The sequence below is a fragment of the Streptomyces carpinensis genome, from assembly GCF_002154505.1.
In the GTDB taxonomy this organism is placed as follows: Bacteria; Actinomycetota; Actinomycetes; order Streptomycetales; family Streptomycetaceae; genus Streptomyces; species Streptomyces carpinensis.
The window spans coordinates 1-41593 of sequence record NZ_MUBM01000138.1; the positions used below are offsets into that span (position 1 = coordinate 1).

The 41593-nt window shown below is 70.6% G+C and carries 31 protein-coding genes and 6 pseudogenes; 16 read left to right on the top strand and 21 right to left on the bottom strand.

The genetic code is table 11. The features are described from left to right. Positions 1-9: 9 nt before the first annotated feature. The 3 genes from BZY54_RS19005 to BZY54_RS19020 all read left to right on the top strand — a co-directional run bounded on the left by BZY54_RS19005 (position 10) and on the right by BZY54_RS19020 (position 8165). The gene (locus BZY54_RS19005) at positions 10-2391 is read left to right on the top strand and encodes a beta-L-arabinofuranosidase domain-containing protein (protein WP_086726407.1); all 2382 of its coding nucleotides are present in this window, start codon (positions 10-12) and stop codon (positions 2389-2391) included. Positions 2392-2514: 123 nt separating this feature from the next. Continuing rightward, positions 2515-5133, top strand: coding sequence for a PA14 domain-containing protein (locus BZY54_RS19010; protein ID WP_244217227.1), 2619 nt, complete (start codon positions 2515-2517; stop codon positions 5131-5133). A 968-nt stretch (positions 5134-6101) separates the two neighbouring features. Beyond that, complete coding sequence (locus tag BZY54_RS19020) at positions 6102-8165, top strand: alpha-L-rhamnosidase-related protein (protein WP_086726387.1); 2064 nt, start codon at positions 6102-6104, stop codon at positions 8163-8165. A gap of 175 nt (positions 8166-8340) precedes the next feature. On the opposite strand, the gene BZY54_RS19025 is transcribed toward BZY54_RS19020, so the two are convergent. From BZY54_RS19025 to BZY54_RS19035, 3 genes are all read right to left on the bottom strand, one after another. After that, positions 8341-9495 carry an acyl-CoA dehydrogenase family protein gene (locus BZY54_RS19025; protein WP_086726388.1) on the bottom strand — a complete coding sequence of 385 codons (1155 nt, stop codon included), beginning with the start codon at positions 9493-9495 and terminating at the stop codon, positions 8341-8343. Then, positions 9479-11575, bottom strand: coding sequence for an acetate--CoA ligase family protein (locus BZY54_RS19030; RefSeq protein WP_208640697.1), 2097 nt, complete (start codon positions 11573-11575; stop codon positions 9479-9481). Before BZY54_RS19030 ends, BZY54_RS19025 begins: the two co-directional genes overlap by 17 nt. Positions 11576-11793: 218 nt before the next feature. Then, complete coding sequence (locus tag BZY54_RS19035) at positions 11794-13338, bottom strand: APC family permease (RefSeq protein WP_244217228.1); 1545 nt, start codon at positions 13336-13338, stop codon at positions 11794-11796. Between the two features lie 204 nt (positions 13339-13542). On the opposite strand from BZY54_RS19035, the gene BZY54_RS19040 reads away from it, so the two are divergent. Both BZY54_RS19040 and BZY54_RS19045 read left to right on the top strand, forming a co-directional pair. Then, positions 13543-14937 (top strand): flavin monoamine oxidase family protein, encoded by a 1395-nt coding sequence (locus BZY54_RS19040; RefSeq protein ID WP_086726390.1) that lies wholly within the window; start codon positions 13543-13545, stop codon positions 14935-14937. Positions 14938-14966: 29 nt separating this feature from the next. Next, positions 14967-15833: a TetR/AcrR family transcriptional regulator gene (locus BZY54_RS19045; RefSeq protein ID WP_086726391.1), complete on the top strand. Its 867-nt coding sequence runs from the start codon at positions 14967-14969 to the stop codon at positions 15831-15833. 276 nt (positions 15834-16109) lie between these two features. Here BZY54_RS19045 and BZY54_RS19050 read toward each other — a convergent pair whose 3' ends face one another. Then, positions 16110-16985, bottom strand: coding sequence for a universal stress protein (locus tag BZY54_RS19050; RefSeq protein ID WP_086726409.1), 876 nt, complete (start codon positions 16983-16985; stop codon positions 16110-16112). Between the two features lie 405 nt (positions 16986-17390). Beyond that, positions 17391-17573 (bottom strand): hypothetical protein, encoded by a 183-nt coding sequence (locus BZY54_RS50280; RefSeq protein WP_143668074.1) that lies wholly within the window; start codon positions 17571-17573, stop codon positions 17391-17393. On the opposite strand from BZY54_RS50280, the gene BZY54_RS19055 reads away from it, so the two are divergent. Both BZY54_RS19055 and BZY54_RS19060 read left to right on the top strand, forming a co-directional pair. Beyond that, the gene (locus BZY54_RS19055) at positions 17572-18204 is read left to right on the top strand and encodes a CBS domain-containing protein (protein ID WP_086726410.1); all 633 of its coding nucleotides are present in this window, start codon (positions 17572-17574) and stop codon (positions 18202-18204) included. The two genes, BZY54_RS50280 and BZY54_RS19055, sit on opposite strands and share 2 nt — an antisense overlap. Before the next feature lie 26 nt (positions 18205-18230). Beyond that, on the top strand, positions 18231-18803 hold the full coding sequence (locus BZY54_RS19060) for an Rv1733c family protein (protein ID WP_086726392.1): 573 nt from the start codon (positions 18231-18233) through the stop codon (positions 18801-18803). Positions 18804-18897: 94 nt separating this feature from the next. On the opposite strand, the gene BZY54_RS19065 is transcribed toward BZY54_RS19060, so the two are convergent. Beyond that, positions 18898-19227 carry an SHOCT domain-containing protein gene (locus BZY54_RS19065; RefSeq protein WP_341868694.1) on the bottom strand — a complete coding sequence of 110 codons (330 nt, stop codon included), beginning with the start codon at positions 19225-19227 and terminating at the stop codon, positions 18898-18900. Positions 19228-19871: 644 nt separating this feature from the next. Here BZY54_RS19065 and BZY54_RS19070 point away from each other — a divergent pair. Beyond that, on the top strand, positions 19872-20897 hold the full coding sequence (locus BZY54_RS19070; protein WP_086726393.1) for a 6-phosphofructokinase: 1026 nt from the start codon (positions 19872-19874) through the stop codon (positions 20895-20897). 82 nt (positions 20898-20979) lie between these two features. On the opposite strand, the gene BZY54_RS19075 is transcribed toward BZY54_RS19070, so the two are convergent. From BZY54_RS19075 to BZY54_RS19105, 6 genes and pseudogenes are all read right to left on the bottom strand, one after another. Then, positions 20980-21891: a universal stress protein gene (locus BZY54_RS19075; RefSeq protein ID WP_086726394.1), complete on the bottom strand. Its 912-nt coding sequence runs from the start codon at positions 21889-21891 to the stop codon at positions 20980-20982. A gap of 156 nt (positions 21892-22047) precedes the next feature. Further along, entirely contained in the window at positions 22048-22716 is a 669-nt protein-coding gene (locus BZY54_RS19080) for a CBS domain-containing protein (RefSeq protein WP_086726395.1), read from the bottom strand. Between the two features lie 313 nt (positions 22717-23029). Further along, a complete protein-coding gene (locus BZY54_RS19085) occupies positions 23030-23923 on the bottom strand; it encodes a pyridoxamine 5'-phosphate oxidase family protein (protein WP_086726412.1) in 894 nt (297 codons plus the stop codon). A 214-nt stretch (positions 23924-24137) separates the two neighbouring features. Then, a pseudogene (locus BZY54_RS19090) lies at positions 24138-24614 on the bottom strand (sensor histidine kinase); the annotation flags it as partial. Between the two features lie 306 nt (positions 24615-24920). Next, positions 24921-25967, bottom strand: a complete 1047-nt coding sequence (locus tag BZY54_RS19100) for a DMT family transporter (RefSeq protein WP_208640698.1) — start codon at positions 25965-25967, stop codon at positions 24921-24923. After that, the gene (locus BZY54_RS19105) at positions 25967-26578 is read right to left on the bottom strand and encodes a TetR/AcrR family transcriptional regulator (RefSeq protein WP_086726396.1); all 612 of its coding nucleotides are present in this window, start codon (positions 26576-26578) and stop codon (positions 25967-25969) included. The genes BZY54_RS19100 and BZY54_RS19105 overlap by 1 nt, the downstream gene beginning before the upstream one ends. 234 nt (positions 26579-26812) lie before the next feature. Between BZY54_RS19105 and BZY54_RS19110 the strand changes: the two genes are divergently transcribed. Next, positions 26813-27832, top strand: coding sequence for a zinc-dependent alcohol dehydrogenase family protein (locus tag BZY54_RS19110; protein ID WP_086726397.1), 1020 nt, complete (start codon positions 26813-26815; stop codon positions 27830-27832). 286 nt (positions 27833-28118) lie between these two features. On the opposite strand, the gene BZY54_RS19115 is transcribed toward BZY54_RS19110, so the two are convergent. After that, complete coding sequence (locus BZY54_RS19115) at positions 28119-28535, bottom strand: SsgA family sporulation/cell division regulator (RefSeq protein WP_086726398.1); 417 nt, start codon at positions 28533-28535, stop codon at positions 28119-28121. A 368-nt stretch (positions 28536-28903) separates the two neighbouring features. After that, positions 28904-29290 (bottom strand): hypothetical protein, encoded by a 387-nt coding sequence (locus BZY54_RS19120; RefSeq protein WP_086726399.1) that lies wholly within the window; start codon positions 29288-29290, stop codon positions 28904-28906. Positions 29291-29551: 261 nt separating this feature from the next. Here BZY54_RS19120 and BZY54_RS19125 point away from each other — a divergent pair, with 261 nt between their 5' ends. Beyond that, positions 29552-30817 carry an aromatic acid exporter family protein gene (locus BZY54_RS19125; protein ID WP_086726400.1) on the top strand — a complete coding sequence of 422 codons (1266 nt, stop codon included), beginning with the start codon at positions 29552-29554 and terminating at the stop codon, positions 30815-30817. 505 nt (positions 30818-31322) lie between these two features. Beyond that, positions 31323-31743, top strand: a pseudogene (locus tag BZY54_RS19130) (pyridoxamine 5'-phosphate oxidase family protein). A gap of 138 nt (positions 31744-31881) precedes the next feature. Here BZY54_RS19130 and BZY54_RS19135 read toward each other — a convergent pair. After that, the gene (locus BZY54_RS19135; RefSeq protein ID WP_107419758.1) at positions 31882-32433 is read right to left on the bottom strand and encodes a nitroreductase family protein; all 552 of its coding nucleotides are present in this window, start codon (positions 32431-32433) and stop codon (positions 31882-31884) included. Between the two features lie 8 nt (positions 32434-32441). Between BZY54_RS19135 and BZY54_RS19140 the strand changes: the two are divergent. Beyond that, positions 32442-32825, top strand: a pseudogene (locus BZY54_RS19140) (molybdopterin dinucleotide binding domain-containing protein); the annotation flags it as partial. Between the two features lie 390 nt (positions 32826-33215). Here the strand turns inward: BZY54_RS19140 and BZY54_RS19145 are convergent. Next, the gene (locus BZY54_RS19145; RefSeq protein ID WP_086726401.1) at positions 33216-34556 is read right to left on the bottom strand and encodes a PP2C family protein-serine/threonine phosphatase; all 1341 of its coding nucleotides are present in this window, start codon (positions 34554-34556) and stop codon (positions 33216-33218) included. Positions 34557-34910: 354 nt separating this feature from the next. Here BZY54_RS19145 and BZY54_RS19150 point away from each other — a divergent pair, with 354 nt between their 5' ends. Continuing rightward, positions 34911-35243 (top strand): cupin domain-containing protein, encoded by a 333-nt coding sequence (locus BZY54_RS19150; protein ID WP_086726402.1) that lies wholly within the window; start codon positions 34911-34913, stop codon positions 35241-35243. Positions 35244-35373: 130 nt separating this feature from the next. Here the strand turns inward: BZY54_RS19150 and BZY54_RS53295 are convergent, their stop codons facing one another. From BZY54_RS53295 to BZY54_RS52265, 3 genes and pseudogenes are all read right to left on the bottom strand, one after another. After that, positions 35374-35610, bottom strand: a complete 237-nt coding sequence (locus BZY54_RS53295; RefSeq protein WP_244217229.1) for a ferredoxin reductase domain-containing protein — start codon at positions 35608-35610, stop codon at positions 35374-35376. A gap of 34 nt (positions 35611-35644) precedes the next feature. After that, positions 35645-35740, bottom strand: a pseudogene (locus tag BZY54_RS55455) (hypothetical protein); the annotation flags it as partial. A 24-nt stretch (positions 35741-35764) separates the two neighbouring features. Next, a pseudogene (locus BZY54_RS52265) lies at positions 35765-36312 on the bottom strand (cbb3-type cytochrome c oxidase subunit I); the annotation flags it as partial. A gap of 399 nt (positions 36313-36711) precedes the next feature. Here BZY54_RS52265 and BZY54_RS19160 point away from each other — a divergent pair. Together BZY54_RS19160 and BZY54_RS19165 are read left to right on the top strand one after the other, a co-directional pair. Further along, positions 36712-37167 (top strand): cyclic nucleotide-binding domain-containing protein, encoded by a 456-nt coding sequence (locus BZY54_RS19160; protein ID WP_086726403.1) that lies wholly within the window; start codon positions 36712-36714, stop codon positions 37165-37167. 366 nt (positions 37168-37533) lie between these two features. After that, positions 37534-37995: a pyridoxamine 5'-phosphate oxidase family protein gene (locus BZY54_RS19165; protein WP_086726404.1), complete on the top strand. Its 462-nt coding sequence runs from the start codon at positions 37534-37536 to the stop codon at positions 37993-37995. Positions 37996-38261: 266 nt separating this feature from the next. Here the strand turns inward: BZY54_RS19165 and BZY54_RS19170 are convergent, their stop codons facing one another. Next, on the bottom strand, positions 38262-38945 hold the full coding sequence (locus tag BZY54_RS19170; RefSeq protein WP_086726405.1) for a response regulator: 684 nt from the start codon (positions 38943-38945) through the stop codon (positions 38262-38264). A 736-nt stretch (positions 38946-39681) separates the two neighbouring features. On the opposite strand from BZY54_RS19170, the pseudogene BZY54_RS19175 reads away from it, so the two are divergent. Next, positions 39682-40096: pseudogene (locus BZY54_RS19175) on the top strand (pyridoxamine 5'-phosphate oxidase family protein). Positions 40097-40331: 235 nt separating this feature from the next. On the opposite strand, the gene BZY54_RS19180 reads toward BZY54_RS19175, so the two are convergent. Next, on the bottom strand, positions 40332-40739 hold the full coding sequence (locus BZY54_RS19180) for a hypothetical protein (protein ID WP_086726406.1): 408 nt from the start codon (positions 40737-40739) through the stop codon (positions 40332-40334). Between the last annotated feature and the right edge of the window lie 854 nt (positions 40740-41593).

The window sequence follows — 41593 nt, forward strand, 5'->3', positions numbered from 1 at the left end:
GCGCAGGCCTTGTCGTCCCCCAGTCCGGTCGCCCCGGCCGCCGGCTCCCACCCCCACTACACCGCCAACCGCGCCCCCCTGCAGCAGGAGCCGTTCCTGCGGCTGCCGCCCGGCAGCATCACCCCGAAGGGCTGGCTGCGCACCCAGCTGGACCTCCAGCTCGACGGTCTGAACGGGCGCATGCCCGAGGTGTCCGACTACCTGGACGACAAGACCAGCGGGTGGGCCGTCCCGGAGCGAGACGGCTGGGAGGAACTCCCCTACTGGCTCAGGGGGTTCGGCGACCTGGGCTACGTCACCCAGGACAGCCGTACCCTCGAACTCACCCGCACCTGGATCGACCGCATCCTTGCCACCCGGCAGCCCGACGGCTTCTTCGGCCCCTCCAGCCTGCGCACCTCGCTCAACAGCGGACCGGACTTCTGGCCCTACATGCCGGTCCTGGACGCCCTGCGCACCTGGCACGAGTACAGCGGCGACGATCGCGTGGTACCGGCTCTGACCGGCTGGCTGAAGTACCTCCACGCCCAGCCCGGCACGCTCTTCGGGCAGGGCTGGGGCTCGGCCCGAGTCGGAGACACCATCGACACCGCCTACTGGCTCTACAACCGCACGGGCGACGACTGGCTGCTGGACCTGGTCCGCACGATGCACACCCACAGCGCCGACTACACCCGCACGATCCCGACCTGGCACAACGTCAACCTCGCCCAGGGCTTCCGGGAACCCGCCCAGTACGGCGTCCTCGCCGGCGATCCCTCCTTCCTCGCGGCCACCCACCGCGTCTACGACACCGTCATGGGCAGCTACGGGCAGTTCCCCGGCGGTGGCTTCGCCGCGGACGAGAACGCACGCTCCGGCTACCACGACCCGCGCCAGGGCTTCGAGACGTGCGGCATCGTCGAGTACATGCACAGCCACCAGATACTCACCCGTATCACCGGCGACACCCTGTGGGCCGACCGCTGCGAGGACCTGGCCCTCAACATGCTGCCCGCCGCCTTCGACCCCCGGCAGAAGGGCACCCACTACGTGACAGCGGCCAACAGCATCCAGCTGGACAACGTTGCCAAGTCACACGGCCAGTTCAACAACTCCTTCGCCATGCAGGCGTACATGCCGGGCATCCACCAGTACCGCTGCTGTCCGCACAACTACGGGATGGGGTGGCCCTACTACGCCGAGGAGATGTGGCTCGCGAGCATCGACGGCGGGCTGTGCGCCTCCCTGTACGCCGAGTCCTCCGTACGGGCCAAGGTGGGTGACGGCACCACGGTCACCGTCACCGAGCGCACGGACTACCCCTTCGACGACACCGTCACCCTGACGGTGTCCACGCCGCGAGCCGTCGACTTCCCGCTCTACCTGCGAGTTCCGGGATGGTGCGAGGAGCCTTCGGTCCGGCTGGGCGGGCACCCCCTGCCCGCCCGGCGCAGCGGCGGCCACCTCGTTCTCGACCGCCGGTGGCACGACCGCGACCAGATCGTCCTGCGGTTGCCGATGCGCACTACGGTGCGCACCTGGAACAGCAACGAGGACTCCGTCTCCGTCTACCACGGCCCTGTCAACTACTCCCTGCGCGTCGAGGAGGAGTGGCAGCAGTCCGGCGGCAGCAGCGCATGGCCGGAGTACGAGGTGCGCCCCTCCTCGCCATGGAACTACGCACTGGAGCTGGACCAGCAGGATCCTGCCCGGTCCTTCACCGTGGAACGCACCCGCGCCCGCGCCGCCAACCCCTTCACCCATTCCGGCACCCCGGTACTCATGCGGGCCAAGGGCCGGCGCCTGACCGGCTGGGTGAGCGACGACCAGGACGTCGTGGCTCCGCTGCAGCAGAGCCCGGCCCGCACCACGGAGCCGGTCGAGCGCCTCACGCTGATCCCGGCGGCCGCCGCGCGACTGCGCATCACGTCCTTCCCGACCGCATCCACGTCCGGCAAGGCACTGGAGTGGGCGGCGGTCACCGCCTCCTTCAGCGGCGTCGACAGTCCTCAGGCACTGCTCATGAACGCCGTCGTCGAGCCGTCGAGTTCCTACGACCAGACGATTCCGCGCTTCACATGGTGGGACCACACCGGGACCGAGGAGTGGATCCAGTACAGCTACGCCGAGTCCGTCCGCGTCGACGCGGTATCCGTGTACTGGTACGACGACACCGGCCACGGTGCCTGTCGCGTCCCCGAGTCCTGGCGGCTGGAGTACCTCTCCACGGACGGCCAGTGGCACTCCGTGGACGGCGCCCCCGACTACGGCGTCGCCACCGACCGGTTCAACCAGGTCTCCTTCCCCACCCTCACGACCACGGCACTGCGCATCACAGCGCGGCTCCGCACCGGGTTCTCCGGCGGCGTTCTGGCCTGGCGCACCCAGCCGGACGGCCCGCGCGCCTGACAGCCGGCAGAACCCAAAGGGCCTGCCACCGACGCCGTGAACAGACGGCGGGCATGCCGAATGCACCACTCCAACGAATATCCAACGAAAGGTGAGACCCTCTTGAGTCCCGGAAGACACCGCATGACACTCCTGCGCGGACTGGCGGCCGCGGCTCCGCTGCTGCTCGGCGGCGCACTCCTCGCGCCGGCCTCCCTGGCCCATGCCGAACCGGCGAGCGAGGCAGCCTCCACCGTCACCCCGCAGGGGCTGCGCAGCGACTGCTATCTCAGCTCCGACAGCACGTCGCTGGACTTCGCCACCTACGGCAGCACCGGGGTGCAGCCCTCCCTCAACGTCAAGGACCTCCTCCCGACGCTGCGCGACTGCGCCGGGTCCACCCTGAACGACGCCGTGCACTGGACGGGCATGCTGGACGTGCCCACCGGTGGTTCGTACACGTTCTACATCAAGGGCGACAACGGCTTCCGCATGTCGCTCGACGGTACGAGCGTCATCGACCACTGGACGACCGACTGGGACGTCCAGACCACGTCGCAGCCGATCACGCTGACGGCCGGTATGCACCAGCTGTCCTTCGACTACAACCAGGGCAACGGCGGCGCCTACATCCAGACCGAGTGGTCGGGCCCGGGCATCGACCGGCAGCCCATCCCCGACTCCGCCCTGCACCAGCCGGCCGGCTTCGCGCCCCTCGACCTGCACAGCACCGTGGACTCCACCGGCCGGGAGGCGGTCGTACAGCTGCCCGCCGCGGTGGACTCCGTGCCGGCGGACGTCACGAAGCACATCTCGGTGATCGCCGGTGGCCACCGCTGGACCCCGACCGTGACCACGGACCCCGCCGATCACTCCAAGCTGGTCTTCACAGCGGCGGCCTCGGACACCCCGGCGGCCATGAAGTCCCAGGTGCGCATCAGCTACGACGGGCAGGGCGGCCTGACCACCGCCACCGGCCCGCTGGACGTGTTCTCCAGCGTCGCCCAGAACAACTCCACCTGGTACTTCGCCACCAAGTGGGCCAAGGACGTCTCGCCGTCCAACGCCCTGCCCGACTACCCGCGTCCGCAGCAGACCCGCAAGCAGTGGGCCAACCTCAACGGCACCTGGCAGTTCCAGGGAACGACGCAGGACGCCCCGCTGCCCACGAGCAAACTGAGCGGGAAGATCCTCGTCCCCTACCCGATGGAGGCGCCGCTGTCCGGCGTCGCCGAGCACCACGACTGGTCGCTGTACCAGCGCACGTTCAAGGTGCCGGCCGGCTGGCGGGTCGGCTCGGGCAACCGTCTCCACCTGAACTTCGGAGCGGTGGACTACGAGGCCTGGGTCTACGTCAACGGCAAGCAGGTGGCCCACCACACCGGCGGCTACCAGGCGTTCACGGCGGACATCACGGACGCCGTCACGGGCAGTGGCGACCAGACCGTCCTGCTGAAGGTCAAGGACACCACCGACCCCTCGCAGCAGGCGACCGGCAAGCAGTCGCTCGACCCGAGCGGCATCTGGTACACCCCCACCTCGGGTATCTGGCAGACGGTCTGGGTGGAGCCGGTTCCCGAGGAGAGCGTCGAATCGCTGGTCCTCACCCCTGACCTCAAGGACGACTCCCTGTCGGTCACCGTGCGCCCCAGCGCCGGAACGAACGCTTCGGCCCGCGTGACCGCCACCGCGTTCGACGGCGACGAGCGCGTCGGTTCCGTCACCGGCGCCGCGGGCGTCCCCCTGCGGCTGCACATTCCGCACCCCAAGCTGTGGAGCCCAGACCACCCGTTCCTCTACAACCTGAAGGTCACCCTGGCCGACGGCCGCACGCACGACAGCGTGGGCTCCTACTTCGGCATGCGATCGATATCGGTCGCCAAGGTCGGCGGGGTGAACAAGATCGAACTCAACGGTAAGCCCACCTTCCTCCTCGCCACTCTCGACCAGGGCTTCTGGCCCGACGGCATCTACACGGCCCCGACGGACGCCGCGCTGAAGTCGGACCTGCAGCTGCACAAGCAGCTGGGCTTCAACACCGTGCGCAAGCACATCAAGGTGGAGCCGGCCCGCTGGTACTACTGGGCCGACAAGCTCGGGCTGATGGTCTGGCAGGACATGCCCAGCCGCAACACCGGCTCCGCCAGTGCCGCGAGCAACACGGAGTTCGACAAGGAGGTCCACGAGATCGTGGACCAGCACATCAGCAGCCCCTCCGTGATCATGTGGACCATGATGAACGAGGGCTGGGGCGAGCAGAGCAAGCAGTCCACCGGCGAGCTCGCCGACTCGGTGAAGAAGCAGGACCCCTCGCGTCTGGTCGACGCGCACTCGGGAGTCAACTGCTGTGCTTCCAAGGGCGATTCCGGCCGCGGTGACGTCATCGACTACCACCTCTACCACGGCCCGGCGAACCCCGCACCCGACTCCACTCGCGCGGCCGTCGACGGAGAGCACGGCGGCTACTCGCTGACGATCCCCGGGCACATCGCCGGCGTCGCGGGCGGTCAGGACTACGGCGGCGGCCCCGCCGACATCGCGGAGATGACCAAGACGTACGTGGACAACACGAGCCAGCTCCTCCCGAATGCGTCCACCACCCTTTCCGGCTCGGTCTTCACCCAGATCAGCGACGTCGAGGGCGAACTCAACGGTCTGGTGACCTACGACCGGGCGGTCCTGAAGGTCGATCCCGACCAGGTCAGGGAGATCAACCGCAAGGTCATCGCGGCCGGCGCCGCAGCAGGCGGCACCGCTCGCTGACGGCAGTCGCGGTACCGCTCGACCTCGGCCCTCTCCGAAGCCGTATCTCAACCGGTCTTTGAGGCTTGGGCGAGCAGAATTCCTGGTCGGGTGATCTTCCGGCCGTGCGCGCATGAAGGCAGGGCCTCCTGGTAGCTCAGGGTGCAACCCATTCTGAGCGGTTCCCGGAGGCCCTGCTGTCATTGTTGTACGCGCCCCGTCCCGTTCACTTCAACTTGCCCGACCCGTCGTGCGATTGCCTCGCACGTGTACGGCAACGCGGCCGATCATCCGGACCGTGTACGTCGCTATCCGTCCGACATGACGGACGCGGAGTGGGCAGCCGTGCGGCCGTTGCTGCCGGCACCGCCTTCAGGGGCGGGGCGGGCAGCCCGAATCGGCGGACGCCCGAGCCAGGCGAATCACGAACCTGTCACAGTTGCTGCGCCGGCCGGCGGCGGGCGTCATGCCGCAGCCATGGCATCCAACGACAACGCGGCGAGGCGCGATGCGCTATGACCCCCACCCGGGCTCGGCAACCACATCCGTCCAAGTCGGCGGACGACGTTGCCGATGGAGCGCCGTCCTGCCCTCGGCACGTGGTCGCGCAGCCCCCGCACCGCCCGGACGGGAACCTGACGCCGCGGTCCGGTGAAGTGGACGCAGACTCCGTCCGTGGCGGTCTATTGAATCGTTCACTCCGGCGGAGACGTCATCCGAGTCGACGACATTCCTTGTCGCCAGTCTTGACCGCCGTCAACTCCTGGCTATAGCGTCCCGGTTCGTTAAAACGATTCAGCTCACCTTCACCCTCCCCGGTGAGACGTCAAGGGGCGAGGCCGCACCGGGGCGGCACCCGCGGTCAGGCATGCGGAGCGCACACCGCCCTGTGCCGCCGGCCGCTCAGGGCGTCGACACTGCCCACCTCGGGCCGCAACACCCGTTCCACCCACTCGTTGTCCGCGTTCAGTCAGTTTTGCGAGGCATGTGTGACCACCTGGAAGAGAAGACACCGGACCGCCCTCACCACCGCGACGTCGGCGGCGCTCGTGGCGATGGCCCTGCTCGCACCGCAGGCGGCTGCCGGGGCGACGCCCGCGCAGTTCGGGGCCCTGCCTTCAGCCGCCGGGCATCCCTGGGACGCCTACAACTACTCCCCGCAGTCCCGGACACTGAAGCCGGTGGCGATCCAGAGCACCACGGGTTCGGTGACGGACGCCTCGGCAGCGCTCTCGGGCAAGTCCACCCGGCTGAGCGGCACCGGCTCCGCCGTCACCTTCGATTTCGGCAAGGACGTCAGCGGTCTGGTCACGCTCCACTTCGCGGCCTCCGACGGCCCGCAGCGCGTGGGCTTGGCGTTCGACGAGTCCTCGCAGTACGTGAGCACCACGAGCGACGCCTCCACCGGTGGGCCGCGCAGCCGTGACGGAGCGCTCTACGCCGACGTCGACGGCGCCACCACCTACACCATGCCGGCGAAGAACCTGCGCGGTGGGTTCCGGTATCTGACCGTGTTCATGGACTCTGCCGGCAGCGTCGACCTCGACGGGGTCTCCGCGTACTTCACAGCCGCACCGCGGATGCAGGACCCGCGCGCCTATGCGAACTACTTCTACTCCAGTGACGACCTGCTCAACAGGATCTGGTACGCCGGGGCCTACACGATCCAGCTCAACACCATCGACCCGAAGACGGGACGGGTCTGGGAGGCTCCCGCCGAGGCGTGGGACAACACCGGCGACGTGGGCGTGGGCGACACCATCCTGGTGGACGGCGCGAAGCGGGACCGCACTGTGTGGCCTGGTGACCTCGGCGTCGAGATCCCCTCCGCCTACGCGGCCTTCGACGACACCGAGTCGGCCAGGAACTCTCTCACCACGCTCTACCAGCACCAGAAGATCACGGGTGAGCTGCCGTACTCCGGGCCCATGATGAACAAGTACGGGTCGGACACCTACCATCTGTGGACCCTGGCGGCGTCCTGGGACTACTACCAGTACACCGGCGACCGGAAGTGGGTCGACGGCATCTGGGACCAGTACAAGCTGGGCGTCGACTACATCAGCCCGAAGATGGACGCCCAGGGGCTGCTGTCGATCACCCAGACCGCCGACTCGGTGCGGAGCCTGCCCAAGGGCGAGAACCTGATCGCCAACGTCCTGATGTGGCGCGTGCTCACGACCGGCTCGCAACTGGCAGAGGTCGAGGGCGACAAGGCGCTCGCCCAGTCCTACGCACAACGGGCCGCGGCTTTGCGCACCGCAATCGACAGCCGTCTGTGGGACGAGAAGAAGGGGGCGTACCGGTTCTACCCCGACTCGGACGTCTACGCCCAGGACGGCAACGCGCTCGCCGTGTGGTACGGCCTGGCCGACCAGAGCAAGGCGCGCCGCATCAGTGCGTACCTGACGACCAACTGGAACGACCGCGGGTCGACTTCCCCGGAGAACAAGGGGAACCTGGGGGTCTTCGCCGGGTCCATGGAGGTCAACGCCCACTTCGCCGCGGGGGGAGCGGCCGCCGACCAGGCGGGAGTCGATCTGATCCGGCGGCAGTGGGGCGCCATGCTCGACGACCCGCTCGGCACCAACAGCACGTTCTGGGAGTCGTCGCGCCCGGACGGCTGCATCTGCAGCACCTATGTCAGCCTCGCCCACGCCTGGGCGACCGGGCCGACCACGGCGCTCACGTTCTCCGTGCTGGGTCTGCGGCCGACCAGTGCGGGTGGCCGCGCCTTCGACTTCGTCCCGCACACCGCCGACCTCACCTTCGCCCAGGGGCGGATCACCACCACGCTGGGCCCGGTCGACGCCTCGTGGCGCGTCGACGAAAAGCAGGGGACGTACCACGCGGAGCTCACCGCGCCCAAGGGCAGTGAGGGGCGAGTCGCGGTGCCCGCCTTCGGACAGCAGATCTCGGTCTTCGTGGACGGCAAGCTGGCCTGGAACGGCACGAAGGCCAAGGCCTACGACGCGCACACCGACGGCGAGTACGTCTACCTGGAAGGGCTCGCCGGGCACCACGTGATCGACAGCCACCGGCACGACAGCTGAGACGATCACCCGCACATGCCTCGCGCGGCCCGCTCAAGGCATGTGCGGCATCCAGGGCAGCCCGCGCTCCGCTGCCGTCGCCGGGCACGCGCCCGGGCTGTCCGGTGCACACCGCCGTGATGCCAGAGCCGGGGCGCGGGCGGCGCCGTGGGGGTGGGTCGCCCGTGGTCGTGTCTCAGAGGCGGCGTGAGATGACCAGACGCATGATGTCCGAGGTACCCTCCTCGATCTCCTCGAGCTTGGCGTCGCGCATCCACTGCTCGACCGGGTACTCGCGCGAGTAGCCCCATCCACCGAGGGTCTGCACGGCGCCCCAGGTCACGGCCATCGCGGTTTCCGAGGCCTGGAGCTTGGCCATGGCGACGAGCTTCGTGGCGTCGGCTCCGGCGTCCATTTGGCGTGCCGCGTGCAGGGTGAGCAGCCACGCGGACTCGATACGGGTCGCCATGTCGGCCAGCCGGAACGCGACCGACTGATGCTCGGTGATCGGCTTGCCGAACTGGGTTCGCTCACGGGCGTACTGGAGGGCGTACTCGTACGCCGCACGCGCCGTTCCGGTCGCTGCTGCGGCCAGCACGATGCGCGAGGTGTCGAACGTCTTCATCAAGCCGTGGAAGCCCTGCCCCTCGTCGCCGAGGCGGTCGGATTCGGGGACGAAGACTTCGTCGAAGAAGATCTCGCGACAGACGATGGCGCGCTGGCCCATCTTGCGCATCGGCTCGCCGAACGTCATACCCTCGGCGCCCTTGCGCAGCAGGAACGCGGTGACTCCCGAGGACCGCCGGGTGGGGTCGGTCTTGGCGAAGACCACGTACTGGTCGGCCAGGCCGGCGTTGGAGATCCACGCCTTCTGTCCGCTGATCGAGTAGCCGCCGTCGGCTCGGGTGGCGGTCGTGACGATGGACGCGGCATCGGAGCCCGCCCCCGGTTCGGTCGTCGCCAGAGCGGTGTAGAGCGGGTTCGGTCCCGCAAGGGGACGCAGCCACTCCTCCTTCTGCCGGTCACTGCCCAGCTCGAGCAGCGGGTCGGCGAAGAACCCGTTGGAGCACACGAAGTTGCCGATCCCAGGGTCGCCCCAGCACATCTGCTCCTGGACCAGACACTGGGTCACGACATCGGTGAATCCGCCACCGCCGTATTGCTCGGGCAGCATGAAGTCGGTGATGCCGACCTTGGCCGCGGCCTGGAAGATGTCCAGCGGTGATGCGACGTCGCGCTCGTCGACTTCGCGGCCGTGGGGTCGGATCTCGTTCGCGGCGAACTCTCGGCACAGTTCGACGATCGCCCGCTGCTCATCGGTCAGCGGCCAGGGTTCAGTGGACGTGCTCACGCGGCTCCTCCTGTTTCCTTGTGGTTTCCCGGTGGCCGTTCACCCCGGAGGCTTCCGCTGTGGAACGAGAGATGACGAGTGCGTCCACGGCCAGCGCTCCCCTGGGCCCGACCCGGATCGGGTTCACCTCGATTTCTTCCACAGCGGTGTTGCTCGCGATCGCTTCGGACACGACGACGATCGCGTCGATCAGCGCCTCGATGTCGACTGCCGGCTCCCCTCGCCAGCCATCGAGCAATCGGCGCGACCGCAGCCGGTCGAGCATCCCGGCAGCCGTGCGACGGTCCACCGGGGCCAGCTCGACGGACACATCACGCCAGAGTTCGGCCTGAACTCCTCCGTGGCCCACGGCCACGGTGGGACCGAAGTCGGGGTCCCGGCGAGCGCCGATGAGCAACTCGACGACGCCTCGCCGAGTGTCCTGCTCCTCGAGGACGTAGTCGCCCGGGCCGAGCCGTTCGTACATCTCGCCGAACACCGCAGCGGCGGTGTCCGGGCTCAACCCGACCCTGACGGCTTCGTGTTCGCTCTTGTGCTCGATCCACCCGGCCTTGAGCACCAGAGGCGGTTGCAACAACTTGCAGGCTTCCGTGCACTCGGCCGCGTCGGTGACTCTTCTCGCGTCGGGCATCGCGATGCCCTGTGCGGTCAAGAACTCTCGAGCCGTCCAGTAGCCGGGCGCCGGGGCGGCCGTTGCGATCCGCGTGATCGCCAGGTCACGGCCGGGCTCGCCGCCGAGACGGGCCGCTCGGCCCAGCGCGCCGAGGGCCGCGTCGATGGTGTCGAAGGTGGGGATGCGGTGCTCCCCCATGCGAGCCACCGCGGGCGACGCCGCGCTCATGCTGTGCACGACCAGGGGCACATGCCCTTCGCGTGTCTCCCGCCCGAGGCGGTCGATCACAGTGAGCTCGGCACTCAGGATGCTCGGTGAGTCCTCACCGTAGCAACCGAGGTATCCCGAGATGACGAGCGAGTCGGCCTCGCCGGAGGCGGCCACCAGCTCGGCGACCCTCGCGTACATCTGAAGATCCGCTTCACCCGCGCCCGCGAGGTCCACCGGATTGGACACCTCCGCTGCGGCGGGGAGCAGGGCGCGCAGACGGCTTTGCAGCCCGTCGGTGAAGACCTTTGTCAGCAGTCCCTGGGAGGCGGCGATGTCGGCGGCGATCCCTCCTTGACCACCGCTGTCGCTGATGATCGCTACGCGGCGACCACTCGGCGGCGGGGTCGCGTCGAGAACGCGGGCCGAGTCGATGAGTTCGCGCGGCGTGAAGACCCGAAGTGCTCCCGCGGCGCGGCACGCTGCGTCGACGACGTCGAGTGCCGAGGTCATCGACCCGGTGTGGGAGCGTGCGAGCCGACGGCTGCCTTCGCTCGCCCCGGTGGCGAGCACCAGCGCGTGCTTGCCGGCGAGGCGGAGCTCTCTCAAGGCGGTGACGATCCGTGCTCCGTCGGCGAAGCCTTCCAGATAGAGCGCCACCGTGGTGGTGTGCTCGTCTTCGACGAGTGATTCGAGTACGTCGACGGCTCCCAGGTCGAGCTGGTTGCCGACCGAGTAGAAGCGCGACACGCCCAGCCCGGCTCGTGCGCCGAGACCGGCGATCTCGGAGCCCAGCTGACCGCTCTGCGAGACGATCGCGAGATCGCCGGGCCTGAAGTTCCCCCAGGCGAGCCGGAGGTTCGTGGCACCGTTGAACAGTCCCAGGCTGTTCGGCCCGATCATCCGTGCGCCTGCCCGGCTCAGCATCGCGGCGAGTTCTTCCTCGTCGGCACCGAGCCCCGCGGTGATCCCGAGGAACGCGCGGCATCCCTTGGCGAGCGCGTCACGGACGACCGGTCGGACGTGTCGGGGCGGCACGCACAGTACGACGAGGGCGGGGGCGTCCGGCAGGTCGCTCACCGTCGGGTAGCACGGATGACCGAGGATCTGTGTGGCGCGGCGGTTCACCAGCCACACCTGCCGCCGGTCGGCTCCCGCGAGAGCACCGGTGGCGAGCCAGTGGCCCCATTTGGCGTGGTCCTCGGTGGCACCGACGACGGCGACGGACGGGGGGTCGATGAAGGGCTGGGGAAAGGACAAGGGTGGTCTCCCGGATTCGGGTCGCGGGTGCGGGAGTCTCGGGCGGGCGGTGCGGAGATCGGCGGTGTCGATCGGTTCAGTCATGGGGGGGTGCACCACCGTGTGGACGACGAGCGACGCGGTTCCTGCGTGGTTCACACTCAGCGTGGATGGGCCGTGCAGGGCTGCGGCAGCGGCCGTGCGCCCGTGTTGGCCGGATCGCACCGGGAGGCGCGAACTCAGGTATGAGATACGGCAGTCGGGCGACGCCGGAAGAAGGTGGGGTACCGGCCTCGGCAGATCAGCAGGGCGAGCAGTCCCAGCAGGACCGTCCCGGTGCCGATCACGAACGTGCCCCCGACGCGGGTTCCCGACGAGAACGGGAGCGACCAGCTCGTGCCGCTGTTGGCCGGATCCCACGCGTGGATCAGGCTCCACGCGCCCGCGGCGAGCAGGACGACCCCGCCGATCAGGGGGCAGACGACGTGCAGCCAGAGATCCGCCGCACCGGCGCGCCGCCCGGTGCGGTACACCCAGGCGGAGGTGAGCCCGGTGAGCCCGTAGTAGAACGCGATCATCACCCCGCAGGCCGACACGGCGTCGCCGATGACGAGTCCGTGGCCGAGGAAGTTCATCGCGATGTACACCACCGCACCGATGGCTCCGACCGCGATCGTGCCGACGTGGGGAACGCGGAAGCGCGGGTGCACCCGGGACAGTGCGCGAGGGAGCGCCCCCTGATCGCCCATGGACAGCATCGTGCGGCTCAGTGTCAGCACGGTCGTCTCGGTGGAAGCGGCCGCCGATGTGAGGACCATGAGGATCAGCAGGTGCCACAGCACCGAGCCGAAGCCGCTCGCCCCGAACACCGCGGTGCCGAAGGCATAGAGGACATCGCCTGAGTTCTCCGGGTTGTTCAGGCCGATCCCGGTGTCGCCGATCCCGGCGAAGGAGATCGCGGCGAACGTGGCGATGAGGTACAGCATCACCAGCAGCACCGTCGAATACGTCGCGGCACGGCCGGGTGTGCGGCGCCGGTCGGCGGTTTCCTCGTTCACCGTGAGCGCCGTTTCCCATCCCCAGTAGATGAACAGCATGAGCACCAGGCCACTGACGAACGCACTCATGGATCCCCCCGCGAACGGGTTGAGCCAGGACAACTGCGGTCGGTGCATCCCGGCCGGTCCGGTGCCGGCGTACACCCGGACGAGCGCGACGGCCGACAGCACCAGGAGCATGCCGAATTCGAGGAACAACAGGGCTCGCTGCACCGCGGCCGCGATCTCGATACCGCGGTAGCAGACGAGGGTCATCAGCGCGAGCCAGCCGAGCCCGGCCAGCAGCACCCGGGGGTCCGCCGGCGTGGAACCGACGCCTTCCGTGCCCACCAGCAGGAACACGTACTGTCCGGCGACCTGTGCGAGGCTGCCGATCACGAGGATGAAGGACGCGATGATCGCCCAGCCACCCAGGAACCCGAGGTTCGGATTGAGCATCCGCGAGGCCCAGGTGAAGATCGTGCCGCAGTCCGGATCACGCCGGTTGAGCGCGGCGTAGCCGAAGGAGACGAACAGGATCGGTACGAAGGCGAGCACCACCACGGCCGGGGCCTGGAAGCCGACGTACCCGACGATGAACGCCAGCGTCGCGGTGAGACTGTAGGCGGGCGCCGCGGACGCCACGGCGAGGATCAGGCTCGTGGCCATGCCTAGCGCGCCGGAGCGCAGACCCTTGTCGGAGGGCTCGCCGTCGATCCTTTCCGCGTCTCGGGGGAACTGCTGCACAGACGCAGGCACCTCGCCCCGCTGGTATTGCGACTCTCGGGTCATCGCCACTCCCAACTATGGGGATGCACAGGTACTGACAACGGAACGCAACGACTGATTGAAGAGTCAGCCTGGCTACAGCGGCGGTCACCGTCAAGGCTTGGATCGCAATTTTCTGGGCCCAGTTGACTGTGGAGACAGTGTTGCGACACAGTCGCTGCCGTGAGAACACGAGAAACTTCTGCCGTCAGCACAGAGGTCGTGGTCGTGGGCGCCGGATACGCGGGACTGACCGCCGCGTGGCGGCTGGCCGACGCCGGGGTCGACGTGGTCGTGCTCGAAGCCGCCGACCGCGTGGGCGGCCGCGTGTTCAGTCAGCTGAGCCCGTCCGGGGTGCGCATCGACCACGGAGGGCAGTGGATCGGACCCAGTCAGCGGCGCTTCCACGCGCTGGCGACCCACTTCGGCTGCTCGACGTTCCCGACCTGGGAAGCCGGTCGGCACGTCGAGATCCGCCACGACGGTGCCCGCGTGCACTACGCGGGCGCAGCACCGGACACCGGACCCGGGATCGCCGAATACGAACGCATCACCGCGTTGCTGGACCACCTCGCCCGCACCGTCGACCTCGAACGGCCTTGGGCCACCCAGCGGTTCGCGGAGTTCGACACCCGGTCGGCCGAGGACTTCTTCCGCGCGCAGACCCACGACGAGGACGCTCTCCGTCGGCTGGCGCTCGCAGTGCAAAGCGTGTGGTGCGCGGAACCACGAGAGATCTCCTTCTTCCACGTGCTGTTCTACCTGGCTTCGGGCGGTGGCTACGAGCAGCTGATGGAAACCCGCGGCTGCGCACAGGACGCCCGGTTCTCCGACGGGGCGGACGCGGTGGCCCGAGCCCTCGCGGAATCGCTGGGCGGAAGGATCCGGCTGAAGGATCCGGTGCTGTCGATCCGGCAGACCGCCTACGGGGTTGAGGCGTCCACCGGCCGCGGCGTCGTTCGCGCAAGGCGAGCCGTGGTCGCCGTGCCCCCGGCAACGGTCGAGCGCATCACCTTCGACCCGGTCCTGCCCCCCGAGCGGCGCGGCTGGGTGCGCCACTCGCCGATGGGACGGGTCGCGAAGGTGCACGCCGTTTACGAAGAACCCTTCTGGCGCGCGGCAGGACGTTCCGGGATCGCAACCCTCTACGGTGAAAGCCCGGTCGGCGTGGTCTTCGACAACTCTCCCCAAGACGCCTCACACGGCGTACTCGTCGCGTTCGTGTACGGTGACCGGCTCGATCACTGGGCTGCCTCGACCGACACCGAGCGCCGCCGCGACGTACTGGCCGCACTGTCCGAAGTGGCGGGAGATCGAGCGCAGGAGCCGATCGACTACGTCGAGAAGATCTGGCCGCGGACGGGCTGGACCATCGGGGGCTACGAATGTTTCGTGACCCCGGGCGGCTGGACCGACTACGGCAGGAACGGGTGGCGCAAACCCTCCGGACGCATCCACTGGGCAGGGACCGAGACCGCCTCGGTGTGGAACGGCTACATCGACGGGGCGATCTCCTCGGGCGAGCGCGTCGCGGGTGAGGTGATCAGCGCGCTGGAGACCGTCGGGCAACCGGGGTGAACCGCTGTGCCTGACATACTGGCCAGGTTATGAACACCACGGAGAACCGGCCGGCTTCAGCGTCCGGCGAACTGCCGGCGCGGGTGCGGACAGCGATCCGGGCGGCTGCGCTCTCCCAGCGCGAACTCGCCCACAGGATCAGGATGGACCCGACCGCCCTCTCCAAGGCGCTGCGCGGGACGCGGCGCCTGCGCGACGAGGAGATCGCCGCGATCGCGAAGGCCTGTGGAGTGTCCCTGGCCTATCTGGTCGAGGGAACCGGTCCGGCGCCCGTTCTCCCGCCCGAGAGCGGGCGCGACCGGGCGCAGCCGGTCACGGCGCAGGAGCGGCGCGACCAGATCCTCGAGGCCGCGACCGTGCTCATCGCACGCCGCGGCTATCGCAACGTGCGCGTCTCGGACATCGCCCGCTACTGCGGGACCAGTACCGCAACGGTGCACTACCACTTTCCGAGCAAGGAAGCCACGTTGCACGCCGCGCTCGAGTACTACGCCCAGCGGTTCCGCACGCGGCTCGACGAGGAGTTCGGCCGCGCGAGTTCCGCGCGCGACAAGTTGCGCCGCCTGATCGAGGTGCAACTACCCCTCGCCGCCGACGACATCGACGAATGGTCGGTGTGGATCCAGTTCTGGAACCAGGCGATGCTCGAACCCCGGTTGCGGCCCGCGCAGCGGCGAATCTACTCGGGCTGGTATCGCGTCGTGGTGGAAGTGCTGCACGAGTGCAGGTCCGAAGGCCTGGCACCGGAGGCAGACATCGAAGCACTCGCCGACAGGTTCACCGCGATGGTCGACGGCCTGGCGATCCAGATTCTCGCCAACTCGACCGAGATGCAGCCGGACCGGATGCGGTCGCTCCTGCTGCGGGCCTTCGAACCGCACCTCGAGCTGGTCTAGGTGTGCTGTTGGGGGACGGTGACGGACGACCGGTGGGTGGCCCACGCCGTACCCGCACCCGGTGGCGATCACACTGCCGTTCGCCCCGTGCAGATCACGGCGGCGCCTTCGCTGATGTCGTAGCCACCGCTGCCCTCGCAGCCGCCGGTGCCGTCGGTCGTCGCAGCGTCGGTGCGGGAATGGTGCCCTGAGCGTGGACGTCCCGGAGCTGTTGGCGGTGATGGCCCAGGCGCCTGCGACGATCCCGGAGCCCCCACCACGAGGCCTGGGACACGGTCACACCTGCTGCGGTACCACGGCCACCGGGCACTGCGCGTGATGCAGCAGCACGTGGGCCGTCCGCCCCAGCTGGAGCCCGAAGTGCCCCACCCGGCGCCGAGCTCCGACGATCACCAGATCGGCGGCGGCCGAGCGGTCCACGAGGACCTTGTGCGCCGGGCCCTCGACCGTCGCACGACGCACCCGGACCGCCGGGTGGTCGGCCATCGCCTGGCTCAGCAGTTCCTCGAGGAGCGCGGCGGCCCGCTCCTCGTGTCCGAGGGCGGAGTCCCCGGCCGGTGCCGGCGAACCGGCCGCCTCGTGCGCATGGCTGCGCCAGGCCCTCACGACGTCGAGGACGCAGCCGCGTGCCTGTGCCTCGCGGAACGCGAACAGCACCGCCTCACGCCCGGACTCGGTTCCGCCGACACCGAGCAGGATGCGCTCGTGCACGCCGGCAAGGCCGGCCTGGTCGCCGCGGACCACGACCACCGGACAGTGCGCCCGGGCCGCCACCGCCAGGCTCACCGAACCCAGAAGCAGCCCCTTCAGCTCGCCTCGTCCCCGGGAGCCCGTGACCACGGTGGCGGCGCTGTCGGCTGCCCTCAGCAGGGCGGAGGCCGCGTCCTCCGGGAGGATGTCCGCGGACATCTTCACGTCCGGATTGCGCCGCTGGGCCCGCTCCATCGCGGAGCCGACCACACTCTCGGCCATCGCCTGCTCCGAGGGCCGCTGCGCGCTCCCCGGCGGCACCACACCCTCGTAGCGTTCCCAGAGGGAGGCGTACACCAGCCTCAGCGGCACGCCGTGCCGGGCTGCCTCGTCCACCGCCCAGTCGATCGCCGTCAGGCTGGGACCCGAACCATCCACACCCACGACCAGGGGCAACTCCATCGCGGCCACCGCCCTTCACCGGACTGCCACGTTGCGCGGCAAGACGTTCTCCGGTTCCTCTGTCACCGTCTCTCCGGCCTCCCTGTCACCGTCGCACCCGGCATGCTCCGGCGCGAGCGCGGATCGGCCCCTTTTCGGGACATTCGGCCCGTGCCGCCGGGGCTCGGGGCAAGCAACGGGTCCATCAGGCCGTGGCCTCTACTGCGCTCTCGGTCCGTCGCGGTGATCGAGGCTCCGCGCCCTGATGCTCCTCGGGGGCCGAAGGGCCCACGACAGGGGACCGGGCGGCCTGTGGCGCCCCGGCTCGCTCAGGCACACGCTGAAAGTGACAGCTCCCATGGCTTCGCGGAGGGAGAGCGACAGCAGACGAACGAACGTGGGCGGCGAGCCGGCGGGAGCCGTTGATCACCATGGCCCGCTCACTGCCCTGCCCCACCTTCCACGAGGTACGTCGTCCACCCAGGCCAGGGCCACACGAACGAGGAAGAAGTCCATGCGATGACCTCCACCACCCTGGCCGCGGCCCTGCCGGCCGAGCACCGAGGAGGAGACCGTGCACAGCCGCCCGCACACCGTCAGTGACGTCATGACGCACACCGTCGTGGCCGTGGGGCGCGACGCCCCGTTCAAGGACATCATCGACCTCATGGGGCAGTGGAAGGTCAGCGCGCTGCCCGTGCTGGAGGGCGAGGGCCGCGTGATCGGTGTCGTGTCCGAGGCCGACCTGCTGCCCAAGGAGGAGTTCCGCGACAGCGACCCGGACCGGTTCACCCAGTTGCGCCGCCTGTCCGACCTGGCCAAGGCGGGAGCACTGACCGCAGAGGAACTGATGAGCACCCCGGCCGTCACCGTCCACGCCGACGCCACGCTCGCCGAGGCGGCACGCATCATGGCCCAGCGCGGGATCAAGCGGCTTCCCGTCGTCGACGGCGAGGGCTTGCTCGAAGGCGTGGTGAGCCGCGGAGACCTGCTGAAGGTCTTCCTGCGCCCGGACGACGACATCGCCGAAGAGGTCGACCGGGAGGTACTGGCGAGCCTCTTCCCGGCCCCGATCGAACCGATCCACGTCGAGGTCCGCGACGGCGTGGTGACCCTCACCGGCCGGGTCCGGGACACCTCCATGGTCCCCGTCGCCGCCCGCCTCGTGCGGGCCGTGGAGGGAGTCGTCGACGTCGAATGCCATCTCGTGAGTGGTACGGCGCTGACTGGACCACGGTGAAGCACGGAAGAGCGAGGTGGACACCGATGAGCGGCAAGCGGAAGACGAAGCAGCGGCTGTGGCGATGGCGCAGCAGTCCGCTGCGCCGCCACGACGACATCCTCGAGGCCTGGATCATCCTCGTGACGTGGGTGGTCATCCTGGTCGGCGGCGCGGTCATCTGGACGGTGACAGGGCGAGCCGCCGCCCAGGAGTTCGCGTGGCAGCGTGCCGAACGCCATGCGGCTTCGGCCGTCCTGCTCTCCGACGCTCCGCCGAGCACGTCGGCCGGGAGCGGCAGCCAGGTACTGGCGACGGTCCGCTGGACCGCTCCCGACGGCACCACCCGAACCGCCCGCGCCCTGGTGCCGGGCGGCCTGCCGTCCGGCACGGTGATCACCGTCTGGCAGGACGGCCGGGGCGCCCTGACCACCAAGCCGCCCGGCCCGATCGAGGCACGGGCCGAGGCCGTCCTCTTCGGCGGAACGGCCGCCGTCGCCTTCTCGGGACTCGTCTACGGCACGGCCGCCCTCGCGCGGTGGCGCCTCGACAGGCGCCGCTACGACCAGTGGGGCGCGGAGTGGGACGTCATCGGCCCGCGGTGGGAGAAAACCGGCTGACGCGATCCGACGACGGCACAGCCACGCCGCGACCGCTTCGGGGGCGCGCCACCGACTGAATCGGAGGTCCGCGCCCCCGGCCACGATCGAAGGTTCAGCGCTGGGACCCTCGGGACGCCTGCCGCAGGATGTCCAGCCGCCGCCGGTACTCGTCCTCATCGATCTCCCCGCGGGCGAAGCGTTCGGCCAGCAGTTGTTCGGGAAAGGGGCGTCCGGTGTCGCCGTGTGCCTGCCACTGCCCGGAACCGCGGTGCAGTGTGCGGTAGAGGAGCGCTCCGACCGCGATCAGCAGCGCCCAGAAAACCAGCGTTCCCAGGCCCATGGCGAACCAGCCCCAGCCAAGCACGCCATGCGGCAACCAGAACATCGTCACCACCCACTTCCCGGCGTACTCCCCGGCCGGTGCCGGAGATCCCACTGCCACCGTCGCACCCCGGCAAGGGCAGCGCGAGGGCGGCTCGGTCTGCTTCCGGAGACGTCCGGCCCGTCCCGACGGCCGTGGCGGCCGGCCGGGCCGCCACCACCCCCACCGGCTCGTCGAGGGCATGGCGTACTTTCGCCGGACGGGGCCCAGGGGCACTGGTGGTGGAGCGGTTCATGTGTTGTGCTGTAGGTGACGGGAAGGACCCAGAAAGACGCGGGGAAGCGGGAGCCAATACCGCGCACCGCGCAATCCGGATCCGCGAGAAGTGGATGGGTTCTTCCCGTCCACTCACGTCCGGAGCCCGGCGCGAACGTCACCGGCCGGTCCCGGTCACGTGCTTCAGGTGCGTCTCTGTTCCTACGCTGGTGCGGCCGGCTCTGCTCACCGCGCCTGTCTCCTCTCGTACCGGATCGCGGGCCGCGCCGGGCAACCGCAGCGGTGGAGGAGCGAGGTTGCACGTCGGCCCGAAGGCCGGGCGCCGTGACGAGCGAGCCGTGGCCCCCTTTGCCGTGTGCGCCGAGTGGCCGCCGCGGATCGAATGGAGGGAGGCTGGAGGGAGGTGATCCACGTACCCCGACAGCTGCTTCCGGGCCGCCGAGAAGGCCGCGAGGAAGTCGGGCTGACCAGCGGATGGGAGGAAACCCATGAAGGTCGGAGTGCTGACCGGCGGCGGTGACTGTCCCGGCCTGAACGCTGTGATCCGCAGCGTCGTCCGCAAAGGGGTCCAGGAGTACGCTTTCGACTTCGCCGGGGTGCGGGACGGCTGGCTCGGTCTCCTCCAGGGTGCTGTCGTGCCGCTGGACATCCCCAGTGTGCGGGGGATTCTCCCTCGCGGCGGAACCATCCTCGGCTCCTCCCGGACCAACCCGTTCAAGCACGAGGACGGGCTGCAGCGTGTGCGGGACACTCTCGCCGCGCACGATGTCGACGCACTGATCGTGATCGGCGGTGAGGACACGCTCGGTGTGGCCACCGAACTGAACGGGCACGGGGTCCCTCTGGTCGGCGTGCCGAAGACCATCGACAACGACGTCTCCGGCACCGACTACACCTTCGGCTTCAACACGGCCGTCGGCATCGCGACCGAGGCCATCGACCGTCTCCACACCACTGCCGAGTCGCACATGCGCACCCTGGTGGTGGAGGTGATGGGGCGGCACTCCGGCTGGATCGCCCTGCACGCGGGCATCGCGGGCGGTGCCAACGTGATCCTCATCCCGGAGCGGCCGTTCGACCTCGAACAGGTCTGTGAGCAGGTGATGAGCCGATTCAAGATCAATTACGCGCCGATCGTCGTAGTCGCCGAAGGCGCCGTCCCCAAAGAGGGACAGATGATCCTCAAGGACCAATCGCTGGACGAGTTCGGGCACGTGCGGCTGTCCGGCATCGGCGAATGGCTGGCCCGTGAGATCTCGGAACGCACCGGCAAGGACGCCCGCACCACGGTCCTGGGCCACGTCCAGCGCGGAGGCACTCCGAGCCCCTACGACCGATGGCTCGCCACGCGCTTCGGGCTGCACGCCATCGACGCCGTCAAGGACGGTGACTTCGGCATGATGGTCGCCCTGCAGGGCACCCGGATCGTCCGCATCCCGCTCGCCGATGCCACCGCGAAGGCCAAGGTGGTCGATCCGTCGCTGTACGACGAGTTCGAGGTGTTCTTCGGCTGACCGGCCCGGCGCTCGACGGGCATCGCCGGACCTTCCGGTCCGAACAAGACCTGCCGATCGCCACTCGCCCCGTGGGCGGCCGTCATCCGCCGTACGGCACGACCGCCACCGGGCAGCGGGCGTGGTGCAATACGGCGTGCGTGATCGGGCCCATGTGGCCCTCGGGTGCCTGCGGGTCGCTGCGACGGCCGACCACGAGCAGAGCCGCGCGCTGGGACGCGTTCAGGAGCGCTTCCGCCGGATGGAGCAGCATGACATCGGCGCGGACCGCCACCCCGGGATACTTCTCCTGCCACGGGCGCAGCACGTCGGAGAGCCGCAGCACCTCCTGGTCCTCCCAGGTGCCGCGGTCCTCCTCGGTCACCACCAGCGTCCGCGAAGAGACGGCCTCGGCGGGCAGCGCCCACGCCTGAACCGCCCGCAGGCCTGCTCCACGGGCCTCGGCGGCCGAGAACGCGAAGTCCGCCACCTCACTGACCGGGCGGTGCGCGTCGAACCCGACCACCACCTGGGCTGCGCCGCGGGCACCGTGCGTCTCGCCTTCCAAGGTGCCGGGCCGTTCGGAACCGAACGCGCCGGATCGATCGGGAACCAGCACGACAGGGCGAGGGGCCGCCGCCGCCACCCGCAGGGCAACCCGTCCGAGCGCGAGTCCGTCGAAGCCACCCGTCCCCCGGGTACCGACGACGACGAGCCCGGCGTCGCGGGCCGCGGCGAGGAGAGCCACCACCGCGTCGTCGTCGACCTGCTCGCCCCGTACCTCGACCTCAGGGCAGCGGTCGCCGAGTTCGGCGGCCGCCTGCTGGAGCATCCGCGCACCTATCTGATGCAGCCTGTCCACGGCCGGACCCGGTACTGCGCTGCCGGGAAGCGGTGGAGAGGCGTGTACCAGGCGCAGCGGAACGCCGCGCAGCTCCGCCTCCCGCACCGCCCAGTCGGCTGCCGCCAGGCTGCGTTCGGACCCGTCGACACCCGCCACCACAGGGTGTGTCATCGTGCCTCCTTCGCCCGGCCGGTCGACACGGCTGGTAGCGCCACCCGCCCCCTCCCCCTGCCCCCTGTCTTCCACTGTTCCATGGCGGGAACGATGTGGCGCCCGCAGCGGCTGCGAGGCCGTGGAGTCTCAGCTTCGCCCGTCGGCGGGCGGTGATCACCCCTCGGCCCTGCGCACAGGCGGAGGCTCCGCGGTCCCCGAGGGACCGCCGTGCCCGGCGGTGTCGTCCGAGGCATCGTCCCGGTCGAAGCCGAGCCGGTTCACCACTTCCACCACGCCGTCGACGTTTTCGCACAGCCGCACGATGATCGGGACCAGGCTCCTGCGGTCCACTGTGCCGCTGAGCATCACCCGTCCCTCGGCGACCTCGACCGTCAACGCGGAGGGCGGCAGGCCCAGTGAGCGGACGACGACGTCCTCGAGAATCTCCTCCTGAATCGCGCGGTCCCTGCGGAGGAACAGCTGCACCAAGTCGCTGCGACTGATGACGCCGATCAGCCGGCCGTCGCCGTCCACCACCGGCAGGCGCTTGACCTTGTGCTCCTCCATCGTCCGCGCGGCGCGCACCGCGTGCCAGCCGGGCTCCGCGACCACGGCGGGGCTCGTCATCAGCTCCCGGGCGCTGTTCCCCACGCCGCCGGACGTCTGCTTGCGCAGCAGGTCCGCCTCCGACACCACCCCGATGGGCCGATCCTCGTCGTCGACCACCGGGACGGCAGTGATGTCGTACTCGTCGAGGACGCGTGCGATCTCCTTGAACGTCGTGCCGGGTCGCACGCTCACGGCGGTGGGCGTCATCAGATCGCCCACGCTGCGCTGCCTCATCGCTCACCGTCCTTCTCGTCGCCTCCGGTCGGTCCACCGTCCTGCAGAAGCGGCACGATCGCATCCGGCACGTTCCTGCTCCGCGCGGCGTGGCCCGGCCGCACGATGTGCCCGGCCCGCACTCGGTGGGCATGCCGGCCGCGTCCGGAAACGTGCTTCCGTCCCGGACGCGCCCGGCTCTTCCGCTCCTCCAGTCGACCGCCACCGCCGCCGCGGCGTCTCGGGCCGGACAGCCCACGCCGCACGCCGAAGGTCCCTCGACGCCCAGCCCGATCGACCGCGGGTCACGGACCGCTCCAGCCGCTGCTCGCCCTCACCGGTCGGCGGCAGTGATGCGGCGTCCTGTCAGGCGGGTGGGGCGCACCTTCACCCACAGTGTGCGGGCGCCGCCCGCCCAGGGTGTGGAGTGGGCGTCCTCCTCGAGCCGGCCGACCGCCTCCGGGTCGTCGACCGCCTCGGCACGACCGACCGCGAGCACACTCCAGCCCCGGCTCATCGCCTCGTCGAGATGGTCCACCTCGAAGGCGACGTCGCTGCCCACGGCCCCGGCCGGAGCCGAGCCGGGCGCGGTACGGAAGAAGACGGCCTCGTCCATCACGTCGTAGTTGACCGGGAACGCGGCGGGCCCCTCCGGGGTGATCAGCGCGATACGCCCCACTCCGTGCGTGGACATGAGCGATCGGCACTCCTCCTGGCTCAGGTCCGTCATGCGTGGGTGCAGCAGTGCCCGCCCCTGTCCGGGTGGCAGTTCCTGGTCGCCGCCACGCAGCGCGCAGAGCGTGGTGGCGAGCGCGTCGGCGAGGCGCAGGACGGTCGCGCTGCCCGGTTCCGAGGGGCGCTGTTCGAGATAGGCGAGGTACTGCGGCGACATCCGGGCGCGCCCGGCCGTCTCCTCGAGGCTGAGCCCCTGGCGTCGGCGGGCCGCCGCCACCCGTCGTCCGAAGTCGCCCGGTCGCCCCGCTCCGGGAGCGGGTTCGGCGGGAGCCGGCCCGCCGCGGGTTTCTTCGGGCCCTTCTTCGTGCCCCGAGTGGTCGACGTGCGCGTCCGGCCCGGGAAAGACCAGCGTGACCTCGCCCGTGTCGGACCAGCACACATCGTACGGAGGTGTCCCGTCGTCGTGGTGGAGACCGACGATCTCGCCGTCACGTCGGACGACGCCGGCCGCCGGGCCCTCCACGACCAGTCGATCGCCTAGCTGAGCGTGCATGGTCATGCCTTCTCTCAAGGAGTCCGTCTCCCAGGATCACGCCGGTCCGTCCCCCGCACCACTGGGCTGAAGTTCCGCCCCGGCAGGGACGTGCGGCACGGATGCCACACCTCCTCGAAGACGCACTCGGGCACGACGCGCCGATCGCTGACGTGCAAGCCGCGCCCGGCGGGGTGGCGGACCGTCCTTCCCGGTTCTCCTCGAATCGGTCAGCTCATGGACAGTCGGTGCTCTCGCTCAGCAGGGCGTGCCACAGCAGCCTGGTTCTTCCGCCCTCCGGGGTGCCGAGCTCCAGGGCGCCGCCCAGTTTCCGGGCCCGCTCGGCCATGTTGGCCAGTCCGCTGCGGCGGCCCTCGGGGGGTGCCGACGCCGTTGTCGACGACGCTGAGGCGTACGGTCCTGCCGTCGGTCTCCAGGGCGACCTCGGCGCGGTCGGCGCGGGCATGGCGGGCGATGTTGGTCAGGGACTCGGACAGGACGGCGACCACGTGGTCGGCGGACTCCTTGGGTACGTGGGTGTGGGCCGCCCCTCCATCCGCACGCTGGGCGCGAAGCCCAGCGCGGACGCGGCCTCGCCGACCACCCGGACCGCGCGCGCCCGCGGGCCTGGTGCCGTATCGGCGTGCAGGCGCAGACCGAAGATCGTCGACCTGATGATCTTGATGGTTTCGTCCAGGCGTCCCCGGGCTCTGCGGAGCGTCCCACCGCTGACCTTCCAAGCTCCTGTGACGTGCCGAAGCCGTTCCGATTCAAGTCACAGTAGTCGCTGCCGTCCGGCACGCATGCGATCGCCGAAGCAGGTGCCGACGAGGCCGGTGGGTGTCGCCGCGCGGCCGGTCCCGGGCCTGGGTGGCGATGGCCGCGGCCTGGATGCGCCTGCTCCACGCCGAGCTCGGCGAGCAGGCGGGAGATGTGGTTCCGAACCGTCCTCTCGGCCAGGCACAGCCGCTGACCGGTCTGACGGCCGGTCAGGCCCGCGGCGACGGCGGTCACATGGTCAGCGGGTCGGGGCCTGTCCCAGCTCCATGGCCGCCGGCGCCGTCTCCGCACCACGGTCGCGCTCGGACACGCCGGGTCCCTCTGCGCCGATCCTGTGCTCGCCGGTGACCGCGCGCGCTCGGCGCGCGGGCCGGGCCGGCGTGGTGAGTACGGTGAGGCAGCCGACGACCAGGGCGATACCGGCCCAGCCCAGCAGCGGCAGGCGTTCGCCGACGACCAGTACGGCCAGTACGGCCGCGACGGCCGGTTCCAGCAGGGAGAGTGTGGTGGCGGTGCTCGCCGGGACGTGCGCCAGGCCCCAGCCGAACAGGACGTAGCCGACGAACATGGGTACCAGGGCCATGTAGGCGCCGACGGCCGTGTTGGACCAGGAGTTGAGGAGCGGGGCGCCGGTGGCCAGCAGCACGGGCATGAGCAGCAGGCCGCCCAGTCCGAAGACGGCGCCCATGGCCGCGCCGGAGGTGAGGCCGCGGCTGATCAGGCGGTGGGCCGCCCACGAGTACAGGGCGTAGGTGAAACCGGCCACCAGGCCCAGCCCCACTCCGAGCACCGTCGATCCCACGGATCGGCTCCCGGCGCCGGAGTGTGCCCTCGCCGCTTCGGCCGCGCACAGCAGCACCGTCCCGGCCAGGCCCAGAGCGGCGCCGATCGTCCAACGACGCGTGAGACGGCGTTTGTCCACGGCACGTTCGATCACGGCCGAGGCGAGCGGGGCCGAGCCGATCGACACCACCGTCCCGGCGGCCACCCCGGCCAGGTGCATCGAGCTGTAGAACGCCAGGGGATAGGTCCCCACCGCCAGTGCGCCGAGCAGCACCGTACCGCGCTGCGCACGCAGTCCAGGCGCCTCCCGGGCGATGCGGGAGGCGGCTGTGAGGGCCTGGAGCAGGCCGCCCAGGCCCATGGCGACGGCCCCGATCGCGAGGGGCCCCACCGCTGGAGCGAAAGTCGCGGCCGTGCCCGTGGTGCCCCACAACACCGACGCCACGAGCACGCACAGCGATCCCACACCCACCGAGCCGGCCGCACGTCCGGCGGGCCGCATCACAGCCGGTCCAGCAGGTCCGCGGCCATCGCCCGCGCATGCTCCAGACGCGTGCCCGCGCCCTCCAGGCCGGCGCGTGCCATCGCGCCCTCCAGCAGGAACGCCAGATGCTCCGCGACCGCACGGGCCTCCTCGGGCCGATCGGGCAGCAGTTCCTGGAGGTGGCCGGCGAGCAGGGACTCGGCTTCCTCCTTGTGCCGGCGCACGACGGCCCGTCCCTCGTCCCCGGCAGGCAGTTCGGCGGCCGCGTTCAGCAGCCCGCACCCCCGGAACCCGTGCTCGTAGGCGAAAGCCGCGTGATCCGCGTACGCGTCGAAGACGGCCAGCACGCCGCCGCGACCGTCCCGGACGCCCTCCAGCCGACGCCGGTACAGGCCCAGCCACTCCTCGTGCCGCGCATCCAGGTAGGCCCTGACCAGATCGGCCTTGGAGGAGAAGTTGTTGTACAGGCTCATCTTCGCCACGCCCGCCTCGGCGGTGATCGTGTCGATGCCCGTCGCCGACACACCGTCCGCGTAGAAGCGGCGCGCCGCGGCGGCGAGCAGCCGCTCACGCGCCGTTCCCCGCCGGCGCTCCTTGGCCTGCGTCCGGGCCGGACCCGTCTCGCTCATCGGACCCCCTTCGCTATTAGGTAGGTCAGTCTACCTAACTAGGTAGGTCTGTCCACCCAACGATGCACAGGGGTGGCCTCCAGCGCCCGTGCCCGCCCCCGAGTGCACGCGCGGCGGTGGGCGGGACTGGTCGCGTACCGGTCCCGTCGGGGCCGACTGCGGCGACCCGGCACCGGGAACTCCGACCCTGGGGAACGGGAGCGGTCCGATGGAACCGTGAGGGAGGTGTCTTCCATGGGTGCGATGTTTCCGGCGTCGATGCGAGCCTGGGTGGCCCCCGCCTCCCGCCCGGGCACGATCGAGCCGCTCGTGCTGCGCGTGCCGGTGCCCGCGGACGACGAATTGCTGGTGCGGGTAGCTGTGTGCGGGGTGTGCCGGACCGACCTCCACGTACGGGACGGTGACCTGCCCGCGCACCGTGAGCGGGTCGTGCCCGGGCACGAGGCGGTCGGTGAGGTCGTGGCGGCGGGCCGGGACACCACCGGGCCGGCGGTCGGCGCCCGGGTCGGGATCCCGTGGTTGCGCCGGACGTGCGGGAGATGCCGTTGGTGCCTGCACGGGCAGGAGAACCTGTGTCCGTCCTCGGTCTACACCGGCTGGGATGCCGACGGTGGCTACGCCGAATACGCGACGGTGCCCGCCGCGTACACGTACGAGCTGCCGGAGGGGTACCCCGAGGAGGAGCTGGCCCCGCTGCTGTGCGCCGGGATCATCGGCTACCGGGCGCTGCGTCGCGCCGACCCGCTCCCCGGCGGCCACCTGGGGATCTACGGCTACGGGGCCTCCGCCCACCTCACCGCACAGGTCGCACTCACCCAGGGCTCCGTCGTCCACGTGTTCACGCGGTCCCCCGCCGCCCGGGAACTCGCCCTGAACCTCGGCGCCGCCTCGGCGACCGACCCGTACGCACCACCCCCACAGCCGCTGGACGCCGCGATCCTCTTCGCCCCGGCCGGCGACCTGGTCCCCGTCGCCCTGGAGGCCCTGGACAGCGGAGGCACGCTGAGTATCGCCGGCATCCATCTGACGGACATCCCCGCCCTGGACTACCAACGACACCTCTTCCGCGAGCGGACCGTCCGCAGCGTCGCGGCCAACACCCGCGAGGACGGGCGCGCCCTGTTCGCCGTGGCAGCCGAGCAGCGCCTGAAGGTCATGGTCACCGAATACGACTTCGACCAGGCGAGCCGTGCACTCGACGACCTCTCGGCAGGCCGGGTCAACGGGGTCGCGGTGCTCCGCGTGCGGTCCTGACCCGGCGCGCGCCGACTCCGCGCACGACTCTGACTCCAGCCCCCGCAGGCAGCGGCCCGGCGGGCGAGGGGACGCCAGCGCCGACCGGGCGGCGCCGGCTCCCGGAACGCCGGGACACGCGCCGCTCAGCCGTCCGAGTCGGCGCCGGTGCCGAGCCGACGCCGCAGGTGATCAGCAGCTGGGCGGTGTGCGCGATGTGATCGCGCGGTCGCTCAGCAGGGAGGCGGGGTCGCGGGTGACCGCGGCCCGGAGCAGCCCGCGGCGCTCCCCTCTGCGGCGGGCACCGTCAGCAACGCCCGTTCAGGAACCGGTCGAGATGGCCTTCCAGATCCAGTGCCGCCGCCTCCTGGGCTGCGGGCACCAGCTGATAAGTGCGCAACAGCCAGTGCTCGAGCGCCCGCAGAGGAGCCACGAGGTGGGCGGAGCCGCCCGGAGGAGTCAGGAGAAGGTGCAGGAGTGCTTCCGGGCCGGTCCCGGTCGGCCACACCCGCACATCGCCCTCTCCGGTCGGCGCCAGCATCCCTCGCGCGAGCAGCTCCCGGGAGATGACCCAGGCGACTGGGCCCTGGACGAGGTCATGGAAGAGGAACTCCACCAGAAGCGGGTCCTGCGACCGGTAGAGCAGGTGGGTCGATACCGGGAGCCGAGTGCCCAGGGGCGACACGAGCTCTATGCCGAGCATGTGGTCTACGCAAGTGATCATGGCTCTGTGTGGGTTCGGGGGCCGGGGTGGTGCGGGGCCCGGGCAGTGGGATCACTGCGCGGGCCGGGCATCGACGCGGCCCGGGTCGACAACATCAAGGTTTCGGGCGCCGAAGACGGGCGACGCATGAGACGGCGCAGCGAGAAGGCTTGCGCTCGGCCCGCGTCAGCGGTGGCCGGGCCACCGTCCGCCGGCGGCGCGGGGGCGGCGATCGGTGTTTCACGGCCGCTGCTGTCCCTTGAAGCGGCCGTGGTCGCCGCCCCCGCTGTCTGTGGTGCCCTCCGGCGTGACCGGGGGCGGCTCGGGCTGCGTCACCGGCCCACTGGTGTGCGGCAGCCGAGCAGTGGCGGTCCTGGTGACCGCGGTTTTCAGCAGCCCGAACGACCGTGGCGCTCCAGGTCCCCATAGGTGGAGCGCTCGTGGTCGCCGACCCGGCGGAGCTGGTCGAGGACCCACTGACGACGGGCTTCGTCGATCCGCGCCCGGCCACCGTCGCGGTCGACGTACCGGATCCGGTGGCGACCTGCATCGTCGTGCCGCTTCCAGGAGCCAGGAGCGTCGCCGTGCCCGAACGCGCCGCGCCGGTCCCCGTGGTGGTTGCCGACGGTTCGGACGGCGGAAACGGAGCCGCCGGAGTGGCTGACGCTCGGGTTCGTCGCCGCCGAGGCTGAACCGCCGGTGGCGAGAAGCCCGGCCGCCGCGACGGCGGTGGACGCGATCGCGACGACGGCTCGACGCATGGTCCTGTTGGCCATGATTCCTTCTCCTTGCTCACCCCGTGATGCGAATGAGTGGCTTCGCGAATGTGTGCCTGCTGTGAGGCACTTGAGACAGTAGCCGATTTGGTTGAATGATGAACTATCTCTGGCGGTGAGGTCCGCCACGCGATACAGGTCACTGCGCCGGAAACAGCTCTACGGCGCGCTGCGCACCTTCAGCGGACCGCTTCCGGCACCGGCCCGCGATGTGCGCGAGACCACTGCGACAAAAAGGACAACCGTGCCATCATCGCGCTCGTGCAACATTCAACCAACAGTGCTCGATGGTGGCGCACGGCAGGCCGGACGCTTCGACGGCCGCTGCGAGCCGCCCGGACACACCACCCCGCACGAACGGCCACGGCACTGACTCAGGGCGCGAAGGGGCTCGTCGCGGCACTCCTGGCCTGGCAGGTCGCCTCATGGTGGCTGCCCGGGCAGCAGCAGTACCTCGCCGTCGCCACGGCCCTGCTCATGGTCAACGCCCCCACCATCCACCGGACCGTGACACAGGCCGTCCGCAGCGTGACCACGCGAGCGGCGGGACTGCTGCTGGCGGCGATCGTCGTACGGCTGCTCGGCTCGACCGCGGGCAGCATCGCGGCGATCCTGGCGATCGCGCTGGTCGCCGGTGGCCGCCGACGCTCCGACGACCGGTTGCAGATCGTCTCCACGGCGGTGCTCGCCCTGGCCGTGGCCGCGACCACCCCCGTCGGGAACGTGGTCACCCCGGTTTTCGCGACTCTGGCCGGCGCGGCGGTGGGAACCGCCGTGAACGCGCTGATCCTTCCGCCCCTGCACCTGGACGCCTCCGACGCCTCGGTGCGTGACCTCGCCGCGGCCATGGGATCACTGCTGGACGACATGGGCCGCGGCCTGCGCGAGCGGCGGCACACGGACCGCGCGCACACATGGCTGGAAGAGGGCAGGCACCTGGAGGAGCTCGTGGCACAGGCGCACGAGGACGTCCGGCAGGGCCAGGAGAGCCTGCGCTGGAACACGCGCTGCGCCGTGCACGGAAGAGCCCGGACGCCCGCGCACGGCGAGGTACTGCGGGCTCTGCACCACGTGTCCTTCCAGGTCCGCGGAATCGCCCGGACACTGGCCGACAACGTCGACGACCGGCACACCGATCACCGACTGGGCAGGCTCTTCCTGGACCGGTACGCGACGACCCTCGAGGCCGCCGGAGAGGCGGTGACCTCCTTCGCCACCCCCGGATCGGCCTCCGACTCCAGCTGCGACCGCGCCCGTGACAGGCTGCGCCGTGGCATCGGCGAGGCCACGGCCTGGCACACGACCATGACCGAACTGATCACACAGGGCACACTGCCCGAGCCCGGCGCCTGGCACGTGTACGGATCGCTGATGACCGACGTCGAACGCCTGCTGGCGGACCTCGACCGCGCGGACCAGTTCACCGCGGCCGCATCGACGGCCGAGCCCAGGAAGGCTCCTTGGCTTGTGCCGGTGCCCATGGGCGCCCGGCTGACAGTGGACCGTGACAGGCAGCCCTGCGCCTGACAGTCCAGGGCTGGGCTCCCATGGACGGGCACCGGCTGCCTACCGTGGCCAAGGCCAACATCAGCCCCGCCCGGCCGGGCACGGACGCAGCCGGTGCCGGTGCCGGTGCCTCGTTCAGCTTCCTCGACGGCTGAAGCATTGCCGCCCGCCCCTTCCTGTCGCAGTGGTGCGGCCGGTGCGCGCCGGTGGCCTGCTGCCACTATCCGAATGCGGGCCCTCACAAGGCGTAGGCCGTACGGCCTCGTCGGCCGGCCCTGCGGTCCTCGGTTTCGGCCGACCGGACCGGGCAGGCGGCTCTCGTGCCGCATCGCCCACGACCCCGGCCGGACCAGCGCGGGGGTGTTCGGCCACGACCCGCCGCGCCAACCGGGCGGCGCGCCGTGCCTGCCGGTGCGCAACCGGGCGATGCGTCGTGCCCCCGCCGGCCGGGAGGACTGCCACGGGGCACCTGTACAAGGGCCATCCGGCCCTAACCACGCCCCGGTCGTCGGAGGGACCATGGCTGATGTTCCATGAAGGCTTTCGCGTGCTCGATCGGCAGGAGTGCCTGCGCCTGTTGGCGAAGCTGCCGATCGGCCGTGTCGGGTACACCCGCCAGGCGCTGCCCGCGGTGCTTCCGGTCAACTTCTCCCTCGACACGGACTCATCCGTGCTCCTGCGCACCGCGGCGGGCTCGGACCTCGTGCGCGCGATCGACGGTGCCGTGGTCGCCTTCGAGGCCGACGAACTTCGATGCCGCGACCCGCTCCGGCTGGAGCGTGGTCGTCACCGGCCGGGCGACCGTGGTGACCGACCCCCCCGAACACGAACGGCTGTCGCGGACCGGCCCGCGCTCCTGGGTGGTCGCGCGCGACGGGGTCTTCGTCCGCATCGAGGCCGAGATGGTCACCGGCCGGGATATCACCGGGACGCGCGGCAGGGGCTGAGCGCCGGCCGGGTTCGCAACGGGTCAGCACGGCTTCGGGCGTTCGCGACCTGTCGCCGGGAGACCGGGGCCGGGCGGACCGCATCCGCTCAGGTCCACGATCCGGTACTGCTCACGGGATGTGCCGGACGGGGCTCGTTCACGGCCCCGTCACCGCCTGTCCGCGGGCGCGCGGGGTGCGGCCGCCGTCCGGACCGTAGCCGAAGCGGATCAGCAGTTGCGGGTGGCACCGCTTGCGGGCCAGGCCGACGGCCGCCCGCAGGTCCGGCCATTCCATCGGCTGGTGCAGGAGCGAGGTACGCACCCCGTGCGCCGTTGCCGTCAGCAGCACGTGCTGCAAGGCCTGACCCGCGTGCAGCCAGTCCTCACGCCGGTCGTGAGAAGTCCACAACAGGGCGACCTGGGCGTGGCGTTCGAAGCGGAGCGCGGCCAGACGCGGCCCGGGCATCGGGCCGGGGAAATCCCGCATCGGCATCCGCCCGGCCGCGTCCGACGGGCCGAGCGCCGTGACGGGGATGCCGTACGGCCTGGCCGGCGCCGGGGCCGTGATCCGGCTGCGTCCTTCGGCGGCGCGTGACGAACTGGCGTAGTTGCGGGCCTCGGCGACGGCGGTCAGGTGAAGCAGCCGTCGCGTCCCCGCGATCTCCGGCAGATGCAGTCGTGCGCCCTCGGAGTGCGCCGCCGCGGACATCTCCACCAATGCTCGCCCTCTTCCGCGGCGGACCGGTGATCTGGATGTCCACCGCCGACGCCGAGAGGATCGGCGTCAAGGACAACGAGTGGATCGAGGCGTACAACCGCAACGGCGTCGTCGTCGCCCGCGCCGTGGTCACCCATCGCATGCCCGACGGCACCGTTTACATGTACCACGCCAAGGACCGCACGGTGAACGTCCCGAAGACCGAGGTGAGCGGCAGACGCGGCGGCATCCACAACTCCCTGACGAGGCTGCTCGTCAAGCCCACCCATCTCGCCGGCGGCTACGCGCAGTTCACGTACGCCTTCAACTACTACGGCCCGACCGGCAACCAGCGCGACGAGGTCACGGTCATCCGCCGTCGCTCGCAGAACGTGGAGTACTGACATGCGCGTGATGGCACAGGTGGCGATGGTCATGAGAGCTCGCAGCAGGCCTGGGCGCGACCGCCAGGCGGGCACTCGCCCGCACCACCCCGGCCACCTGCACCGCGGTCGGACGTGACGCGGGCCCCGTGACCCGCCTGGGCGCACTCGCGGCTCCCGGCCCGACCGAAGTCCGCACGGTGCGGGCGGACGCGGGCCTGCGCGCCCCGCGGGAGCCGGCCGCGAGGCGGCGCGTGCGGAACATGCGCGGCGGCTTCCATCGCCACCGGGACGATCTGAGCGCCATCGGTCTGCTCGCCGTCCCCACCTCACCCGGGCGGTGGGCAGCAGGGACAAGCCCGCGTGCCCGGACCGGCGCTGTGATCTCCGAGCGTGCCCCGAGACGGCACTTCAGCCGGTGCAGGATGCCGGGATGCGAAGGGCGAGTACGGCGACGTCGTCGTCGAACACATGGCCGCGTCGGGTGATCAGGGCGTCGCACAGTTCGTCCGGCGGGGCTGTGGCCAGGGAGGCGGCGTCCTCCGCCAGGTCGCGCAGGCCGGTGTCGATGTCCTGGTCACGGCGCTCCACCAGTCCGTCGGTGAACAGCAGGAGGGTGCTCTCGGGCGGGAGCGGGTGGGTGTGGCTGAACCGGGGGACCGTCTCGTCGATGCCCACCGGAATGCCGTGCCGCATGGGCGCCAGGAAGCGGGTGTCGCCCTCCGCCCCGATCAGCAGCGGAGGCGGGTGCCCGGCGTTGCTCCAGCCGAAGGTGTACCCCTCACGGCCGCATTCGATGCGCCCGAACACCAGGGTGGCCGTCGGCGGATCCTCGAACATCATCAGGGCACGGTCCAGGCGCGACACGACCAGGCCGGGCGGCTCGCAGCGGTCCAGGGCGAGCGCCCGGAGCATGTTCCGGAGCTGACCCATCAGCGGGGCCACCTCGACGTCGTGGCCGGTCACGTCGCCCACCACCACACAGGTGGCACCGTCGGGCAGGACCATGGCGTCGTACCAGTCCCCGCCGAGCTTGGGCAGTTCGGAAGCGGGCTCGTAGCGGGCCGCGGCCCGCAGCGGGGACAGGTCCGGGAGGACTGGCAGCATACGTCGCTGGAAGTGCTCGGCCGCGCGCTTGAGGTGCTCGTACAGGCGGGCGTTCTCGATGCTGACACTCGCGGCACTGGCGAGCGCGGTCAGCAGGTGCTCGTCGTCGTCGTCGAAGGGCGTGCCGTCCGCCTTGTCGGCGAGGTAGAGGTCGCCGTAGACGGTGTCGCGCACCACGAGCGGAACGCCCAGCAGGGTGCGCATCACCGGGTGCCCGGGCGGGAATCCGGCGGCACGAGGGTGCGCGGCCACGTCGGACACCCGCAACGTCCGCCGGTCGGCCACCAGGGTGTGCAGCACGCCGTGCCCCTGCGGCAGGCCCATATCGGCGCACAGCTGCGGATCGTCGATGCCCATGGTGATCAGGTCGACGAAGGCGCCGCCCTCGCCGAGCACGCCCAGTGCCCCGTAGCGCGCGCCGACGAGGTGGGTGGCCGCTTCCACGATGCGGTGCAGCACGGTGCGGGGGTCCCTGTCGGCGCTGATCGCCACGACAGCGCCCAGAAGCCGCTGCAGACTCTGCCGGTCGAGGGCAGGGGGCGCCCCCGGCACTGCTGCCCCGTCCGCCGCCTGCCGCGGCTCGTCGACCGGAGCGGGCCCGGACCGCGGGCTGTCGTGCGATCGCCGCCACGGGCCGTGCACCATGGTGCTTCCTCCCGGCGCCGTCCTCACCTCGCCCTGTCCTGCCACCCTACGCGCCCAGCCCACCGCGAGCAGGCTCTGGCGCCCCGCCGGCCGCTGATGCGGTCCCCCGGCCTCTGTGCCGATGGGACCCCGGTACCAGACCGGTTCCTCCCCCACCGGCCCGTGCCGTCCTCGCCGTATGCACCTCACGTGCTGGTCCATGCCCGGCGCATCCCGCTGTGGTATCTGTGGCGTTCGTTCGTCCCCTGCCGCTCGCGCCGTGGTCCACGCCGCCGAGACCGAGCGTCAACAGGCACCAGCGGACCGGGCAGGGACCGTATCGGCTTCCCGCTGCCGACTCAGAAAGGGCACACCATGCAGAAGGTCTCCCTCGACGCCCGCGTCCGCGAGCACCTGGAGCGGGCCGCAGCGTCCTCCACCGGCCGCAGCGCCGAGACCGTCCACGGCGGCCACGAACACGTCCTGCGCCAGACCCTCATCGCGCTGCGCGCCGGTACCGCGCTGGCCGAGCACGAAAACCCGGGCGAGGCCACGGTGCTGGTCCTGCGCGGTCGGGTGCGGCTGCGCAGCGGCGACGACGCGTGGGAGGGGATGGCCGGGGACCTGCTCCTCGTGCCGCCCACCCGCCACAGCCTGGAGGCAATCGAAGACGCCGCCGCGCTGCTGACCGTCGCCAAGACTTCCTGACCCGGCCCTGAAATCCTCCTGACCCGGCCCTGGACCGGGCAGCACAGCCCGCGGCGCGGTGCTCATCGAGGACGCCACGACCCTGATGTGGCCTGTCCGCGCCCGCCACCGCCCGGGCGGTCGGGGACGGTCAGCCCTCGGCGTGGGCCAACCACAGGTCGGGGCCGAAGACCTCGTACCGGATGCTGCGTGCGGGGATGCCGGCCCGGAGGAGCTGGGTGCGGACGCCGCGCATGAAGGGGAGCGAGCCGCACAGGTACACGTCGGCGTCGGCGGGCAGGTCCAGACCGGCGAGGTCCATCAGGCCCGGGTGGGCAGCCGGGCTCTTCGGCCGTGTCCTGCCCGTACCAGAAATCGGCCTGCGCATCGGGCAGTTGCTCCCCCAGGCGGCGGGTGTCGGCGCGCAGGGCGTGGTCGGCCGGGGCACGGTCGGCGTGCAGCACCCGCACGGGCCTGGCCGAGCCGGTGGCGGCGAGGTGTTCGAGCATACCGACCATCGGGGTGCAGCCGATGCCGGCGGAGACGATCGTGGTGATGAAGTTGACCGCACCCAGGATCGAGCCGAAGCCGGACAGCGCGACGCCCGTGATCCACAGGTCGGCGCCGAGGCCCGGCGAGTGGACGGCGTCGGACAGCGGGGCGTACAGGAACCAGCCGAAGTCGGCGGCGCCGCCGGGGGTGAGGAATCCGAAGGCCGCGATCAGCGAACTGAACAGGAAGAGCCAGTAGGCGAGCATGTTCAGTCTCGGGAAGGCGACGTCCGGGGCGCCGACCTGAAGCGGCATGACCCAGTTGGCGAACCCGGTGAACAGCGCATCGCGAACATCAGCAGCATGATCGAGCCGTGCTTGGTGAACGCCTGGTTGAACTGCTCGTTCGACATGATCTGCAGGCCGGGCCTGGCCAGCTCCGCGCGCATCAGCAGTGCCATCACCCCGCCGACGATGAAGAACGCGAACGCGGTGACCAGGTACATCGTCCCGATCTTCTTGTGGTCGGTGGTCGTCAGCCATTCCGCCCACGACGGCCGTCCGCTCGCCGCCTGTTCCGTTCGCCGGGAGGTCTCCACGGCCGGGGAGCCCACCTCCACGCCTCTCGGCCGAACGGTCTCCAACTGTTGTTCGTGCGTCTCGTCCACCGGGCGGTGCCCTTCCCTTCTTCCATGTCGAGGGCGAGCCGGGAAGCGCCGTGGTGCGGGTACGGACCTGGCCTTCCCGGCCGCCGCCTCATGATCGTCGGAGGGGCACCCGGGGCAGACAGGGCCGAACAGCCCCTGATCGTTCGTCGCGCGGGGCCCAACGTCCCCTCCTCATACGGCGCGAGCTGACACCGGTGGCCGACCCGCGCGTGCCGGCACTGCCTCAGGGCCGAATGGCCCACTCTCCGGACCGAACGGCCCCTCGCCTGGTCCCGGCCGCCGCCACACGCTGGAAGTGCCACTTCGTACCCCTGGACCGGGAGGCAGGCCATGAACACCCCGAGCATGCTGCGCGCACTGCCCACCGAGCACCGGCGACAACTCATGCGTCTCGCGCGAGAGGTGTCCATTCCGCAGGGAACGCGCATGTTTCACGAGGGCGCGGTCGCGGACAGGTTCTGGATCATCCGCACCGGCTCGGTCGAACTCGACACGCACGTACCCGGTCGGCGCCGCGCCACCATCGAGACCCTCGGCCACAACGAACTCGTCGGCATCTCCTGGCTGTTCGCCCCGCACGTCTGGCATCTGGGCGCCACGGCGGCGACGCCGGTGCGGGCCTACGAGTTCGACGCCAAGGCCGTCCGCTCCTTGTGCCAGGACGACGCGGCACTCGGCCACGCCGTCGCCCAGTGGGCCGGCGAGGTGCTCGCCCACCGCCTGCGCTCCACCCGGACCCGGTTGCTGGACCTCTACGCCCCCTACGGCGCCCGAAGCGCCGTGTGAACGGGTCGTTGCCCACTCCCTGTCTGCGCCGCTTGTGACACCCCAGGCAAGGCTGGAGTCGGGGTCCACGTCCAGGGCCGCTTCGCCACCGAGCATCTCCCGGATGGCGCGGGCGTTCGCTGTCTCCTGCCACAAGCCGGACCCGTCTGAACAGGCATCGTTCCGCGGAACTGGCAAGCGTTGGGCCGTGGCGCCGGGCGATGGGGCGCCGCTCCGCCGCATCGCTGTCCGGCCACTCAGGCAGACCGCCATTCGGCGGACACCGCCGGCCGTCGTCCAAGCGCATCCGGGGAGTCGCGCCGACACTGGTGCTCGGCGTCGAAGTGCGGCCGGTCGGCGGGTAGCGGTCACGAGGCGAGGGACACGATGGGAATCATCACGCAGGACATGCGCAGGATCGTCGACAGCGCGAAGCTCGGGTTCGTGGCGACGGTCTGCGAGGACGGCTCCCCGAACCTGTCCCCGAAGGGGTCGCTGCTCGTCTACGACGACGATCACCTGGTGTTCATGAACATGGCCTCCCCCACGACGGTGGCGAACCTCAGGCGGGATCCCCGTCTGGAGGTGAATGTGATCGACTTCCTGCTGCGGCGTGGCTACCGGTTCAAGGGAACCGCCGAGCTCCGTGGCGAGGGCGACCCCGTCTACGCCTGGTCGCGGCAATGGGTGCTGGACATGCACGGTCCCGCCTATCCCTGTCATGAGGCGGTGCTGATCCGCGTGGAGAGGGCGCTGCCGGTGGATTCGCCCGCCTACACGTTCGGGCACTGGAATGAGGACGACCTGAAGCGTGCCTGGGCCGACGCCTACGGTGTGGCACGCGAGTAGCCTCAGCGCCAGCTGCCTGCGACGGTCACCGGCACGACAGGTCCGCGAGCCGGACCCGTGTCGGGACGCTGCCGGTGACCGTCGTCGGCCGGGGAGACGTGGCGTTCCGCACCCGGGCGATGACGGTCGACCGCCTCGCCGCCTTCGTGTGATCGGCCGTGTGACCGACACCGCTCACGTTCCGGTTCGCCTCCGCCGCGACGCGGACGGTGCGGTGGCCGCCGTGGGCCGGCCCCTCCCGGACCGGCCCGTACGCCCCCGCAACTTCAGCGGCCTTCCTGCCTCTGCCGGTCCTGGACCTGGGTGGCGATGACCGCGGCCTGGATACGGCGCTCCACGCCGAGCTTGGCCAGCAGGCGGGAGATGTGGTTCTTCACCGTCTTCTCGGCCAGGTAGAGGCGCTGGCCGATCTGACGGTTGGTCAGCCCTTCGCCGATCAGAGCCAGGATCTCCCGCTCCCGGTCGGTCAGGCCCGGCAGGCCGTCCGGCTCCTTCTCCTGCTGCTGACCGCCGCGCAGCCGGGCCATCAGCTTGGTGGTGGCGCTCGCGTCGAGCAACGACTGGCCGGCGGCCACGGTGCGCACCGCCGACACCAGGTCCGAGCCCTGGATCTGCTTGAGCACGTACCCCGAGGCACCCGCCGTGATCGAGTCCAGAAGGGCCTCCTCGTCGTCGAAGGAGGTCAGCATCAGGCAGGCCAACTCGGGCATGCGGGAGCGCAGCTCCCGGCACACCGTCACGCCGTCACCGTCGGGCAGCCGAACGTCGAGAACCGCCACCTGCGGGCACAGCGCCGGAACGCGCACCAGCGCCTGCTCCACCGTGCCGGCCTCGCCGATCACACTGATGTCCGGCTCGTCGTTCAGCAGGTCTCGCACTCCACGCCGTACCACCTCATGGTCGTCCAGCAGGAAGACCCGGATCGGGTTGCCCTGCTCGCCGTCCACCATTGAATGCCTTGTCCGGGTTCCGTGCCGATGTCCGCCCGTGGCCGAGATCGGCCTGCCTACCGAGATCCTTCCCGCATCCGGGCCGAACGGCCAGGGCCGGTCGGCCCTGATTCCCTCGGAGTCTGCCGCGGGTCGCAGATCACGGCCCGACCTGGCAGGCCCGCGCGGGGAAGGCCGCACGGCCCCGCTCCACGGATCGGTCGGCCCCGGGCCATGAGCGGTGAGGCGGGCAGGCTGTAGGAGCCGTCCGGTCGGCCGAACGGCGTCCGCCCCCGCCGGGGAGGCAGCCCGACCTGCCCAGAGCGGTGCCGGTCGGCATTCGGCAGGGACCTTCGGTACCTGGGGATTGCATACCGATCCGGCCGAGACTGGAGGTGTGCGCGGCGCCGATCCTCCGTGGTACCGCTCACACCCCACGACCACCGATGCGCGGAGTGGGCCGGACGCCGACAAGGGCCGAACGGCCCTGGCGCAAAGAGCCCGGATGCGGTTCCAATGACCTGATCGGGCCTGTCCTGGGCCCGGCCCCGACCGGAGCCACGGACCGGCAGCCGCTCATCTCTCGGAGGGACGACGCACACACCGCACCGGCGGGCCGGCCACCACCACGGCAACGGGCCGCGCAACAGCCCCGCCGCGCCGCGCAAGGACACACAGCAGCGAGCAACGAAACCGCACGGAAGTCTCTCATGAGCCTCAACACCCCCAGGCCCTCCCTGCCGGGCCGCGCCGGAGCATCGAGCTGGACAGTGACGAAGCTCTGCGGCTGCTGGGCAGTGTGTCCTTCGGAAGGATCGTCTTCACCCGCCACGCACTGCCGACCATCCGACCGGTCAACCATGTCCTGGACAACGGAGACATCGTCATCCGCACCCACGAGGGTGCGGCACTCACCGCACGCACCGGGCAGGCCCAAGGCCAGGGCGTCGTGGTGGCGTACGAGGCCGACACCATCGCCCCCGACACGCACCTCGGCTGGAGCGTGGTGGTCACCGGCTACGCCCACCTGGTGACCGACCCGGTAGAACTGGCCCGCTACCGGACGCTTCTCACCCTGGGTGAACCAGACCATGGACTACGCGGTACGCATCCGACCCGACCTGGTGACCGGAGTCCGGCTCGCCGCCGACGACGAGTCCCGCGACGCCTGATCGCGGGCCGCACCGTCCCCTCGGCGGGCCGTGCGGGCCCGCGAGGGGTACGTCGATCAGGGTGGCATCCGTGTACGGCGGTCGCCCGGTGTCCCCTCCGAGCGGCCCGGGACGCCACCCTGACCCGCGCGCACAGGTTCTCCTGTGCGCCTTGTCGGCCACCGGATTCCGCCCGAAGGACCGGTGGCCTCCTGCACCCGGATGCCCGGCCGGGCGCAGGGGCACTGAGGAACGGTCAGTCGAAGACGCGGCCGTCGAATCCACCACCGACGTTAAAGGTCACCCAGGCGTCCTGGTACCAGCGGTAGAAGCGGTGCCCGTCGTACCGGTACCGGTGGTCGTGGTCGTGGCTGTACCAGTCGTGACCACTGCGCTCCCACACGCGGTGACCGTCCCAGCGACGGTCGTCCCAGCGGTGGCCGTTCCAGCTGTGCCGGTTCCAGCTGTGGCCGTCCCAGCGACTGCCGTCCCGGTCGTGGTGATCACCATTCTGGCCGTGGCTGCTGCCGTCATGGGTGACGACGGCTTGACGATGGGCCATCGGCTCGGCCGAGGCGGTACCACCGGCGACGAGAAGCGAGCCTGCGGCAACAGCCAGTGAAGCGGCCGCGGTTACGGCTCGGCGCACGAAGGTGCGACTCATGATCTTTCCTCCTTGCTAGACCCCCACTCCTGTCATGGTTCGAACAGGAATGGGGGCATATGCCCTTGATGTCGAGCAGTGGCCAACCTACGCCCCTTTTGGTTGAACCGTAAACCACTTGGATCGTGATCTATGCCATTAACCCGACATGGCCGCACTGCGTGCGGAATCGACTCCAGTGAGCGACCGGGATCTCCTCGCCCTTTCGAACCCCTGCCGCCCCTCCACTTTCACGGGCCCAGGGCGACGGCAAGACCTTCGGCGACGGCCCCGAAGACGACACCGCCCGGGAGCGCACGGCGTGCGGATGGACGGCTGAGCCATATCCCCGCTCTCACCCGGCCACCGTGATGGCCGACCGGAAGCGCTCTGTGAGGATGCTCCCCCTGGCCGGCGGCCCCCGGATCCAGCCCTGGACCGGCCGGCGGACGCCGCCGCAGCCGGAGAGGGCCACGGCCGGCCGGCCCGTGCCACCAAAACCGCATCGGCCCGCATGTCAAGCAGCGACTCGCCGACAGTTCCCATCCACCCGTCCCACCCGAGGGGTGAGGGGACGTCAGAAGATCACCTTGACGGACCAATAGTCAGTCAATCACCAAAATCCGCATGGGACTTGAAACCCGGTCAGCCCTCCTCGCGGTGAGTCGCAGACGTCCTGAATACCCCGATCAGCCCCCTTGGGGCACCACATCCGATCCGCCCGAAATGACAGCTTCGGGAGGCGTCAGTACGTTCAATCTCACCGGCCCCCCACAGCCGGATCTCTGACTCTCAGACACGAAAAGGCACCACCATGATCATGAACCGCTCTCACGCGATCACCGCAGGCATCGCGGCCGCCGCGGCCCTGACCG

Bases quoted from the DNA above. Each gene is read 5' to 3' on its own strand.
- BZY54_RS50280 (WP_143668074.1), bottom strand. From the start codon at position 17,573: ATGACGTCACTGACGGTGTGCGGGCGGCTGTGCACGGTCTCCTCCTCG.
- BZY54_RS19075 (WP_086726394.1), bottom strand. From the start codon at position 21,891: ATGACACACCCTGTGGTGGCGGGTGTCGACGGGTCCGAACGCAGCCTG.
- BZY54_RS19160 (WP_086726403.1), top strand. From the start codon at position 36,712: ATGAACACCCCGAGCATGCTGCGCGCACTGCCCACCGAGCACCGGCGA.
- BZY54_RS19050 (WP_086726409.1), bottom strand. From the start codon at position 16,985: ATGGAGTTGCCCCTGGTCGTGGGTGTGGATGGTTCGGGTCCCAGCCTG.
- BZY54_RS19060 (WP_086726392.1), top strand. From the start codon at position 18,231: ATGAGCGGCAAGCGGAAGACGAAGCAGCGGCTGTGGCGATGGCGCAGC.
- BZY54_RS19120 (WP_086726399.1), bottom strand. From the start codon at position 29,290: ATGGCCAACAGGACCATGCGTCGAGCCGTCGTCGCGATCGCGTCCACC.
- BZY54_RS19010 (WP_244217227.1), top strand. From the start codon at position 2,515: ATGACACTCCTGCGCGGACTGGCGGCCGCGGCTCCGCTGCTGCTCGGC.
- BZY54_RS19110 (WP_086726397.1), top strand. From the start codon at position 26,813: ATGGGTGCGATGTTTCCGGCGTCGATGCGAGCCTGGGTGGCCCCCGCC.
- BZY54_RS19180 (WP_086726406.1), bottom strand. From the start codon at position 40,739: ATGAGTCGCACCTTCGTGCGCCGAGCCGTAACCGCGGCCGCTTCACTG.
- BZY54_RS19100 (WP_208640698.1), bottom strand. From the start codon at position 25,967: ATGCGGCCCGCCGGACGTGCGGCCGGCTCGGTGGGTGTGGGATCGCTG.
- BZY54_RS19135 (WP_107419758.1), bottom strand. From the start codon at position 32,433: ATGTCCGCGGCGGCGCACTCCGAGGGCGCACGACTGCATCTGCCGGAG.
- BZY54_RS19150 (WP_086726402.1), top strand. From the start codon at position 34,911: ATGCAGAAGGTCTCCCTCGACGCCCGCGTCCGCGAGCACCTGGAGCGG.
- BZY54_RS19080 (WP_086726395.1), bottom strand. From the start codon at position 22,716: ATGAGGCAGCGCAGCGTGGGCGATCTGATGACGCCCACCGCCGTGAGC.
- BZY54_RS19045 (WP_086726391.1), top strand. From the start codon at position 14,967: ATGAACACCACGGAGAACCGGCCGGCTTCAGCGTCCGGCGAACTGCCG.
- BZY54_RS19115 (WP_086726398.1), bottom strand. From the start codon at position 28,535: ATGATCACTTGCGTAGACCACATGCTCGGCATAGAGCTCGTGTCGCCC.
- BZY54_RS19105 (WP_086726396.1), bottom strand. From the start codon at position 26,578: ATGAGCGAGACGGGTCCGGCCCGGACGCAGGCCAAGGAGCGCCGGCGG.
- BZY54_RS19145 (WP_086726401.1), bottom strand. From the start codon at position 34,556: ATGGTGCACGGCCCGTGGCGGCGATCGCACGACAGCCCGCGGTCCGGG.
- BZY54_RS19165 (WP_086726404.1), top strand. From the start codon at position 37,534: ATGGGAATCATCACGCAGGACATGCGCAGGATCGTCGACAGCGCGAAG.
- BZY54_RS19085 (WP_086726412.1), bottom strand. From the start codon at position 23,923: ATGCACGCTCAGCTAGGCGATCGACTGGTCGTGGAGGGCCCGGCGGCC.
- BZY54_RS53295 (WP_244217229.1), bottom strand. From the start codon at position 35,610: ATGCGCAGGCCGATTTCTGGTACGGGCAGGACACGGCCGAAGAGCCCG.
- BZY54_RS19070 (WP_086726393.1), top strand. From the start codon at position 19,872: ATGAAGGTCGGAGTGCTGACCGGCGGCGGTGACTGTCCCGGCCTGAAC.
- BZY54_RS19055 (WP_086726410.1), top strand. From the start codon at position 17,572: ATGACGCACACCGTCGTGGCCGTGGGGCGCGACGCCCCGTTCAAGGAC.
- BZY54_RS19170 (WP_086726405.1), bottom strand. From the start codon at position 38,945: ATGGTGGACGGCGAGCAGGGCAACCCGATCCGGGTCTTCCTGCTGGAC.